Origin of the sequence: Haloarcula vallismortis ATCC 29715 (assembly GCF_000337775.1) — an archaeon.
Taxonomy (GTDB): domain Archaea; phylum Halobacteriota; class Halobacteria; order Halobacteriales; family Haloarculaceae; genus Haloarcula; species Haloarcula vallismortis.
The window spans coordinates 1-53,901 of sequence record NZ_AOLQ01000012.1 but is presented as its reverse complement, the minus strand read 5'-3'; the positions used below and the strand labels follow the sequence as shown (position 1 = coordinate 53,901).

Here is a 53,901-nt window from a genome sequence, read left to right as displayed (position 1 = left end):
CAGGCGGACGCGGGCGCTGTAGATGTTTCCGCCACCCATCTCAGTGGCGATGTCCTCCGGCTGGACAAACGAGAGGCTCTTGATTTCGACGGCGGCGTCGACGCCGGCCAGCGTCGCCAGCGAGTCGGCGACCTGCTCGGCCCCGTCCTGAATGAGTCGCGTAATGAGCGTGAGTTTCCGAATATCGATGAGAAGCGGCATTGCACGCTAACAGGACCTATGGTGTGTTACCGTTTTCGGTGGCTATAGCTGTCCGCGACTGGGCGGTGATTCACCGTAACGCTCATTACCACTGACTGACACGGACTCGGTGGGGAGCGTGCTATTCCGTGCCGTACCCGTCATCGACGGGTTTCCCACGGGAGGCCGCCAGCGGATTTCTCTGCGAACCTGACTGGCGGAGCCACGGCCACGCCCGATGTGAGCACGCTTAAGCCGCCCCGTCCGTTTTGCACAGCCATGGAACCACGGGACCTCTCCGCTCACACTGTCTATCGGGCAGGTCGCGGTATCGAGGAGGTCGCCCGGGAACTCGGTCTCGACCCGGACGACATGGTGAAGCTGGCGTCAAACGAGAACATGTTCGGGCCGAGCCCGGACGCCGTCGAAGCGATTCGCGGGTCGGCTGAACGGATGCACTCCTATCCGAAGGCCTCCCACGCGGACCTCGTCGACGAACTGGCGGATATGTGGGATATCACGCCCGAACAGGTGTGGCTGAGCAACGGCGGCGACGGCGCGCTCGATTGCCTCGCTCGGGCGATGCTCGACCCCGGACAGGACGTGCTCGTCCCGTCGCCGGGCTTCGCGTACTACGCGATGAGCGCCCGCTATCACCACGGCGAGGTCAACGAGTACACGTTCTCGAAGGCCGACGACTTCGCCCAGACCGCCGACACCGTCCTGAAAGACTACGACGGTGAGCGAATCGTCTACCTCACCAGTCCGCACAACCCGACGGGGGCGGAGTTCACGACCGAAGCCGTCCGAACCGTCGCCGAGGAGACTGACGAGCAGACGCTCGTCGTCGTCGACGAGGCCTACGGCGAGTTCACTAAAAAACCGAGCAAGCGGCCGTTGCTTGATGACCGTGACGACATTGCGCTCCTGCGAACGTTCTCGAAGGCCTACGGGCTCGCGGGAATTCGACTCGGCTATGCGGTCGTCCCCGAGGACTGGGCCGACGCCTACGCCCGCATCAACACGCCGTTTTCGGCCAGTGAACTCGCCTGCCGGGCCGGACTGGCGGCGCTTGACGACGATGAGCACGTCGAGCGCTCCGTCGAAACAGCCGCGTGGGCCCGTGAGTACATCTCCGACGAACTTGACGCGCCAACGTGGGAGAGCGCAGGGAACTTCATTCTCGCAGAAGTCGGCGACGCGGCGGCTGTCGCGGACGCTGCCCAGGAGCGGGGCGTCATCATCCGGGACTGCTCGTCGTTCGGACTGCCTGAGTGCATCCGTATCACCTGCGGGACACGCGAAGATACGGAACGCGCCGTCTCGGTACTGAACGAGGTCATCGAGGTGGTCGAGCCGTGAGAGTCGCCGTTACCGGGACGCCGGGGACGGGCAAGACCACGGCGACGGAGCGTCTCGACACTTCCCTCGACGTTTTTCATCTCAATGACATTATCACGGACGAGGGGTTCTCGATGGGTATCGACGAAGACCGCGGGAGCCTCGTCGCTGACCTCGACAAACTGTCCGAGTGGCTCGATGGCCGCGACGACGTGCTGTTCGAATCCCACCTCGCGCATCACTTCGAGGCCGACCGCGTGATCGTGCTGCGAGCCCACCCCGAGACCGTCGTTGAGCGGCTTCGGGAGCGTGGTGACGACGATTCGAAAGCCTACGAGAACGCGGAATCGGAAGCACTCGATGTCATCCTCGGGGAAGCTGTCGAGGAGCAGGGCATGGAGTCGGTGTACGAGATCGAGACGACGGACCGGGACCCCGACGAGGTGGCGAGTGAAATACAGGCTGTCGTCGACGGGGAGCGCGAGCCGAGTGCGGGGACTGTCTCCTATATCGACTGGCTATGACACTCGACAAGTTCCGTCCGCTGGCTGACCGCGCGCTCGGCCCGTTCGTCAGCGCCGCCAAGGTGGCCGGCCTCTCGCCCAACGGCGTCAGCGTGCTCGCCTTCATTTTGGCGCTCGGAGCGGGCGGGGTGTACGCCGTCGCGACACGGGACCCCCTGCTGTATCTCGGCGGGGCCGTTCTCGTTTTTCTGAACGGCTGGCTCGACCTCGTGGACGGCGCGCTCGCACGGGAACTGAACGTCGCGTCCTCTGGTGGCGACCTGCTAGATCACGTCCTCGACCGCTACGCTGATATCGGAATCATCGTTGGCCTCGCTGCTGGCGTCGGCAAGTGGGAACTGGGCATCGCCGCCGTCACCGGCGTCCTGATGACTTCCTACCTCGGGACACAGGCACAGGCGGTCGGCCTCGACCGCGTGTACGGTGGCCTGCTCGGTCGCGCCGACCGGCTGGCGCTGGTCGGCGTCGTCACTGGCGTTGCGGCGTTCGTCCAGACCTCACTGGTCGGCCTGACGCTGGTCGGCTGGCTACTGGTCGTGTTCGCCGTTGTCGGCCACGTCACCGCCGGACAACGGTTCTATCACGCAATGGCCGCACTGGAGTAGCCAGCGCACCATTTATACCGCGCCCCGTCCAAGCCGTCGGTATGGTTCAGTGCGAGATGTGCGGAACGGAGGTTTCGTCTCCGAACCGCGTCAAAATCGAGGGAGCCGAACTCGACGTCTGTGACGAGTGTACCGATTTCGGCACGGAGGTCAAAACGGAGGAGACGTCGTCCACGTCGACGAAATACTCGACGTCGTCCTCCTCGTCATCGTCGTCGAGTTCGTCCTCCTCGTCGAGTTCTTCGGGTGGTGGCGGGTCCGGTGGCCGCCGCCGAGATATGTTCGACGAGATGGACGAGATCGCACAGGATTACGACGACCGGATCCGTAAAGGCCGAGAGTCACAGGGCCTCAGCCAGGAGGAACTCGCAAAGCAACTCAACGAGAAGGCGAGCCTGATTCGGAAGCTCGAACAGGGGAACTCTCTACCTAGCGACGACGTCCAGAAGAAACTCGAAAGCGCGCTCGAAATTTCCCTGAGCGCCGGCGGCAGCGCCGACGAGACGGAGTGGTCCGGCGGCAGCAGCGACGGCGAGTATACGCTCGGCGACGTCGTGAAACGAAAGGACTAGGTCACAGCTGAAGGTCGTCTTTCTCGACGTCGAGTTCGTCTGCGAGTGACTCGACGTTCGACGAGATTCGCTCGATCTCGTCCTGCAGTGCCTGATACCGGTCGCTGTCCTGCAGTTCACGGTCGGTCTTCTCCACGCGGAGGACGTTTCGCTTGAGCTTTTTCGACGTGAGTGTCCGGAGTCGATCGTTGTACTCCCGGATTTTGTACAGTCGGTCGACGACCTCCTGCAGGTCGTCCCGGGTGACAGGCTTGACGAGGTAGTCGTCGACGCGCATCTCGATGATGTCGAAGTCGGGGTCGATGGCGGTGACCATCGCGACGCGGCATCGAAGGCCTTTCTCTTCGATCTGTGCAAGCACTTCGTTGCCGGAGACGACCGGCATCCGGCGGTCGAGCAGCACGACGTCGACATCGGGCGACAGCAGTTCCAGGCCTTCTTCGCCGCTGTAGGCCGTCTGCACGTGATACTGGTCGGACAGGTAATCGGTGTACAGGTCAGCCAGATGTTGTTCGTCCTCGACTATCAGAACGGTCGGTGTGTCGGCATCCCCTGCTGTCACGGCTTGTCTCGTTTCTTGTCTCGGCTGAATCGTAATAACTGTCATCCCTGAGCGGTGGTCCGGGAAGAAACGAAGGCACAGTGGGAGGGACGCCAAACGGCGGCTTCGCAATCTATTTCCCCACAGCAGCCGGTGCGTTTCGTATGTTCGTCCTTGTCAATCTGAAGGCGTACCCGTGTGACCCAGTCGAGGTAGCGACCGCCGCCGCTGACGTCAGCGACGATTCCGGCGTTCGCGTCGCCGTCGCGCCACAGGCCGCACAGATCGGTGCTGTAGCAGAGACTGGCGTCGAGACGTGGGCCCAGCACGTCAGCGCCGTCGAGCACGGCAGCCACACCGGCAGCACACTCGCCGAGGCTGCCGCCGACGCCGGTGCCGTCGGCACGCTTTTGAACCACTCCGAAAACCGCCTCAAGCTCGCTGACATCGACGGCGCGCTGGATGCCGCCGACCGCGCCGACCTCGAAACCATCGTCTGTGCGAACAACCCCGCACAGATCGGCGCGGCCGCCGCACTCGACCCCGACGGCGTCGCCGTCGAGCCGCCGGAACTCATCGGGACCGGGACACCAGTCAGCAAGGCCGACCCGGACATCGTGACCGGCGCAGTCGACGCCGCCGCTCGCGTCAACGGCGACGTGGACGTGCTCTGTGGCGCCGGCATCTCGACGGGCGAAGACCTCGTCTCGGCGAGCGATCTCGGCGCGACCGGCGTGCTGCTGGCAAGCGGCGTCGCGAAGGCCGACGACCCGCGTGCGGCGCTCGAAGACCTCGTCGAACCGCTGCTGTAAAATCGCCGGTATCGCAGTACTGGCTTTTCAGTCGCCGTTCCCGTCCAGAAACGCCGATTCGAGTCGGGTGACGACCGACTCGACCTCATCTTCGTCGAGCCGGCGGTCGCTCTTCTCTCGGACCAGCTCCGCCAGCCGCGTGTCGTACTTCCCACGGCCGACGTGTTCGACCAGTTCGCGGAGCCGGAGTTCCCTGTTTCGCGCGTAGGCCGCCGTCCGGTCGCCGGAGCCGCCCGCCGAGAAGTGGGCGTTCAGCGGCGTTCCGGGGCCCTGCTCGCGGTAGTACGCGAGCATCCGGCGGGTCTTTCGGTCCAGTTCCTCGATGTCGGCGTACAGGTCGCCGTAGACGGCGGGACCATCGGCATCGGACGGCGTCTCGTCTTCAGCGGACCCAGTCGCCTCGTCCGACTGCTCTGCTTCGACGGCCTCAGCGATAGCCGCTCTCAAGTCCTCGTCGTCGGCCTCAGTAGCGCTGTCACCACTGTCTGGTTCGGTGTGGTCGTTCGCTGGCACGGCCACCGCACCGCTATCTGCACTGTCTCCGTCTGTCGCCACAGCAGCGTTCTCAGCGTGGCCATTCGACACGGGTTCGGCGTCCGCGCTGTGACCAGTCGCGTCTGCGCCGCCACTGGCGCTGCCGCCGTTCATCGCGGCCCCGTCTTCGGCGAAGGCACTGAACGCGTCACCGAACCCGCCGCCGGACGTGGCATCAGCAGTCTCGTCCGGTTCCGAGGGGTGCTCGTCGCGGGGTCCGTCGGCGTCCGTCCCACTATCGGCGGCTGCGTCGCCGTCCGACGTAGACTGATCGGCGAACCGCTCGCGCTGGCGGCGCATCTCCTCCTGTGCCGTCCGGCCGGGGTTGTAGTCCTCGGCCTGATCCAGCATCGCTTCGGTGAACTGCTCGGCCATCCGCGAGAGGTCCCGGGCGTCCTGCAGTTCCGCCTCCAGCTCGGCGATGCGGGAGTTCTTTTGATCCAGCTCTTCGCGGAGTTCCTTGATTCGGTCCTCCGTCTCCTGCTGTTCGTCGCTGATGGTCTCCAGTTCGGAGACGAGGTCGTCGCTGACGGACTTGAGTTCCGGGCGCTCAAAGTCATCAAGGCCGGGTGTCGCGCCGGCGTCGAACGTCTGCTTGCGATGGAACTGGACCCGGCTGACCTGCTCGGCCCAGTCGTTCATCATGAACGCCTCGCCGTCGTCTAAGTCCTCGACGGCGTCGGCATACTTGTTGTCGAGGATGCGTCCGACAACCTTCGTATCGTTGTTCCAGGTCAGGCGGTGCCAGACCAGCCAGTCACACTGGGTGATGTAGTCCTTCTTTACGTCGGCGGGGCGCTGACTGATGCCGACGATGCCAAGCCCGTGTTTTCGGCCGCGCTTCCCGATTTTGATGAGCATCTTCCCGACCTCGCCCATCGATCCCTTCTCAGGCATCCACTCGTGGCACTCCTCGACGAGCATCAGGAAGGGCTGTTTCTGCTTTTTCGCCTTGGCGAACAGTTGCTTGGCGACTTCGGTCAGCAGCGTCTCGGCTTCCTCCTCGTCAAGGAACGACGAGATATCGAGGATGATGGGGACGTTCTGTTCCAGCGCCAGCGAGGCGATTTTGCCGGCGTGGTCTTCGGTGACCTGGATGTCACACTCCTCGTCGCCGCCGACATGGAGGATCTCGTACTCCTCTTTCAGACCGTAGTACTCGCCGTCGATATCGACGATAAGCAGGCCGAACCCGTTGTCCAGTAGTTTCTCGGCGATGACACTCGCCGTGTTTGATTTGCCGGATCCGCTCTTACCGGTGATGAACCCCCGGCCGGTCAGCAGTTCCACCACCGGGAGATTGACAGTCTCTCCCGGTTCCCCGGTCCCACCCGGCCCCGCGCTCGTTGTCGCGACCGTTATCTGTTCGGTCTCTGCCATGCGTTTCTGTCAGGATGGAGACGGGCAGGCCCCATAACTCTCCGTCAGACGACCGTCAACTGTGGAACAGGTCGGGCCACGACCGCGGGGCAACGGCTATTGTGGTAGCACACCTTGTCACAGTCGTTCGGCGGGGGCTGTCCATGGACAGATACGAGACGTTCGTCGAGGGCGGAACGGTGTACGTCGGGAGTGACGACGGCCCGCTGGAGGTGGCGCCGCTGGATGACATCGTCGCGGCCGCTGGCGGCCCAGCCTGGACTATCACTTACTCCGAGGCCGAAAAGGAACGCTACGCCGGCATGGACACCAGCGACGAGGGACTGGTGGTCGACGTGGTCGACATGTTACACGCGATGACCCACAGCCAGCGGTTCGTCGAGACGCTGGCCGCGCATCCGACGGAAGTCCCGGCAGATGACACCATCTCACCGCGAGCGGGCCTGTTCGTCGGGAAACTGCTGGAAAATCTGGAACACGGTGTGGCCTGATCAGAAGTCTGCGAGCGTGGTCTGGCTGGGCGGGAGCGAGATGTGTTTCTCACCGCTCTCTGTCTCCTCGTTCGCCGCATCTCTGGCGGCCTCGCTGCCCCCGTCGCTCTCGGCGAACGTTCCGAGTCCGACCTGACCCCCGTCGTTTTGCTCTGTGCTGTTGGTATTGTCGACACTATCAACCGCCTCCTCGGTTCCGGCGTCACTGCCGAACCCATCTAGATTGGCCTGTTCGCCGGCAGAGAAGTCCAGATTCGAGACGCGGACCCCGACTTTCCGAACCGGGTCGTCGTCGAACTCACCGAGCAGGTCCAGCGCGACTCGCCGGACCAGATCGGGTTCCTCGACTGGACCCGGGAGCGACCGGGCCCGCGTGTTCACGTCGAACGGCGGCGTCACGACCTTGATACCGATAGTCTGGTAGCGAGCGCCCTTTCGTTGTGCGCGGTCAGCGACAGCGTCGGCGAGCGTGCGGACCTGCCGACACTTTGCCTCCATCTCGGCCGTCGCTTCGGTGAACGCGGACTCCCGCGAGAGGCTCTTTGGGTCGCCTTTCGGTGTCACCGACCGCTCGTCCTCGCCGCGGGCGTAGCGGCGTATCTCGCGGCCACGCTCTCCGAAGCGTTCGGCTAGCAGTTCTGGGTCGGCAGCCGCAAGGTCCCCCGCAGTTTCGATATCGAGTGCAGCGAGTTCGCTGGCGGTGACCGGACCGACACCGTGGACATCCTCGACCGGGAGGTCAGCGAAGAACTCTCGGACAGTTCCCGGTTCGACGACGACCAGCCCATCCGGCTTGTCACGGTCGCTGGCCACCTTCGCGGCACTCATCGTCGGAGCAATGCCAACACTCGCGACCACGCCGACCTCTGATTCGATTGTGTCTTTCAGGTCCTGTGCCCACGACTCGACAGTCGCCCACGAGACCTGCTCGGTCACGTCCAGATACGCTTCGTCGATGCTCACCTCGCGGACGATATCCGCTTCCGTATGGAGGATTTCCCGGACATCCGCGGCGACAGACTCGTAGAAGTCCATATCGACCGGGCGGTAGAAGCCGGCGTCTGTGACATCAAGGTCCGGGTCCGCAACAGCCGCAACCTTCCGTGGAAGGCGTTCCAGTGCCTCGGAGATGGCCATCGCTGATTCGACACCGTACTGTCGGGCTTCGTAGCTCGCTGTCGCGACGGCCCCGTGAGTCGCGCCGTTCTCGTATCCCATCCCCACGACGAGCGGTTCCCCGCGAAGTGCCGGCTCACGCCGCTGTTCGCAGGCGGCGTAGAAACAGTCCATGTCGACGTGCGCGACTATCTGCTCGGGTCTGCTGGTCCCAAGTAGCCCCGCAGCGTCCATACTCGACGCTACGCGTACTGGCAGAAAACCCCACCGGCCCTCGCCGACCGTATCAGGTCAGGGCATGGTTCGATGCGTCGAAAGCACCTCGAAAAGCGGGAGCAGGGAAAGTGGTGGGGTGGGGTGTCAGGTGCTCCGTGCGCTGTTGGTTTCGAAGCGATGCGTAGCCGGTGGAGTGGCCAGTCTCCACCGGTGAGTGGTCGTCCGCCGATGCCAATCCCGGATGGTACGACGGTCGTTCCCGCCGGGAGCGTCGGAAGCTCCATGTTAACAACAGTCATGGAAATACTTCAATGTTGGCCGAAATGCTATCTGGCACATACGTTGCGTTCGGTTCGCTCGAAACGTTTTCAGTCCTCTCCACATGACTGCGAGGTAATGACGGAACTGACGGACTCGCTACCGGACAGGCCGCTCTCGACGAGCGAAATCTCTGCCCTCGAAGCACAGCACGACGACTACGGATTTGCCCCGGTCGGGTTCTTCCCCGACCTTGACGTGGTGGCCGCGTTCGTCGTCATCATCAACGGGGACCGTGGCTACAGCCTCGGCTACGACCGCAACGGCGACGGCTGGGTTGTCGTCGAGTCGTTCGAGGATGGTGAGGACTTCGCCGGCGTTACTGATCGCCTGCAAGAGTGGATGGGCGACGACTGGGAGGAGTTCGACCAGACCGCCGTCGAACCGGAGTAACGGCATCAGGTGGCCCCTCAGCCGAGCAGAGAACGGACGCGGCGACACTCAGACGCCGGCACAGCGCATCAGCTCGTTGGTTTTGTGGACTGTCGAATGCGGCGACCGGGATTTGAACTCGACTGCAAATCCTCGCTATCGCTCGGATTTCCGCAGTTCAAATCCCTCAATGAAGCATTTGCTGCTCGTGGATAGACTCGCAGCAAAATGCGGCGACCGGGATTTGAACCCGGGCCATGAGCTTGGAAGGCTCAGGTCCTACCACTAGACCACCGCCGCTTGTTGCTTCGCTTCCTCGCGACGAGGCTCGCGATTCTGTTGGAATCGCTCGCCACCGCCGCACGCTCACTTCGTTCGCGCGCGGCGTGCCTCGCAAATCCGTCGGATTTGCTCACCACCGCCGCTCGTTCCGCGGCATCAACCAACGGAGCGCGAACGTATCCCTTCATAGATGGAAGGCAATTAAGTGCGTTTCCCTTCTGGCTCGACAACCCCGTAACAGTTGCCGCTTGACAGCTCCACCGAGACGAGTCGGAGGTCGCTGTCGGCGACATCACGCTCGAATTCGGCCGGCGCGTAGATGTGATAGAACCGCGGAACGGTCTCGCCGCCGGGGAGCGTCCAGTCGACGGTTGTGTCGAATCCCGCGTCCGCGTCGGTGTCGGCATCGAAGCGGTCGTGAGCCGTGCTCCACGCGCTGACGAGCGCCCGAGCGTCCGGCGCGAGGACGCGCGCCAGTTCGTTCAGACTGGCGCGGCGGGCAGACCGAGACGGGAGGTGATGGAGCGTCGCGACGTACACGGCGAGGTCGACTGTCCCGGCAGCGAGCGGGAGCCGGGTGGCGTCGCCCTGCAGCAGCGCAACGCGGTCGCCGACGCGGTCGGTCGCAGCTTGCAGGAGCGCGCGGCTGGCGTCGAGGCCGACGACACGGCTGGCGACATCCGCGAGCAGTTCCGCGTGGCGGCCGTTGCCACAGCCGACATCGAGCGCCGTTTCGGCACTGCCAGACTCGTCGACGAACGACTCGACCTCCGGCCAGGCGTACTCGCGGGTCTTCGAGAAGTGATCGCCGATGTCCTCGTATGTCCGGCGGACGGCGGCCCGCGAGCGGGCCGGCTCGTCACTGTCGACGCTCGGATCTGAGGATGGCATCGGTCGACCGCGTCACTCCGCGCCGTACTTTTCGGGGTATGCTTCGGCGAGGAGTTCGTCCTCGTCGGCCAGTCGCTCCCGAACCGGGTCGATAACAGCTGAGATGGCGCTTGCGGCCGATGGCTTCAGATCGGCGGGGTGGAGTTCGCCGCTGACGAAGTCCGATTCGACCTCGTCGTAGCTCTCGTAGGTCAGGTCGCCGCCGTATTCTTCGGGGCGCTCGACGACGAACGATTCGCCGCGAACGTCCAGAACCGGGAAGACGAGGTGTTCGAGGTATTCCAGCACGCCGTTCTCCTCGACTTCGCCGGCCGGACAGTACGCCTGATTGATTTTCTCGTCGACCTCGTCGGGGCTGTCGGTGAGGTTCACCTTCGACGCTTCGTCGGAGGCGCTCATCTTGCCGCCCGAGAGGCCAGAGAGGAGCGGCGCGAACAAACAGATCGGCGACTCGCCACCGTGGTCGGGGAGAATTTCGCGGGAGAGCATGTAGATGCCGCGCTGGTCGACGCCGCCGTAGGCGATGTCGGCGTCTAGCGCCTTCACGTCGAGCGTCTGCATCAGCGGGTAGATGAGCCCGCCGAGGTTCGGGCTGTCGGACTCGCGGACGACCTCGCTGGCCGCGCGCTGCGTGCGTGAGATGGTCGTCTCGGCGGCCATCCGGTACATCTCCAGTGTGTAGTCCTCGTCGAGCTGGAAGTCTGTCCCGCGGACGAACTCAACGTCTTCGGGGTCGGCACCGGCCGCTTCAATCATGCCCTCGATGGCCGTCTCGTAGTAGGCCGAGCGGGCATCAAGCAGGTCGAAAGGCGATTTGTTGTCGTCGAGATGGGCGTGCAGGTCCGCGATGAGGACCGTCACGTCGACGCCGGCCCGCAGGAAGTCTGCGAGCTTCCGCATCGTCGTGAAGTGACCGATGTGCATCTCGCCGGTCGGCGCGTAGCCGATGTACGCCGACGGGTCGCTCTCTTCGAACAGCGTCCGCAGTTCGTCCTCGGTGACGACCTCTGTGGTGTGTCGCGTCACCAGATCGAGTCGCTCGGCGGTATCCATACCGCAGTGTGGCCGGTCCGGCGATTAAAACGTTCCTGTCCGGTGTGACGGGCTGTCGAAGTTGGCCGTACTGTTTTATGAGAGCAGGGCACAGTCGGGGGTAAATGTCCCTCCTGTTCGACCACGTCATCGGGTCGTTCGACCTCGACGACGCGTCGTTGTGTGCCGTCACCGACGACGCTCTCGACGACCGCGGCGATGTCGTCCCCGCGCGGCCCGTCGCCGAGTTCGCGGCTCACCACGACAAACTCGCCCATCCCGAAGAAGACTGGGTCTGTATCCCGCTACACGAACCCGACTCGGCCCGACCGACGGGGGAGTACGTCGCCTTCACCGACCACTCGCTACACGGACAGATATTCGTCTTCGAGCGCGACGGCGAGCGGGACTTCGTCGACGTGGACGCCTTCGGAGCCACGGGGCTGGCCGACCGCCTCCGCTTCTGGCATTCGGACTACGTCCCGGAGACGTACCCACCCTCGTACGACTCGCCGATAGACGACAGCGAACCGCCCCGGAATCCGATTCCGTCGGCAGACCTGATCGACGGCCTGCGTTCTCACGTCGAGCGCGAACGTGCGGCGACTCGCCAGCAAAACCGAGAGCGAGCCGAGCGGCGCTCACCTGACGAGGTGTACGGGGCCGGTGGCGATGCAGTCCCCGAACTCCACGCGCGCGGCCGAGATGACGGAGCGTATCGGTTTCGCGTCGACCCACCCGCTGACGTCGCCGCCGGACGGGACGATGACTGGGCGTTTGTCGTTGAATCCGTGTTCGGCATCCACGAGGGGAACGAGGTGCTGATTCACGCCGATGTGGCGAGCGGGCGCGGAGACGGCCCGTTCCCGGTCGCGGCGACGGTCGAGCGCATCCGCGGGCGGTCGGTGTGGCTCGCGGTGGACTGGGCCGAGGTCGACGGGGCGACGGCACTCGAAAGCGCACTCACCGACGGTGCTGCCACCTACGGGCTCACGGCGCTGCTCAATCCCGTTCCGTTCGACCGCGAACGGGCGGCGATTGAGTCACTGACCGACCACCGCTTTCGGGACGTACTCGCTGGCGACCGGTCAATAACCTTCTCGAACGGGGCGGCCGCCCGGAGCGACCAGTTCGACGAGGAACTGAATCAGGAGCAGCAGCTGGCTGTCGAGCATGCACTGCTGGCCGACGACCTGTTCTGTATTCACGGCCCGCCGGGGACCGGAAAGACGCGGACGCTGGTCGAAATCGTCCGACGGGCCGCACAGGCTGGTGAGGATGTGCTTGTGTGTGCGGACTCGAATCAGGCCGTCGACAACCTCGTGGCAGGGTCGTCAACGAGGGACGTGGCCGACCCGCAGTCACTGCACGCCTACGGCCAGCACGGCGACGGCGACTACACGCTCGACCGTGTGAATGCGAGCCAGTCAGCAAACGACGTTGTGCGGCGTGCCTACGGCGACGTGCCGGGCCGGGCCGACGTGGTGGCGGTAACGAACAACAGCGCCGCCACGCTCGCCCGGGAGTTCGACCTGGTGGTACTCGACGAAGCGACGCAGTCCACCTGCGCAGCGTCGTGTATTCCGCTGGTCCGGGCCGACCGCGCCGTCCTCGCGGGCGATCACCGACAGCTCCCGCCCTACAGCGCGAGCGACGAGCCGCCAGCGTCGAGCTACGGCCACTCGCTGTTCGAACATCTCTACGCCGACGGCGGCGTCTACGAGGATGTCGGCCTGCAGCTACAGACCCAGTACCGGATGCACCGGGACATCGCGTACTTTCCGAATCGGCGGTTCTACGACCGGACGCTGCGGAACGGGCGGGCCGTCGACCCGCTTCCCGACCGACCGGCGATAGAGGGGTACAACGTCGGCGGCCGGGTCGAAACGGTCGGGCATTCCAGAACCAATCCCACCGAAGCCCGCCTCGTCGCGCATCTCGTTCGGGACCTGCTGGCGGACGTGCCCGCCGAGGAGATTGGCGTTATCACACCGTACAGCGCGCAGGCGTCACACATCCGGGAACTGCTCGCAGACCGAATCGACGCCGGAGAACGGGTGACTGTTGACACCATCGACTCATTTCAGGGCGGTGAGCGGACGGCCATCATCCTCTCGCTCGTCCGGAGTAACGCCGACGGACACGTCGGATTCCTCGGGCGGCCGGTCGATGGTCCCCGTCGATTAAACGTCGCACTCACGCGGGCGAAGCGCTACTGCGCCGTCGTCGCCGACTGGCACACGCTCCGGTACGACGCCGACGGGAAGTGCACGGACCTCTACAGCGACTTCTACCAGTTCGTCGCGAACACCGACCGTCTGAACGACGTGGACCCCGAGTTCATTCCAGTGTAGCCGGCGAGCGACTGTCCGACTGCGATGGGTCCAAATACGTCCGACCCAACTGTCGCATATGTACACGGGGAAGACGGAGAAGGCATGCTGTCTGTGCGGGAATCCCGACACAGAGACCCGTCTCGACCTGCCGCCGCGGGCGGTCCCGCTGCTTAAACACGCAGACCCGATTGCCTGGCAGGACATCGTCGGCGAGGTGTCCATCTACTTCTGTGACTCCGATTGGGAGACGGTCCGTGACCTCGTGTTAGAGACCGGGATGAGCCCGCTGTCCCGGTGTAATGCCGCCCGCGCCTCCTTCGACCTCCGCGAGGACTTCGAGGCGCTGCTGAACGACATCCGAGACGAGCCGGACCATACGGAGATCGAAGCCGAAATGCTGTCCGAAGCGGAGGAAGCGCTTGCGAACCGCGACGACCCCTACGTCGAGGAGCGGGACCTCGTCGAGGCCCGCGTCATCGAGTGGGTGTTCGAGGACACCGAAGCGGAGTGAGCCGACGCGGACGGCGGAACCGCTTCGTATCCAAACTGTTTTGACCACCCATAGCCGTGTGTCAACCGATGACTGTACGCGTAGGTGTACTCGGTGCGACGGGCGCTGTCGGGCAACGGCTCATCCAACTGCTCGACCCCCACCCCGAGTTCGAAATCGCAGCACTGACAGCCAGCGACGCCAGCGCCGGCGAGACATACAAGGACGCCGCCAAGTGGCGCGTCAACTCCCCGATTCCCGAGGACGTGGCCGGACTGGAAGTGCGTGCCACCGATCCGGAGTCGGTGCCCGACGACGTCGATCTCATCTTCTCCTCGCTCCCGTCCAGCGTCGGCGCAGAAGTCGAACCGGAGTTCTGTGAGGCCGGCTACACAGTCTCTTCGAACTCCTCGAACGCCCGGATGGACGAGGACGTGCCGCTCATCATCCCCGAGGTCAACGCCGACCACGTCGACCTGCTTGAGGTCCAGCGCGACGAGCGCGGCTGGGACGGTGCGCTGTTGAAGAACCCGAACTGCTCGACGATTACGATGGTGCCGCCGCTTGCTGCGCTCGACCGCGAGTTCGACCTGACCGACGTGCGCGTCTCGACGCTGCAGGCCGTCTCCGGCGCGGGCTACTCCGGCGTCTCGTCGATGGAGATAATCGACAACGCCATCCCGCACATCGGCGGCGAAGAACAGAAGATGGAGAGTGAATCGCGCAAACTGCTCGGTTCCTTCGACGGCGCGGAGGTCCACCTCAACGAGATGGACGTGGCCGCCTCCTGTAACCGCATCCCGACGCTCGACGGCCACCTCGAAAACGTCTGGGCCGACACGGCCGAAGACATCTCCACGGCCGACGCCGAGGCCGCGATGGAGTCGGTTACGGGTATCGACCTGCCGTCTTCGCCCGAAAAGCTCATCACAGTGTTCGAGGAACCGGACCGCCCGCAGCCCCGCCTCGACCGCAACGTCGAAGACGGCATGGGCGTCGCAGTCGGTGGGTTCCGCGAGACGACCGACGGCGTCCAGTTCAATTGCCTCGCACACAACACCATGCGTGGTGCCGCCGGTGCGAGCGTGCTGAACGGCGAACTGCTGGACAAGCGCGGCTATCTGTAAGGGCTGTCGGCTCTCACTTCAGCGATAGCGCTCACAGCTCAATCTGGTTTCTGAGCCCGTCCCACTCGCCGGTCCGCTCAGCCTGCCGGACGTTTTCCGCCACGATATCGGCCAGTCGCTCGTAGTAGCTCGGCGTGTGGCCGGCGTTGTGGGGCGTTATGAGGACGTTCTCGAAGTCCCACAGCGGGTGGTCGCCGGGCAGCGGTTCGGGGTCGGTCACGTCGAGCGCCGCGCCGGAGATGTGGTTGCGCTGGAGCGCACTGACCAGCGCGTCGGTATCGACGACCGGGCCGCGGGCGACGTTGGTGAGCACCGCGCTGGGAGGCATCGTCTCGAACACCTCGGCATCGATGAGATGGCGTGTCGCGTCGGTGAGCGGGCAGGCGAGACCGATGTACTCCGTGTCGGTGACCGCCTCGTGGATTTCATCGAAGCCGTACACCTCGTCGGTCGGACCGCCCTTCTCCGGCGAGTAGCGGACTCCGACGGTCTCCACGTCGAACCCCTGAACGCGGTCGACGATGGCCTCGCCGATTTCTCCCAGCCCAACGACACAGACGCGGCTGCCGGCGAAGTCGTCGGTGTGGAACGACTGCCAGACGCCCTCGCGCTGGTGGCGGCGGGCGGTGAAAAAGCCCCGAGCGAAGGCGAGCCACGAGCCGACGACGTTCTCGGCGACGTTCGGGCCGTGGACGCCGGAGGCCGTCGTGAGCGCGATGTCGCGGTCGGCCAGTTCCGAGAGCGGGAGGTGGTCGTATCCAGCGTATGTCCCTGCAAACAACTGCAGCGAGTCGGCAGCATCGACCAGTTCCGGCGAGACATCGTTGCCGGTCAGGACTGTCGCGTCCGCGATCAAGTCCCGCTCGGCTTCGGGCGTCTCCGCGACGGCGATGTTCCACTCCGGCAGTCGCTCCCGGAGCGCTGCCGCGTACTGGTCGACCGGCATTCCATGAACGCCGTAACGCATCACGACGATATCGGCCATTGAACCCCTCCTGTAGCGTGGACAGCCATACCGGCTGTTCCACGCGGGGACCCCAAAACGGTGCCGGCAGTCCGTTAATCGCACGCCGGAGTAATTGTTAGTACTTCAGTACTTAGAGAACGCCGGAATTACCAGTCTAGATTAGTAAAATTTGTACTAATAGTATCCCGATATCTTAGCATATTTGTAGGATGACCAGCGTAGCATTTCGAAGGAATGGGGAGACCGACGAGCGTTGCGGTGATTGATGACGATAAGGACTATAGACAGCTCTACAAACTCTGGCTTCCGGAGGAATGCGAAATTATAGAGGCTGGGGACGGCCGTGCGGGATTACAGCGGATCGACGACTCAATCGATGCGGTGCTGCTGGACCGGCAGATGCCGAATCTGGGCGGCGAAGCGGTCGCTGAAAAACTCCGACAGCGGGCAGCTACCCCTGCGGTCGTCATGATTAGTAGCGTCAAGCCGGACGTGGATATTCTGGATATCCCCGTGGATTCGTATCTCAGAAAACCCGCTGACCAGGACACCCTGTTGTCGGTCCTTTCGACCGTTCGGACCCGGTGTAAGTACGAGGCGCGACGCCGAGATCTTCTGGCGCTCGCCGATCGCTGTGCGACGGTTTCTGACGCTGTGCGGGCCACAGCGCTCGCGGAGAGTGAGGCGTACCAGCGGGCCGTCGAACGGCTGGACCAACACGGCGTGACACTCGCCGACGCGGTGTCCAAACCGTAGCGCGCAGGGTTCCAAGTTCGGTCCGGTGAAAGCGTCTCACCGTAGTTTCGATGCAAGACAATAGGTTTTAGCGGGCGCGGGACACCGTAGCGGGTATGGAACACGTAGACGTCGCCATTGTGGGTGGTGGCCCGGCCGGCTCGTCGGCGGCCGAGGCTGCAGCCGACCACGGGGCCGACGCCGTCCTCCTCGAAAAGGGGGTCCCCAGAGCCGACCGCGAGGGGACGGGACCGGATTCGACGGACGCCGCCGGACTGCTCGATTACTGGTTCGACATCATGGGCATTCCCCGGTCGGAATTCCCCGAAGACGTGGTGCTGAGCGAACTTGACGGGGCGAAGTTCTACGGGCCCTCGACGGAGATGACGCTCACAGAAACCGGCATCAGTTCAAGCGCCGACGGCTTCGGTATCACGTTCCACCGCGCGCGGTTCGACGACTGGCTTCGTGAACGGGCGACAGAAGCTGGCGCGGACTACCGCGTCGGCGTCAGCGTCACCGGCGTCGAGACCGACCTAAAGAGCTCGCCGCGACACACCGTTCGGTTGGCCAACGGCGAAGATATCGCCGCCGAGTACGTAATCCTCGCCGATGGCCCCCAGCGAACCGTCACCGGCGGGACGCTCGACCAGTTCCTCCCGGGCGGGCAAACGATGGGCGATATCATGCCGTCGAACAAGGTCAACCACATCGCCTATCAAGAGCACCGCCGGATGCCGGAGGAGCTGTTCACACCGGAGTTCATCGAGTTCTGGTGGGGCATCATGCCCGGCCACACGGCGTATCCGTGGATTTTCCCGAACGACGCCCCGGTCGCTCGCATCGGGCTGACGATGCCCATCGGACTGGACATCGACGCCTACGACCGCGGCGAGTGGGACCTGCTCAGAGCGAACGACGATAGCATCCCACAAGGCCGGCAGTATATCGAGCGACTGCTCGAACGTGAGTTTCAGGCATACGACCTCGACGACTTCCCGCTTGTCGAAGACCGCGGGAAATCGAAGGGTACGGAGACGTATCCCATCTCTTCGACGCGCCCAATCGAGTCCCCAGTCGGTGCCGGCATCGCTGTGGTTGGCGGCGCGATGGGGACCACATCAGCATTCCACGAGGGCGGCGACCACGTCGCCGTTCGCACCGGGAAGATCGCCGGCCGCCTCGCCGCGACCGACCGCCTCGAACGCTACAACGACGCCTGGCACGATGCCATCGGCGACGAAATTCTCCGGAACGCCACCTTCGCGGACATGGTTCGGGATTGGCGACCCGACGACTGGGACCGGGCCTTCAAGACCGCTAACGACCTGATGGACGCCCGCGGTATCAAGGCCGACGCGGCGCTCCGGGGCGGCCTCAACGGGCTCAAGATGGTCTTCAGTTACAAGCGAGGGAAGTTCTCCTACCGCAACGGCAAGTACGTTCAACTGCGTGAGGACGACTACGCCGTCTGAACGTCACCCTTAGGTGTGCGACCGACGAACTACAGACGCGTGCCTTCAATCCCCGGCTGAGACCCGTCACCGGGACGATGACGACCCGGAGAACCCGGGCACGCGACATGACCGCGGTTCACACCGCATCTGGTCGTCATTCGACGACCCGCCCGGCACGAGGGTTTGCCGGCTAACATGGCACACCGCCGAGGATGATGCCGGACGTTAGTGTTCCGGGCGATATTTGCACTTCGGTGAGCGACAGCTAAGTACGTTGCATCACACGGCGACTGTATACAAGATGGAGCGTCATCGTTCGTCGTCGGTACTGGTTGGGGTGGCAGCAATCAGCTGCCGCTTGAACAGCCGTGTACACACCAAAATACAATGACCCGGCTCTCTAAGGAGTGGGTTCAGTACAATCAGGTCAGCCTGTACGCTGTCGCCGTCCTCCTTGCGGTCGGAGTCGGTCTCGAACGGCCGAGTGCGGGCACCACGCTGGAGGCGCTCATCAACCCTGTGTTGGCAGTGTTGCTGTACGTCACGTTCCTGGAGATTCCGTTCGTCCGTATCCGACAGGCGTTCCGGAACAGGCAGTTCATGCTGGCCGCGCTGGGGATGAACTTCCTGGCTGTTCCGGTGGTCGTGTTCGGGCTCACGCGGTTCCTGCCACGGGAGCCGGCGATTCTCGTCGGTGTTTTCATGGTGCTTCTGACGCCGTGTATCGACTACGTGATTACGTTCACCGAACTCGCCGACGGCGACGCCGAACAGATCACAGCCGCGACGCCGGCACTGATGCTCGTCCAGTTGCTCTTGCTCCCGTTGTATCTCTGGCTGTTCATGGGCCAGCAAGTCGCCGAGTTCATCGAGGCCGGGCCGTTCCTCGAAGCGTTCGTCGTCATCATCGCCTTGCCGCTGACGCTGGCGTGGGGGACCGAACTCTGGGCGGGCCGGTCCCGGCGGGGTGAGCAGTTTCAGCAGGCGATGGGCTGGCTCCCAGTGCCGATGATGGGCGCGACGCTGTTCGTCGTTATCGCCTCGCAACTCCCGCGTGTGCGGGACTCTATCGACCAGATCGCTGCAGTCGTACCGGTGTACGTGGCGTTCCTCCTCATTATGCCGGTGCTCGGGCGGGCTGTCGCCGGCTTCCTCGGGATGGAACGCGGCACGAGCCGGGCGCTCGTGTTCACATCCGTTACGCGGAACTCGCTCGTGATGCTCCCGCTGGCGCTCGCTCTGCCGTCCGGGTATGCGCTCGCGCCGGCCGTCGTCGTCACGCAGACGCTCGTCGAGCTGTCCGGGATGGTCGTTCTCACGCGGGTCGTTCCTGAGTGGCTAGTGCCGGACGAGTCGGCGGGGGCCTCGGGTCTGACCACAAGATAGGGATGGGCCGTCGGTGAAAGACTGCCAGACTGATGCGAGTGTTCTGTGCAGAATCTGGGTCGAGAACGGCGTCACCCCAGAGTGAGGGTGCCCGCGGCGGACGAAAGCTCACTGCTGAATTTCACGGTGACGTATAGGCCAGTAAACAGTGTGGCATTGTACGCGCCGTGGATGAGTGACGGGACGACAATGTTGTCCGTGTACTCGTAGGTTGCACCGAGGATGAGCGACGGAATGAGGAGGGCACTCACCGCGACGAGTTTCCCCGTGACCGACCCGCCACTGAGGGCGGGGTAGTGAATGCCAGCAAACATGACGCTCGCGATAGTGACGCCCGAGATTGGGCCGAAGTAGTCCCGAATACGGCCCTGAACGACACCGCGGAACAGCAGTTCCTCGCCCGGGCCGATGAGGAGAAAAGAAGCGGGAATTAACAGAAGGAGGACATCAGGGTTTTCCATCCCGATCTCAGCCGCCTGATTGGTTGCCGTTTCTATCCCGAACAGCGAAACGAGCGTCGTAATGATGGCAGCCACCACCACGAGCCCGCCCATTGCGCTGGCGTAGCCCAGCACGACGATGCCGGCCTCACGGAGGCTCGGCACCGAAATGCCGATAGCAAACTCGCCGCTGTCCGCAGAGTAAGAGAACACCTCGCGGAGCTTCGCCCTGATTACCGGCCTGAGCTTGATATATGTGTACGCGATGACCGGGCAGCCGATTCCCTGAACCGTTATCAACCCAAGAACCAGCGTCTGTACTTGTGTTATCTGTACCCCTGCGCCGAGTGACAGCGAAAACGCGATGGTGAGGAGCAGGATCGAACCGAACCCGAGTCCTATCACCCCCAGCGAGAGCGCCGAGAAAAGCGTAAACCCGTACTGGAAGGCCTGCAGAACCGGACGGTCGCGGGTCGCCGTTGCCATATACTGCTTTGGTCGTGGCTATGTGTAAACAATTCGTTTGGTACCGGTGGGGCGACCCGCGTTCAGTCGATCCGTTCCCCGGCCGTTACTGTGGCATCGAGCCAGTTCGACTCCGGCGGCAACGGACAGGAGAACGTGTCGCTGTAGGCACAGAACGGCGAGTAGGCGAGATTGAAATCCAGTGTAATCTCGTCGCCGTCGCTCAGGTCGCGGTCGGGCTCCAGTTCCATGTATCGGCCGCCGTCGTAGCTCTGCTGGCCGGTCGTCTTGTCCCGGAACGGGACAAAGAGCGTCCGTGACTCGTCGGCAGCCTGTCGGAACGCGTGCAGTTCGCGGGACTCGCCGTCGAGGTCGAACGAGAGCGACGCGACGTGGAGATAGCGCACCGTTCGGTCGTCGCTCGTCTCCAGATCGACCGACTCCGGCGTCTCGTGAACAGTGACCGTCGCCTCGACCCGGTACTCGGGGTCCGGTTCGAAATAGCTGAGTCCGTCGAAGTCGTCGCGGTCTTCCGGTGGAATCGGAGATTGGCGGTGTTCCGCGAAGAAGCGGTCTTTCTCGGCCCGGTTCTCCCGGAGTCGCGCCGCCCACTCCTCGCTGTCTATGTCCATACTCGAACCGTAGTGCCCGGGCAGTTTCAGTCCGGCGACTCGGCGACGGTGATGGACAATATCGAAGCGTGAGAGAGTGACTACTTTATTATATGTCCAGTTCGACCGGACGAACACACAGGGGTGTGTATGGAAGCGACGTTCTACGGTATTCTGGGGGTGGCCCCGGATGCCACTGAAGAGACGATAGTCCGCGCCTACCGGGAGCAGACGAAGACCCACCACCCGGACGTGAGTGACGACCCTGACGCCGAAGAGCGGTTCAAGCGACTCACACAGGCAAAGGACGTACTCACCGACGAGGTCGAGCGAGAGCGCTACGACCGGCTCGGCCACGACGCGTATGTCAGCGAGTACGTCGACGGCAGCGCGGACGGCGGCACAGCCACAGGCGGTGTCAGCGACATCGCACAGCAGTACGTCGACCAGCGGACCGACACGGAAACTGCGAGCGGGGCAACAGCAAAAGCGACACAGCGGCCCACACAGACTCGCGGCGGCAGCACGGGTTACGGGACTGCCACGGAGTACTACCGGCCCGGCGAGCGAGTTCGGCCGGCACAACCGTCGGGAGTCGAGACGCTGCTCGGGTCACTGCACCGTGTCGGCCCGTGGCTGTTCGTCCATCTGGCACTGCTTGCCTGTACGGTCGTTGCCGCTGTACTGCTCGCAGTCGGTGGCCTCACTGGAGACCTCTCACCGGTCGTGGCCGGTGTCATGGCAGCCTCGATAGTGACGATATCACTGGTCGTCTCAGCGACCCATGTCCTCACCCACATTTCGGGCTGACCGACAACGAGTGGGTCCGACGGTGGCAGTTTCAGGCAGCCGGCGGACGAGCAACCGATAGGACGGCCACAGTCACGCCAGCGGCCGGAACCAAACAGCGGTAACGAGGACGGCCAGCAGAAGATACGAGCCGCGAATCAGCAGCATCGTCGCAGTTTCAGGGTCGCCTCGCTGGGCGATAGCCGCGACCGTCCCGAAAACTACCGCGGCCGCCGCAGCGCTCGGCGGGACTCCGGGTAATGCCACGGACAGCCCGACGATTCCGAGAAGGCCCGCTCCGAACAGGCCGAGTGCGAGCCGCCGAGCGCGTTGATGACCAAGTACGACAGCGACGGTGCGTTTCTGTATCGACCGGTCGTAGTCGTAGTCCTGCTCGTCGTCGATGATTTTGATACCGGTCAGCAACAGGAGAAACACGGCCGCGAGACCGACAGCACGCGGCGTCAGCGTCGTCACCTGTGCGTAGTAGCCACCCAGAAGCGCCAGCGCGATACCCGTCGGGTAGCCCATCGTCGCGCCAACGGGGTTCATATCAAGTTGTGGCGCGTGCGTGTAGCCGATAACCCAGGTCGGCAGCGTCAGCAGCGCCGCGCTGGGACCGGCAAGCAACCAGATGGCTGCTGTACAGAGCGCGAAGCCGACGCCAGCGCCGACCAGCGCCATGCGACAGCCCGAGCCAGTGAGGGGATGGTCGTCGTCCTCGCCGCGGACGTGGAAGTCGACGTAGCCGTCCTTGACGTGGGCCGTGTAGACGGCGAAGAACATCGCACCCGCGTGGAGCGCTGCCAGCGGCGGCCAGAACCCACCGGAGAGCAACCCGCCAAACAGCGAGGTCGCAAGCGGCGGCAGCATGAACACCGGGTGCACCTGCGAGGCCAGGGCACTCACGGTTGCGAACGGACCGGTCCCGTGTCGGGCGACTGCCATACGGACCCAAGGTGTGGCTGTGGGAAAAATCCCCAGCCGTGTTGATTCGGTACTACCGCCAGTTCGACCGGTCCAGCACGAACCCTGAGATGTGTGAGGCCAGCTCTCTGGCGGCCTGTTCGGTGTCCGCGTGGAGTTCGCCGGACACCGGGCCGGCCTCGCCGCCGACGCCCTCGGTCTCCGAGATCGGATCTGTCGTCGTCGGATACGGTCGGCGGGACCGGACGCGGTCCCGAAGCTCCTGAACGGTAGCGTCCGAGAGTTCGTAGGACAGGTGCTGGAGGTCGTACCGGACGATGAACCCCCGTGTCGCGTCCCGGACGGCGAGGACCGGGTGGCCCCGGTCCCGACAGCGCTCCCAGATCTCGCGCTGGTGTTCCCGTGTAGCGTACACCGGCACGTTCGACGGTGCAAGGTGTTCCATTGGCCATTTGTAGGGACTGGAGGTGTATTACCTTTCGGCAGTGTTCGCGGGTCGAAACGCCATGCAGGAAACGTTTAGAGGGAGGGCTGTGTCCACAATATTGCTATGTCAGATATCGAAGTCGAGAGCACGTGCGAGGAAGGGTACACAGTAGAGAGCATTATCAACGGCGAGTGGGAGCTTATCGTCGACGCGCTGAGCGAGAACGGCCCGTCACCGAACGAGGTTCTGGCCGCCGACTACGCTTCCTGTTACATCCCGGCGCTACGCGTTGCTGCCGACAAGTACGGTCACGAAGATATCGGGACTATCGATGTCGATGTCGCCGCAGATCTTGACGAGGACGACGACCTGGAGGCTATCGACTTCCACGTCGAGGTCGAGGAATCGCTTGCCGACGAAGAGCAGGACATCGTCGAACTCGCAGAAGACATTTGCCACGTCCACTCGGCACTGCAGGACGAGCTACACGCGGAGATCACCATCGAGTCCGGGGTCTGAGCGGCAGAGCGGAGAACGCGTTATTTTTCGCCGGTAGCGGACTTGTAGTCGTTACTCCGGGAACAGCAGGATGACTGAAGACGTGTTATGATAGCCCGTGTAATCCTCGTCGGCCGAACAGACTTCACCGTAGGTTTCGAAGCCGGCGAAGGGCGCGTCGATAGCGCTGTGAATTGTGTCGACGGCATCGTCGAAGTCATCGCCGAGAATCATCGCACGACAGGCACAGTCGTACACGAACCCGCCTGCGACGTTGCCGCCGCGGAGTTCATTTGCGGCGTTGGTCGCGGCGTTCCGGACTGCATACACCTGGTCGGATTTGTTGCTATGTGTCACCCGTACCTCCGTCCCCTCGGACACAGCGACGGCGAAGTCCAGCGGCCCATCGGTGTCGGTCGTATGGCCCGGCCATCGGATGTTGTACCCCGTCGTCGAGATGAGTTTGCTCTCGATGAACGTCTTAATCCGAGAGGCCAGTCCGTCTGCATCGGCATCCGGTTCCGATTCGATACCGAGTTCGTAACGGCCGAGCAACATGACGAGGTCCTCGGACCCCGCTTCCAGCTCGTCGACATCGATATCGTATGTCTCCATCGCATCTTCTCGAATCGCGTCCCGCCAGGCCTCGAAGGCAGGTCTGCCGTCGAGTTCGTACACGGTGCTGCCCTCCGCTCGGGTCACCGTCATCGCCTCGGAGATCGGTTCGTGGCCGTGGTTGACTGTCACCGGAAGCGGATCCTCTGAGGCGATGAGCGCAAGGACAACAGCGTCCGTCTCGACGCGGTCGTTCCGGAAGACGTGGGTCTGCTGTAACTGGAGGTCATCACCCGCAGATCCGCCGACGACCGGTGTCTCCTCGTCATCGAGGTACTGCTCGGTGAGTCGGGTGACCTTGTTCCCGATACCGGCCATGCCGTCGTGGAGGTTGATGACCGTCCGGTGCGGATACCCATCGACAGCAGGGTCCTCGCTTGCGGGGAGGTCATGCACGGCTTCGAACAGACAGCGCTCAGGATCGGCGCTGAGCTCCGTCGAGAGGCTGGAAAAGAACCGTATCGAGTCCGACGAAACGACGCCGACTGTGACAGTTCCGTTCCCAGAACCGGATTCGGTGAACTCACCGGAGGACGAACAGCCTACGATCTCGGTGTCCGACCCGACAACGCTTCGAGCACCCCATAACACCGCCTCGTAATCGTATGTCGGGGAACAGAAAATCTGACAAAAGTCCGGTTCGCTGGCCGAGATGGCAGTCATGGCGTCCCGTATGGCATCCATCGCTGCGGCGTCGCCAGACTCCCCGGTCGCCTGCCCTGTCCCAAACTCAGTAGTCATTGAGATGCAAGTATATCGTGAGCCAACTTAACATATTGGAAGCGTTTTGAAGACAATATGACGGGGCGGGGGTCAGTCAGAGACGTGACAGCCGGCCCAGAAACGGGGCTGTTTACCGTAGGACACCGCACGGAGCGGGAAACGCTCATACCGACGGCCCGCAAACACCAGTTCATGAGCGATTCAAACTGGACCGACCGCATCGCCGGCGAACGGATGGCGGTCGACCAGCGGTTCAACGAACAGGTCAAAGCGTCGTCGTTCTCCAGCCAGCAGTGGGGGCTGGTGATGACCGCCGTCGAGTTCGAAATCGAGAACCCGGGCGACCCCGACGCGGCACGCATCGTCGCCGATACCTCAAAGCTCTCCAGCGTCATGCCGGAGATGGAACGAGTCGCCAATCAGGGGCCGATGGGCGGTCCGGGGGGCGACCAGTCCGGGAGCTCGGGCGGTGGCCTCCTCTCTGGCGTTAAGGACGCGCTTGGACTCGGTGGGTCGAGCGGCGGTAACAAGCAACAGGAGGAAGAGGCAGCACGGCTCGCACAGGCGTACGCTGAGCAACTTCAGGAGAAACTAGAGTCGAACGGGCGCTGGCAGTCCGTCTGCGAGCAGGCACAGGGTTAATCGCCGCTGTGGAACAGTGTTAGCTCTTCGGCCTCGTAGATGTTGATGAGTTCCGTTACGATTTCGTCGTACGACTCGTCCTCGACGCGGAGGTCGTCAAGGCGCTCCACCGTCTCGGCGTCCAAGTCCACGGATGGCATGCCCGAACCTTTCACTGGAACACACTTAATTCCCGCCCTCGATCAAAAACGAACGCGAACAGTAGTAACAAATCAGAACCGAAAACTGTTAATGGTCGTTCTCGGTAGAAACACGACACATGCGACCACTGGGTGACTCACCGCTTGTACGGAACGACAAGACGCTCGTGCTGGCACACGACCACGGGCTGGAACACGGTCCCAAGCAGTTCAGCGGCGTCGAGGAGCGCCTCGACCCGCGAGAGGTGTTCGAGATGGCAACCCACGACGCCGTGACGGCCCTGGCCGTCGGCAAGGGTCTCGCCGAGACGTACTACCCGAGCTACGAGGACGACGTGAACCTGCTGGCGAAGCTCAACGGCGGCTCGGACCTCTGGATGGGTGACCCGTACTCGCCCCAGAACTGGTCGGTCGACTACGCCGCCGAACTCGGTGCTGACGCCATCGGCTACACCATCTATCCGGGCGTCAACCGCGAGACCGACATGTTCGAGGACTTCCGCCCGGTGCAGGAGAACGCCCGCGACCACGACCTGCCGATCGCGATGTGGTCGTACCCGCGCGGCCAGGCTATCAAGGAGCACCGGAGTCCCTCGACCATCGCCTACGCGGCCCGCATCGGTCTCGAACTGGGCGCTGACTTCACGAAGGTCAAGTACCCCCGCGACAAGGAGGCGATGGCCCATGCTGTCCGCTCGGCCGCTGACAACCGCGTCCTGCTTTCGGGCGGTTCGAAGACTTCCGACCGCGACTTCCTCGAACTCGTCGAGGACTGCATGGACGTGGGCGTTTCCGGCCTCGCCGTCGGCCGCAACGTCTGGCAGCGCGATGACCCTTACGACATCCTCGACAAGCTTGAAGGCGTCATCTTCGAGGACGCGACAGCCGACGACGTGCTGTAGGCATGGACGAGGAGACGCGCCGAGCCGTCGCCGCGGCGGACGAGGCGTTGCCACCCAGCGACGCGCTTCCCGACGCTATCGACACCGGCCGGGTCGTGTTCGGCTTCGACGGCTACCTCGACCGCGTCCGGGAGGTCGTCGCGGACCGCATCGACCCGGAGAGCCACGAACGCCTCGCCACGCTGGAAGGCTTTGGCGACCGCATCGACCGCTCCGTCGCCGCTGAAAGCTCCCTCTCCTTCGAGTGGCTCCAGCAGGGCAACCGGACCGGCGGCCACACCAGCCACCTCGCGCGGGCCTTCGGTGCCTGGTCGTTCGACCCCGTGATGATCGGGATGTACGGCGAGCCGGTCCACGACCCCTTCGAGACGGAGTTCGGCGACTACGACCTCAATTCGCTGGGCGAACCCGGCGTCACCGACGCCGTCGAGTTCGATGACGGGAAGCTGATGCTGACTGAAATCGGCGACACGATGGGGCTCGACTGGGCCGAACTCGACGTGGCCTTCGGCCACGAGCAATTGGCCGAAAAACTCGACAGCGCGAGCCTGCTGGGAACCGGCTACTGGTCCGAGACGCCAGACTTGCCAACCATCTTCGACGGGCTCCGAGACCTGTGGGGCGACATCGACGACCCGCCCGAAACCGTCCTCGTCGACCCCGGCGACGTGCGCAAGCTCGACGCCGACCGTCTGCGTGCCGGCCGAGAAGCAATCGGCCGATTAAACGAGGTGACTGATGTGGTGGTCTCCTCGAACCGGGCCGAAACGGGTGTGCTCGCGGACGCCTACGCTGGCGAGGGTGAGCGGTCGTTCACCGAGGACGCCGAGGCGGTGTTCGAGGCACTGGAGCCAACCTGGTTCGTCGGCCACGGTGTCGAACGCTCTGTCGTCGTCAACGCGGACGACACCAAAAGCGTCGCCGTTCCAGCCGTTTCGGACCCCGAACTGACCACCAGTTCCGGCGACCATTTCAACGCCGGCCTGGGGCTCGCGCTCATCGCCGGCCTCCCGCCGGCGGCCGCCGTCGTCGTCGGCAACGCCGTCGCCGGCTACTTCGTCCGAACCGCGGACCAGCCGTCGCTGGCTGACGTTCGCGCGTTCGTCGACGACTACCTCGAAAAGTTCTGAGCGGCCCGAGCTACCTCGGGGCTTCTGTTTCTGGAGTTTCCGGTTGTTACAGCCGCCTCACCGTCACGCCGTCCCGGAGCGAGTCGATGTCGTTCAGGTCGGGAACCGCGGTCCCGGCCCGCTGGACCACCTGCGAGGAGACGGCCACACCCGTTCGGAGCGCCGTCTCGTCGTCCGCGCCGGTTTCCCAGGCGCTCAGCACGCCAGAGAGGAGCGCGTCGCCGGCTCCGACGGTGTCTACCACGTCGATGTCGAGCGCTTCGGCGTACAGTCGGCCGGCGTCGCCGACGAGGATCGCACCGTCTGCGCCAAGAGAGGCTAACACGCGGTCGAAGCCGCGCTCCCGGAACGCCTCTGCCGCGTCCGCACACCCCTCGACGGTGGAGACGTCGGCCCCAGTCGCGTCGCCAAGTTCGGTGCGGTTCGGCTTGCAGAGGCCGTACTGGGCGTCGAGTTCCCGGAGCACATCGCCACCGGTGTCGACGATGGTCTCCCAGTCGCCGCCGGCCGCGATGCGGTCGATGGCCTCGGCCGATAGTCCCGGCGGCAGGCTCCCACCGACGAGCACGCGGTCGGGAGACTGCGCTCGCACCCGTTCGAGCAGCGAGTCGACGACCGACTCGTCGACGGGTGACCCGGCCTGGTTCAGTTTGTACTCCTCCGCGGCCGCGATAGCGGTCGTGTTGAGCCGGGTCGTCCCGTTCACGTCGACAAAGGCCGTCTCGACGCCGTCGTCCTGTAGCGTGTCCCGGATAAACGAGCCGGTGAACCCGCCCAGCAGTCCCGTCGCGACGCAGGGTCGGTCCATCGCGGTGAGCAGTTGCGCGGCGTTGATGCCCTTCCCACCCGCGTCGAACTGCGCGCTGTCGGCCCGCATGACCCGGTCGGGGGCAATCTGCTGCTCGAACTGGACTGTCTGGTCGACTGCGGGGTTGTAAGTGACGGTGACAATCACGTGCTGACCTCCTCGACGGTCACGTCGGCGTCCGCGAGTGCGGTAGCGAGCGCCCCCGACGGGCTGGCGTCGGTGACGAGCAAGTCGACCTGGTCCAGATCGGCGAAACTGACGAAGCTCCGGTCGCCGAACTTCGACGCATCGGCGACCAGCACGACTCGGCGGGCGCGCTCGACCATCAGTTCCTTGACGGCTGCTTCGTCCTCGTTGGGCGTCGACAGCCCGGCGGCGCTGTCGAGGGCGTTCGTCCCCAGAAACAGCAGGTCGAAGTTCATGTGTCCGATAGCTCGCTCGGCCATCGGGCCGACAAGCGCCCGGGTCCGCGGTCGGAGGCTCCCACCGGTTAGTTTGGCGTCGACGTCCCGTTCGGCCACTTCAGTGGCGAGCTGTGGCATATTCGTCGCCGCGACGTAGTCGGTGTCCGGAATCGCGCGAGCGACCTCCATCGTCGTCGAGCCCGCATCGAAACAGACCACGTGCCCCTCGTGGACCTCTTGTGCGGCTCGCTCGCCGATAGCCTGTTTCTCCGCGTAGTGGTCGACCTCACGCTGGCCGTACGGTCGCTCGGTCCCGGCGGAGGATGCCGGGACTGCGCCGCCGTGGGACCGCTCGATTCGGCCCTGTGACTCGAGGTCCCGAAGATCACGGCGTATCGTCGCCTTCGAAAACTCCAGTTCCGCGGCCAGCTCCGACACTGAACAGCCGTCTCGCTCTGTCACCAACTGGACGATAGTGCGCTTTCGCTCGGCCGGGAGCATTCTTTCGGCTGTGATTGTTTCGCTTCGGTTTTACCTCTTTCTATTGGGCCGTGCTTGTTTCTGCCCAGATAGAACGCGAGAAAACTGCTTACAGTTCGTCGATAACCGCGGCGGTCACGGCATCAGTGGACGCGTCACCGCCCAGATCCGGCGTTCGGGGGCCGGAATCCAGTACCGTCTCGACAGCCGTTCGGACGGCGTCGCCCTGTTCGTCGTAGCCGAGGTGGTCCAGTAGCATCGCGGCGGAGAGAATCATCGCCGAGGGGTTGGCGATTCCCTCGCCGGCGATGTCCGGCGCGGAGCCATGGACCGGCTCGAACAGCGCGTTGTCCTCGCCGATGTTGGCCGAGGGGAGTAGTCCGAGGCCGCCAACGAGGCCCGCGGCGAGGTCCGAGAGCATGTCGCCGGCGAGGTTTGGACAGATGACGACACCGTAGTCCTGTGGGTTCATCACGAGATGCATCGCCAGCGCGTCCATGAGCGCGGTGTCATAGGACGCCCCTCGGTCGTCGCCGACCGCCGATGCCGCACCGAGGAACAGGCCGTCGGTAGTGCGCATGACGTTGGCCTTGTGGGCGATAGTCACGTCGTCGTAGCCGTTCTGCTTCGCATAGCTGAACCCGTATTCGGCGATCTTCTCGGAGGCGTCTTCCGTGATGACTCGCGTACAGGTCGTGACGCCCTCGGAGATTTCGCTCTCGATACCCTTGTAGACGCCCTCGGTATTCTCTCGGATGAACACGATATCGGTGTCGGGCTGGACAGCGTCAAGTCCCGGATACGAGCGAGCCGGGCGGACGTTGGCGAACGAGCCAACGACCTGCCGAAGCGGGAGGATAACCTCGGCCGCCGTCTCGCCGGCCGCACCGAACAGCGTCGCGTCGGCGTCAGCCGCCAGTTCGCGCGTCTCCTCCGGGAGCGCTTCGCCCGTTTCCGCCTTCACCGCGTCGCCGGCCTCGCCCTCGATGAAGTCGAAGTCGACAGCGTCGATGGCCTCCAGTACTTCGACCGCAGCGGGTGTGACCTCCTGTCCGATTCCGTCGCCGGGAATAACGGCTATCTCGTGAGTCATAGCGGGAGGCACGTAGCCGGCTGGTGAAAGTGGTTCGGTTCCAGCGTCTCAGGCTCACAGCGATTTGTCACATCAGCGGCGCTCCAGATGTGAGTGGCAGGCCGCTCCCTCGGGTCGAAATCACGGAGACCTGCGTTCGGAGGCGAAATAGACACGCTCAGGGGAGTGGCACGGGCGACCAGCGGACGACGTGAGTGTGGAGGGCCGAAGCGAACCGGGGATGGTTGCTGGCGACCCGTGCGCGACTATTCGTAGTGGGGGTGAGTATGTAGGCTCTATCTTGATACTATCTATACTATCAATACTATCTATACTGTCGGCCAACACTGACCGGCAGAAGCAGTCGATAGATGCTGTGTGAGAAATCAGCCGCAAGCTATCGGTACACCATCGCCTGCGCGACCTTCTCGCCGCGGTAGTAGCCGGGTGCGGTAGCAATCGTCGCTTCCTTTATTTCGTCTGTGACGGTTATCACGCGGTACTCTTTTTCAGGAACGGAGGCATCGTTACGGATCAGCTGTTGGAACCGCTCTCTGGCCGCGTCCCGCTCGTCGGGGTGGAGAAAGTCACTTGCCTTCATGCCCGCGATTTCGGCGAATGAATCTGCATCGAGAAACGCCACGGCTGCCTCATTGGCGTACAGAGCCTCCCAGTTACGGTCGAAGAGGAGGATCGGAATCGGCGCAGTGTCGACGAGGTTGTGGTACCGGTCCTCCGTGCGCTGGACCGCGGTTTCGGCCCGAGTGCTCCGGACCGCGTTCCGGATTCGGTTTGCCAGCACCGTGTACTGCTCCGTCCCGCCCCCCTTCTGGAGGTAGTCGGTGACGCCAGCAGATATCGCCTGACTCGCAATCTCCTCTGATCCCTTCCCGGTGAACAGAATAAACGGCAGGTCCGGGTAGTCGTCCCGTACCAGCTCCAGTAGCTCCAGCCCGTCTCTGTCGGGCATCTCGTAGTCGCTGACGACACACTCGATTGACTCGTTCCGAAGTACTGTCAGCGCGTCGTCGACGCTCGTTGCTGTCCTCACCGAGAACGCGGCGTCCTCCCGTTCCAGAAACTCCGCGACGATCTCGCCGAAACCGGGTTCGTCGTCGGCGTGGAGTACAGTGACACTGTCTATCGAGAAGTGATCCATGTGAGGCGTTGCCCAAGTGCATTCGAGTAACGTTTGAAACCACCAAAACGTTTGGTTCTGTTTTATCGGTGTCATGAGCTACTGAATCGCAAAAACTGCGATCCAGTTCAGAGCCTGTGTCGGAACGCGTGGAGGGCATTTTCGCCGGTTTCTGTCAGCTCTATCTGTTTTGTTCGGCCGATGTTGCTGACCGTAATGTACTCGTCTTCGGCCAGCGGGTCGACGATGTTTGCGTTCAACAGCGCGAACTTCGCCTTCTCGTTTGCGGGGTCAGCATCGGCAATAAACGAAAGCTTGGCGTCCTCCGCGAACTCGATAAGATCCGACTTCTTGGCGGTGTATGTGTCCGTATTCGTTCGCTTGAGGTAGTCAAGGACGGCGACCTGATCGCGGGAGATAGCTTCGATAGGGTACGACGGCAAGACTTCCGCGCGCTCCATCCCGCGAGTGAGCGGTTCCGCCGAAACCGATGGAACGTGTTCCTCGGGATGGACGTAATACGCCGTCGCCGCCGTCGCCATACACGCGATTGCGCTTCCGATAGCCGCTACCTTCGGCCCGCTGGAGACGTTGACACGCACGATGTCCTCGGGATGGTCGGCGGTCAGCGTCGTGACGACCGCCAGCACATCATAGAGGTCGTGTAGCTCCGCACAGTGGAGTTCGACGTTGACGCCGTTAGCGTCCAGTTCTTCAACAAGTGCCTGCTGATACGGCGTCAACCGCGACGGCTCCGTCGTCGCTGTGAGGAGGTACACGTCGTCAGCGTTGTGCTGGTGAATCGGCTCGGCAATCCGGTCGCGTTCGTGCCCCAGCGGCGCGATGTGTATCTCCCGAATCTGATCCATGCCAAAATGACGCGCCCCGCACAGCTATTGCTCTTGCCATCTCCGAGACAGAAGTCCGTTCAGACTAGCCGAGGTCGCTTCGCGACCGCATGTTAATCGTCCGCTTCTACGAACTGGACGCCTATGCTTCGGACACGCAAAGCGGTTCTCTGGCGCTCACGGCGTCGCCGTTCGCGCAAACCGAGGTCGCTCCGCGACCTCGCGTTAATCGTCCGCTTCGAGTTCCGACCGCGTTTGGTCCAGATACGGCAACTGCGAGGCTGTCTCCTCGATAGCGTTCCGATTTGCCTTCATCAGGGCCGTCGTGTCCCAGTTGCCCTCGACGAGGGCCTCGCGCTGGGCGCGGTCGACGCTGACGTTGATCTCGTTGTCCCCGTAGGTGACCGTCTCCGCCCGCACATCGACTTCGATGTCGCCGTCGGGGTTGTCCTCGACCCACTGTTGGAGCGCGTTGATCGTCTCGTGGTCGGCCGTGACCGTCGGAATACCGAGCGCGAGACAGTTTCCGGCGAAGATCTCGGCGAAGCCTTCGCCGATGATGGCGTCGATACCCCAGCGCATCAGGGCCTGGGGCGCGTGCTCGCGGGAGGAGCCACAGCCGAAGTTGTTGTTGACCACCATGACGTTGGCGTCCTGGAACCGCTCCTCGTTGAACGGGTGGTCCTTCTCGTTGTCCTCGTCGTCGAACCGCAGGTCGAAGAAGGCGAACTCGCCCAGCCCGTCGAAGGTGACGACCTTCATGAACCGTGCGGGGATGATCTGGTCAGTGTCGATGTCGTTCCCGCGAATCGGGATGCCGGACCCCTCGACGTAGTCGACTGACGGGATGTCCTCGGTAGGGTCGCTCATGCGACTGCCACCTCCTCCAGGTCGCGTACGTCAGAGACTTCGCCGGTGATCGCCGCGGCGGCCACCATCCGTGGGTTCATCAGGACGGTGCGGCCGTCCTTGCTGCCCTGCCGGCCGACGAAGTTCCGATTGGAGGAGCTGGCACAGGCTTCATCGCCCTCCAGCTGGTCCTCGTTCATGCCCAGACACATCGAGCAGCCGGCGTTGCGCCACTCGAAGCCGGCTTCCTCGAAGATGTCCTTCAGGCCTTCTTTTCTGGCGGCCTCCTGAACCCGCTGGCTGCCGGGGACGACGAACGCTCGCACGTCGTCAGCGACCTCGCGGCCCTTGACGATACGGGCCGCACGGCGCAGGTCAGGCAGTCGAGCGTTGGTACAGGAGCCGAGGAAGGCGACATCGATGTCGTACCCCTCCATCGTCTCGCCGGGTTCGACGCGCATATGCTCCTGGGCGCGCCGTGCGGTGTCGACCTTGTCGTCGGCCAGCGACTCGGGCTCCGGGATCGGGTCGTCGATGCCGATACCCTGGCCGGGCGTGGTCCCCCACGTGACGACGGGGTCCAGTTCGCTCGCGTCGATCTCGACGACGTCGTCGTACTCCGCGTCGTCGTCCGAGCGGATGGACTCCCAGTAGGGCTTGAGTTCCTCGAACTTCTCAGGGTGCTCCTGGAAGTAGTCCGTCTCTTCGAGCCACTCGTAGGTGGTCTCGTCGGGGTTGACGTAGCCCGCGCGAGCGCCGCCCTCGATGGACATGTTACATATTGACATCCGGCCTTCCATGTCGAGGTTCTCGATGGTCTCGCCGGCGTACTCGTACACGTAGCCGACGCCGCCCTCGGTCCCGAGCCGGCGGATGATCTCGAGGATTATGTCCTTGGCCTCGACGCCCTCGTCGAGTTCGCCGGTGACCTCGATCTTGCGGACCTTCTGTTTCTCCATCGCGATGGTCTGGGTCGCCAGCACGTCTCGAATCTGGCTGGTCCCGATACCGAACGCGAGCGCGCCAAAGGCGCCGTGGGTGGAGGTGTGGCTGTCGCCACAGACGATGGTCTTGCCGGGCTGAGTAATGCCCTGCTCCGGGCCGATGACGTGGACGATACCTTGATCGCCTGTCGTCGGGTCCGAGAACTGAATACCGGCGTCGCGGACGTTCTCTTCGAGTTCGGCCATCATCGTCTCGGCCGCGTCGTCGCTGTAGGGCCGGTCCTGATTGGCGGTCGGCACGATGTGGTCGACTGTCGCGTGGGTCAGGTCAGGTCGGGCGACGTCGAGGCCGCGCTCTTTGAGCATCCCGAAGGCCTGCGGGCTGGTGACCTCGTGGATGAGGTGCAGCCCGACGAACAGCTGGTCCTGGCCGTTGGGCAGGGTCGTGACTTTGTGCTGGTCCCATACCTTGTCGTACAGCGTTCCCTGGCTCATACTGTCTCGTCCCGTCCTTCAGTTCCGCGCTCGTACGCGCGGGTGACACCCTCGTCGGGTGCTTCGTGGTCGATATCTTCCATCGTCTCGTCGGTCTCCTCCTCGGCGTCGCGTTCGCCGCCATCGGCGGCCACGACCGGGCCGCGGCGGAACACAGCGCCGAAGGTTCCGTTCGTCTGAGGGTGCGTGTGCTCGATGTTCCCCATGGTCGTGCGCGATTCGTTCTGCTCGCCGTCGGTCTGATCTGTGCGTTCGTTAGTCATCTGCTGGAGCTTCTGTCTTCTCTGCGTCGGCGTCTTCACCCCACGCGAACAGTTCGCGCAGGTTCTCCCCGACGGCTTCGATCTGGTGGTTCTGTTCGGCGTCGCGGTACTGCTTGTAGGCGGGTCGGTTGGCCTGATTCTCGTTGATCCACTCGCGAGCGAACTCGCCGTTCTGGACCTCTTCGAGGATCTTCTCCATCCCTTCGCGGTCGATGACGTCCTCGCCGCGGGTCAGGCCGCCGTACTCGGCGGTGTCGGAGACGGAGTTCCACATCTCCATGTGGCCGCCCTCGTACATGAGGTCGACAATGAGCTTCAGCTCGTTCAGACACTCGAAGTAGGCCATCTCCGGCGCGTAGCCGGCGTCGACCAGCGTCTCGAAGCCGGCCTTGACCATCTCGGTGACGCCGCCACAGAGGACGGCCTGCTCGCCGAAGAGGTCCGTCTCGACCTCTTCTTGGAAGGTGGTCTCGATGACCCCGGCGCGGGTGCAGCCGATGCCTTTCGCGTAGGCCAGCGACTCCTGCTTGGCGTTACCGGTCGCATCCTGATACACCGCGATGAGACCCGGCGTCCCCTCGCCGCGCTCGTAGGTCCGGCGCACGAGGTGGCCCGGCGACTTGGGCGCGACCATCGTCACGTCCACGTCTTCCGGCGGCTCGATCTGGCCGTAGTGGATGTTGAACCCGTGGGCGAACTGGAGCGTGTCGCCGGCGTCGAGTTCGCCCTCGATGGCCTCGTAGACGGCCGGCTGAATCGTGTCGGGGACGAGCATCACGACGCGGTCCGCTTCGCCAGCGGCCACGTCGGGCGTCTCGACGCGGAGGCCGGCGTCTTCGGCCTCGGCCACTGAGGACGAGTCCTCGCGGAGGCCGACGATTACGTCGACGCCGGACTCGTGAAGATTCAGCGCGTGGGCGTGGCCCTGCGAGCCGTAGCCCAGTACGGCTACGGTCTCGTCGTCGATGGTCGATACGTCAGCGTCCTCGTCGTAGTAGACTGTTGTGGTAAGTTCGTCAGACATCTTTCTCTAGTGTTTTCGGGCCGCGTTCCAGTGCGGCGGCCCCGGTTCGCACGATCTCCTGCACATCGAACTGCTTGAACGCCTCGATGGCGGCGTCTATCTTCTGTTTGCTGCCCGTAATCTCGACGGTGACCGAGTCGGTCGACGCGTCGACGGCCTGCCCGTTGTACATATCGGCGACGGCGTTGACGTCGTCGGGCTTCTCGCCGCTGACTTTCACCAGCGCGAGCTCCCGACGGACGGCCTCGCCTTCGAGTTCCCTGACCGAGATGACAGGCACGAGCTTTCGCAGTTGCTTTTTCGCCTGGTCGATTCCCGGTTCCGGCTCCTCGATGAGGATCGTCATCCGGGCTGTGTCGTCGTCGACTGTTGGCCCGACAGTCAGACTCTCGATGTTGAACTGCCGTCGGCTGAACAGCGCCGACACCTCCGACAGCACGCCCGGCCGGTGCTTGACCAGCGCGGACAGCACCGCCTGCCGCGGTTCGTGAGTCACTTCGGCCTCGGGGTCGACGCGGATTCCCTGCGTGTTGCGTCGGCCCTTCGGGCGCATCCGTTCGTCCGGCGCGGGGCCTGGCATTCCTCCAGTCATTGTTAGATCATGTCCAGATGGTCTTCATTGAGCGCGAACTGGCCGTTGTCACCGCCGCTTGGAACCATCGGGAAGACGTTCTCCCCGGGGTCGATGTGGGCGTCGATGACGCTCGGGCCGTCGTAGTCGCGTGCTTCCTGTATCGTCTCTTCGACGTTCTCGTAGGATTCCAGCGTGAACCCGCGTGCGCCGAAGGCCTCGGCGAGTTTGTCGAACTGCGGGATCCACGGGTACTCCGAGGCCATCCGGCGACCCTCGTAGAAGCCGTCCTGCCACTGGCGGACCATCCCGACCGCCTCGTTGTTCAGGACGACGTAGGTGATGTCCAGTTGCTCACGGACCGCAACGGAGAGCCCCTGAACGGTCATCAGGAACGAGCCGTCGCCGTCGAAGCAGACAACTTCTTGATCCGGGGCGGCCAGTTTCGCACCGATGGCGGCGGGCACGCCGTAGCCCATCGTGCCCAGACCATGGGAGGACACCCACGTCCGGGGCTCAGTGTACTCCCAGAACTGGGAGGCCCACATCTGGTGCTGGCCGACGCCGGTACAGACGATGGTGTCGTCCGGCGTCACATCCGAGAATTTCTCGACGACGTATTGTGGCTTCAGCGGCTCGTCGTCGGGCGTGTCGTAGTCCATCGGGTACTCGTCTTTCCAGACCTGACACTGGTCACGCCACTCGTCGGCGTCCGGCACGCGCGGCATTGCGTCGAACAGCTGTCGGAGCACTTCCCGAGCGTCGCCGATGAGCGGGTAGTCGGCGTAGACGTTCTTGCTGATTTCCGCGGGGTCGATGTCGACGTGGATGACCTCCGCGTCGGGCGCGAAGGAGTCGACGCCGCCGGTCAGGCGGTCGTCGAAGCGCGTCCCGATAGCCAGCATGCAATCGGTGTTGGTGATCGCCATGTTGGCGTACCCGGTGCCGTGCATCCCGGCCCACTCAAGCGAGAGTTCGTGGTCTTCGGGGAAGGAGCCGATGCCGGGCATCGTCGTGATGACCGGGATCTCGTACTCCTTGGCGAACTCCCGGAGCGCGCTCGATGCGTTCGCCTTGATGACGCCGCCGCCCGAGAGGATGACCGGGCGGTCGGCCTCGGCCAGCGCCTCGGCGGCTTCCTGAACGTTCTCGTCGTCTGCTTCCTCAGGCACCTCGTAGGTCTCTGGCGTCTCTGGCGCGCCGGGTTCGACCTCGGTTTCGCCCTGGGTCACATCTTTCGGCAGGTCCACCAGCGTTGGTCCCTGTCGGCCGGCGTCAGCAAGCGCGAACGCCTCGCTGACGTCGTCGCCGACGGTGTCGGAGTCGGCGGCGAAGTAGCTCTCTTTCGTGATCGGCTGGGTGATACCGACCGTGTCCGTCTCCTGAAACGCGTCGTTGCCGACGAACTCCGTCGGAACCTGGCCGGTCAGCGCGATGACCGGGTCCGAGTCCATGTTCGCGTCGGCGATGCCAGTCACGAGGTTCGTCGCGCCGGGGCCGGACGTGGCGAAACAGACGCCCGGGTCGCCGGTGACGATACCGTAGGCGTCCGCCGCGTGTGAGGCCCCCTGTTCGTGGGCCATCGTGACGTGGTTGATGTCGGAGTCGTACAGCGCGTCGTAGACGGGCATGATGGCCCCGCCCTGAACGCCGAAGACGTAGTCTGTCCCGGCGTTTTCAAGCGCACGGATGACAGATTGCGCGCCCGTTGTGACCGGCTCCTGTTCAGTTTCTGGCTCCGTTTCGTCCTCTTCCTTGGGGACGGATGCGCGTTCGCTCATCGTTTCATCTCTCCGTCTGTTCGTGTTCGGGGTCGATACCGCGGTGATGTGTGTGCTGCGTGCATGACTGATGACTCTGTGGTGGTATGACGAATCGATTCGGCCGGGGGTGAAAAGGTAAAGAGAGGGGCTATAGTGCCCCTACAATACGCACGCCGAGAATAGCGGTCGCGGTGCTGGCGGGGGTTCGAACCCGATGTCCAGCAGCCGCGGTCATCACACCCGAATGCAGTTCGTCCCGAATAATAAACGTTCTGTGATAGTTGTTGGCGGACAGCGACTCGAAGCCGGATACTCACCGGTGGCTGCTCACTCGTAGTGACGGCCGGAAGCGAGGTCATCGGCCTACGCCCGGACCTCCTCGCTTTCCTCGGTCACGCCGATCTCCTCGGCGAACCGTTCAAGCACCGACATGGTGACCTGCTCCTCCGCGCCGTACTCCTTGACGCGGCGGGTCACTTCTCGGACCTCCGCCTCGGTCGGGTCGTAGCCCGCGTCGACGAGTCGCTCCCGAACCGAGTGGGCCCCGGTGTGCTTGCCGAGTACGAGCTCGCGCGTGGCCCCGACCATCTCTGGAGTCATGACGCCCGGCTCGAATGTATCGGAGTTCTCGATGACACCGGCGGCGTGGATGCCGCTCTCGTGGGAGAAGGCGTTGCGCCCGACGACGGGCTTGTTCGCCGGCACCCCGATGTCGGATTTCTCCTCGACGATCCGCGACAGCTCCGTGATGCGGGTGGTGTCGATTCCGGTGTCGACATCATACAGCGACTCAAGCGCCATCACGACCTCTTCGTAGGCCGCGTTGCCGGCGCGTTCGCCGATGCCGTTGACCGACACCTGCGCCTGGCTGGCTCCGGCCTCGAAGCCAGAGATGGCGTTGGCCGACGCCAGCCCGAAGTCGTCGTGCGTGTGCACGTCGATGTAGGCGTCGGTGCAGTCGTCGACGATCTCGATGAGGTCGTAGAACCGCCGCGGCGTGGCGACCCCACACGTGTCCGGAATGTTGATCCAGTCCGCACCCGCCGCGGACGTAGCCTCGATGACTTCGACGAGGAAGTCCTCGTCGGTCCGGGTCGCGTCCATCGGCGAGAACATGCATTCGGCGCCCGCGTCTGTGATCATCTCGACACAGTCGACGGCGGTGTCGAGTGCCTCCTGACGGGTCGCGTGCATGGAATCCTGCAACTGTACGTCCGACGTCGAGACGAAGGTGTGGACCATGTCCACACCAGAATCCAAGGCCGCCTCGATGTCTTTCTCGACCACACGCGCCAGTCCGCAGGTCGTCACTCGCGTGGACTCGGCGATGTCGCGCACTGCCTCGAACTCCGCGTCGGAGTTGACAGGGAACCCGGCCTCGATGACGTGGGTTCCCATCTCGTCGAGCAGCGCGGCTATCTCGCGTTTGTCCTCGTAGTTGAACGACGTACGTGGTGACTGCTCACCATCGCGCAGCGTGGTGTCGAAAATCCGTGCGTCTGTTATCTCAGACGTGGAATCCAGTGTGCCCTGGAAGAACTCGATCCGCCGGAGATTCCGACGTGCCCTCGTTGTTGGACATAAGCACCCGTAACTGGATGCTTCCACTATTTATACTTGTTCATAAGACGGTGCCGCGTGCACATGGCACACGGCCACGACCACCACCGGTGCGACTGCCGCACGTCAGACAGGTGGGGAGGATTTTTGCTCCGTCCGCGCATGGATGAGTTTATGAGTGATTTCGAGGGCCTGGACCTGCAGGCCGTGGAGGACCAGATGGACGAGGGCCGTGACGGGGCCGGCAGCAACCGCGTCGTGCTTGGGGTCCTCGACGGGTCGGAACCGCCCGAACAGTGGATAAACACCATCGAGAGCGGGGCAGTGCTGGTTCTCAACGTCGATGGGGACCTGAACGAACTCGCTGCCGGGTTCGCCCGACCGGTCCGAGAGGCCGGCGGCGAACTGATGCACTTCCGGGGCTTCTTGATTGTGACGCCGCCGGGTGTCAGCATCGACTCCCAGCGGCTAGATTGAGCGGCAGAACGGCCTGTATCCACCAAGCGGCCCTGTTGCAGACGATACGCTTCTGTGAGACCGTCGCCCCAATCGCAGCGTCGCGATTCTGACCGACGCCGTCAGAGTTGGCACGCCCGCTCAGGGAGAGAGAAATCGCTGTAACAGTCCGTGCCACACACGAATGCCGTGGTTCCACGCTTGCCAGTAGGTGTCGAAGAACCGGGGCGAATCACTGTCAGTGTGGCTCGGCCGGGTCGCAATCTGGGCGTGGCACTCCGGGCAGCGGTAGTGCCTGCTGCGGTAGCGCGCAACGACGATCCAGTCGCCGTCGTACCTGCTCTGGTGCCCGCAGTCCGGACAGAACAGCGTCGCCTTCGCGGGGACATCGCGCCCGGTCCGGGAGTCAGTCGGGGACATCCTCAGTTAGACGGTGGCTATCGACACGAAAAGAACCTGCCTATGAGGGGCCTATACGGCTACTAGTACAAGGGAGGTCATTATATCCTCGTCCGGTGGTACCCACCTACGACTGGTCGCCGCCGGTGTTGCTGCCGGGGCCGCTACTCGGACACCAGCGTCAGGTAGTGGCCGTCCCGGTCCCTGATTTGGACACCCTCTGTGACCGAGGTGACCGCGAGCGCGTCATCAGCGACCGCTCTGGCTGTCGATTTCGGGTCTTCGGCGACGACGCCGAAGTCGACGTGGACGCCGCCGCGGGCGTCGGCGATGCCGAGCCGTGGTGACCACAGCTCCAGGTCGAGGTCGCCGGTCGAGAGCCGAACGCGACCGTCGTCGCGGCTGTCGTCGACCATCTCGAAGCCCAACGTGGCGTAGAAGTCCACCGCTGCGGACAGGTCCTCGACTTCGAGGACGAGTTCGAACAGGCCGGTGACGCCAGTACCGTCGACCGCCCGCTCGCCGAGTTCCACACAGTTCCCCTGCGGGTCATAGAAGTACAGCGACCGCGCGTCCCCGAAGGTGTGTTCGACCAGGTCGAAGCGCTCGTCCAGTCGGTCGTACCAGCCGTCGTACTCCCGCTCGGGAATGGTTAGCGCGTAGTGCGTGTGGAGCCCACCGCGCGGCACTGTTCCCGGTGCACGGAGTCTGAGCTCGGTGTCGCCGGCCGCAAGCACGGCTTCATCCGGAGCCTCCGAGACGATGTCGAGTTCCAGAAAGGCCTCGTAGAACGCTGTCGCACGGTCTGGATACTTCACCTCGAGCGTGAGCCAGGCTGGCGATGAGAGCATACCGGCGCTTCGACCGCCACCGACAAAGCCGCTGTGGACGCTATTCGGGGGCGGAACAACCCCAACACGCGTGTTTCCCGTTCTCGACCATTTATTCACGTCAGGCTCGTACGGAGGCGTATGCCAATGAAAGGTCAGGACGAGGCGACAGAATGGCTGGAGACGAACCGCTGGGAGCGCGGCGTGAGCTACATTCCGTATCCCGACGAAATGATGGTCCGGGCGAGTCACGTCCTCAAGACGGAGGCCGGTGTGTTCGTCGTCGACCCGATAGACGTCGACAGTATCGACGACCTGTTTGCCGAGTTCGGCGAGGTAGCCGGCGTCGTCATCCTGTTGGATCGGCACAAACGCGACAGCGCCGCCGTTGCAAACCGACACGACGTGTCAGTGTACATCCCCGACTGGATGTCAGGTGTCGAGGAAGATATCGACGCGCCGGTCGAACGCATTCACCGACAACTGCCGGGCACAGACTACGGCGTCCACAAGATCATCGACAATACGTTCTGGCAAGAGGCCGCGCTGTACGGCGACGAAGACGACACGTTAGTTGTCCCCGAGGCGGTCGGGGCGGCGGACTACTTCCTTGCCGGCGACGAACGCCTCGGCGTCCACCCGATGTTGCGCCTGTTCCCGCCCAAGAAGCTCACGCGGCTTGCTCCCGACCGAGTACTGGTTGGCCACGGAGAAGGCGTGATGGAAGACGCCGCCGAGGCCATCGCCTACGCACTTCGCGGGTCCCGCGGCCGGACGCCGGGGCTGTACGCGAAGAACCTCAAGTCACTCGTGCTCGGCTGAATCGGGTCAAGCGACGCCGTTTTACCCGGGCCGTGCGAAGCTGTGGCGTGGTCTACGTCACACGCGGACTCGTCGAGACGCTGCTACGGCTCGCCAGCGAGGCCGAACCTGACGACGTGACGATTTCGCTGGCCGTCACGCCTGCAGGGGACCTTCCCGATGCGGACCTGCCGGACGAGACACCGGTATTTACTGACTTTTACCTCCCTTCGGCCGGGGCTTCAGTGAAGGCAGTGTTCGGTGTCGATCTCGGGACGCCGGCCGGCCAGACACAGGGCCGGTTCGTCTCCCACCCCGACGGATACATGGGTGTCAGCAAGACTGACGACCTCCACGAGGTGATCTTCGTCGGTATCCCGCCGTGGGACATCGACGCCTTCGGAGCCTTCGACAGAGCCGGGCAGGCACAGGAGATTACAGTTCTCGATGTCGAACCGCCCGAGAAGTATCCGCAGTAGCGACCCGATTACTCCAGATAGCCCAGGTCCCGCAGCTGGTCGGTGATGTCCTGGAACTGCGCTTCGGTCAGTTCGCCTTCCCGCTGGTGCTCGACGACGATACTCCGAAGCAGGAACCGAACGAGGTCGGACGTACTGGAGAAACTCGTCCCTTCAATGGTCTCTTCGACGCGCTCCGCGAGGTCTTTCGGGATAGATACTGTGGTGTAGTCGGACATGTCGTCACGGAGGCGTGCCGGCGGCATATGCGTTGTGACCCAGCTTACCGTAGGTCCGTAGCCTCGGTGTCGAACTGGCCCATCGTGGCGTGATTGGTTGGCGAGAACATCTTCGGCGCACGGCGGGACCGTGACTGGTCGTCCGCGTCGTCGAACGGCAGCGTAGTTGTCGGGTACGAGTCATCGTTTCGGGGGGTCGTGATTCGTGTTGTCATCCTGGGGGTCGTGTCGGCCGGCGTCTGTGGTTTGTGGGCAGTGCAGTGGGGGCGGTGTGTGCGGGGCGTACAATGGATACAAGCATTGAGTATCACCACTTTTCGACCCATTCATAATAAATGTTCATGATGGAGCTGCGGAAAATGGTGTCAAACGGTAACATACGTCTCGAATCCATGCACTGTGGACCCGGACCGAAGACGCCAAAGCGGCCTGTTCGTCCTGTGGCGGCCAGAGCGGCTCTGAACCTGCTCAGACGACCAGCTGGACCTCGTACTCGGTCAGGTTTTCATAGCCGTCAGGGGTGACGACGGCGATGTCCTCGATTCTGACGCCGCCGACATCGGGGTCGTAGAGGCCGGGCTCGATAGTGACGATGTGCCCCGGCTCGAGTTCGCCGCCGTTGGGCGATAGTCTGGGGAGTTCGTGGACGTCCAGCCCGACGCCGTGGCCCGTACTGTGGATGAAACCCGTCTCTGTCCGTTCGTCGTCACGCAGTGTCGGTTCGCCGGCATCCTCGTACACGTCACAGACAGCGTCGTGTACGTCTTTGCCGGTCGCGCCGGGTTCCAGCGCGTCGAATGCGGCTTCCATCGCGCGCTCTGTCAGATCGTACCACTCGCACACTGTCTCGCTTGGTTCGCCTTTGAGGAACGTCCGCGTCATGTCGGCGTGGTACTTCGTCGCTTTGTCCTGCGGGAAGATGTCGATGATGATGGGCTCGTGGGCGAAGAGTGGCCCGCTCCCGCGGTCGTGTGGGTCCGCGGCGTCAGCACCACAGGCGACGATTGTCTCGTCCAGCGAGCAGCCGTGTCTGAGCAGCGTCACCTCGATCTCTTCTTTGACGCGCTCGCTCGTCAGTGTCTCGCCGTCAACTTCGAGCGTGTCGTCGGCAGCAATCTCCGACGCTTCAAGTAGCGATTCGGCCGCCTCCATCGCCGCCTCGTTGGCCCGCTGTGCCGTCCGGATGTGGTCGACTTCGGTCTCGGTTTTCGTCGCCCTGATCTCCGTGATAATCCCGTCGGTGTCGGCTGTCACATCGACGCCGCGTGCCCGCAGGCCATCCGCAGTCCGGAGCGGGAACCGCGGCGGCACGGCCACGCTCTCAACGTCGTAGGCCGCAAGGAAATCCGCGAGGACGTGCGAGACCGCTTCGTCCGGGCCGTGGTCCTCGACTTTCTGCTGGTGGTCGAAGTCGACATAGCGTTCGACAGTCTCGGCCCGCGATTCGCGTTTTGCGCGGCCGAACTCCAGACTCCGCGGGAAGAGGAGATGCGTGTCGCCGTCGTACAGCGTGATGAACGGGTCCGGCGCGTCGAATCCAGAGAGATAGTACTGGTCTGACACCTCGGAATCCGCATCGAGGAGGTAGCCATCGACAGCGGCGTCGTCGAGATATGCGTCCAATGCTGAGAGAGCAGGTTCCATACGTGTCGGTCTGGTCCGCATCCCCATATACGTCTCCCACTGAGCCGCGCGGCGGCCCGATATATGGCCACGAATACCATACCGATGCAGTTTGGCCGCTCATTTATTGACGTTCCAGCCCCTCAGTTCTAGTAATGAGTGACTTGTCCGGTGAAGACGTGACCGTTGTCGGTGGCGGCATCGGTGGGCTCTCCGCCGCGTGCTACCTGGCGGATGCAGGCGCGGATGTCTCGCTCCTGGAGAAAAACGAGCAACTCGGGGGCCGCGCCTCGCGGCTGGAGGTGGATGGGTTCCGGTTCGACATGGGGCCGTCGTGGTACCTGATGCCCGACGTGTTCGAGCGGTTCTTCGCGTACTTCGGCAAGGAACCGCGCGATTACTACGACCTCCAGCGGCTGGACCCGCACTACCGCATCTTCTTCAAGGACGGCGACCAGATCGACGTGACCGGCGACAACGACGAGATGGCCCGGAAGTTCGAGGAGTACGAACCCGGTGCGGGCGAGGCGTTCGAGGAGTATCTGTCGACCAGCGAACGCCACTACGAGACGGCGATGAACAAGTTCGTCTACGAGGACCGCTCGAAGCTTCGCGACTGGGTCGACCTCGATGTGATGACCGCCGCGCCGGTCGGGCTCCAGCTCATCGGCTCGATGCAGAGCCACGTCGAGGACTACTTCGAGCACCCGAAGCTCCAGCAAATCATGCAGTACACGCTGGTTTTCCTCGGCGGCTCGCCCCGGACGACGCCAGCGCTGTACAATATGATGAGCCACGTCGATTTCAACCTCGGTGTCTACTACCCTGACGGCGGCGTCGGCGCGGTCGTCGATAGCCTCGTCGAACTCGGCGAGGAACTCGGCGTCACCTACGAGACAGACGCCGAGGTCGCGGAGATTTCCCGGCGGAAAGAGGGATTCCTCGTCGAGACGGTCCATGGCGACACGACCCACCCCGACGAAGTGGTCGTCAACGCCGATTACGGCCACGCCGAGCGCGAACTCCTTCCGGACCACGAACGACAGTACGACGACGACTACTGGGACGACAAGACCTACGCGCCGTCTGCCTTCCTCATGTACATGGGTGTGGAGGGGGACGTTGAGCCCCTGAAACACCACACACTCGTCCTTCCGACAGATTGGGACCCCCACTTCGACGATATCTTCGACGAGCCCGCGTGGCCCGACGACCCGGCATACTACCTCTGTGTGCCCTCGAAGACCGACGACACCGTTGCCCCTGAGGGCCACTCGAACCTGTTCGTGCTGGTCCCCATCGCGCCGGGTCTGCACGACGGCGACGAGATCCGTGAAGAGTACCGCGAGAAGGTGCTCGCCGATATCGCTGACAACACCGGTGTCGATCTTCGCGACCGTATCGTCTACGAGAAGCAGTTCGCCGTCTCCGACTTCGGCGAGCGGTACAACGCCACGGAGGGCACGGCTCTCGGTCTGGCGCACACACTCCGCCAGACGGCCCTATTGCGGCCCAACAACCGCTCGTCAGCCGTCGACGGCCTCTACTTCACGGGGTCGTTCACGACGCCCGGCATCGGCGTGCCGATGTGCCTCATCAGCGGCGAACACACTGCGGAGGCGCTCATCGAGGATATCGCCTGAGTAATGCCCGAACTCCCGACCGACCGCATCACCGCCGTTATCCCGCCGGAGGAGACGCTTGTGGGCTACCTGTTGCGCCTCTCCCGGCCGCGGTTCTGGCTGTACCTCGGTGGCCCGGTCATCGTCGGCGTCAGCTACGCGGCCGACGGCCCGGGAGAGCTGTTCTCCCCGCTAGCTATCGCGCTGTTTCTGTACTTCACCATCCCCGGGAACGTGTTCCTTTACGGCGTCAACGACATCTTCGACGCCGACATTGACGAGCACAACCCGAAGAAAGACGAGGGCCGCGAGGTCAGCTACCGCGGGGACAACGCCATCACGGCCATCGTCGTCGTCAGCGGCGCGCTCGCGTTGCTGTTCGTCCTCGCGTTGCCGACGCTCGGGATTGTGGCCCTGCTCGCCTGGGTGGCGCTCTCTGTCGAGTACTCGGCCCCGCCGCTCCGGTTCAAGACGACGCCGTTCCTTGATTCCATCTCGAACGGCCTGTATATCCTGCCCGGTATCATCGGCTACGCCGCTATCGAGGGGGTGGCCCCACCAGCGACCGCCGTCGCCGGTGCGTGGCTCTGGGCAATGGGGATGCACACTTTCTCGGCGATTCCCGACATCGAACCCGACCGCGAGGCCGGCATCCAGACGACGGCAACGTTTCTGGGTGAGTCAAACACCTACTACTACTGCGTGATGTGCTGGCTCATGGCATCGTTCATCTTCAACTTCACGCACTGGGTGTTCGGCCTGCTACTGCTCGTCTACCCCGGCCTCGTCTTTGGGATTCTCGGCGTCGGCGTCGATATCGACGACGCGTACTGGTGGTATCCCGCAATCAACACCATCGTCGGCATGGTTTTCACACTCATCGCGCTGTGGGTGATGCTGTATGGCTAACGGCAAGGACTTGGAGTTAGCGGGGTGGACGCTGCCGGAGACACGGGCTGACGCGACCACGCAATTTGACCGGTTTGTCACCGAGAATCGCTTTACCATCGCCGTCGTCTTCCCAGTCGTCGGCGCGCTCACGCTGCTTGCCAGCGCCGAGGGCCTGCTCCCAGACCCGCTCGCGTTCAATCCCTACTTCGTCCTCTTTGGCACGTTCGTGATGCGATTACCCCTTGTGGCCGGCGTCTTTCCGCTCGTGGACCGCCGGGCCGGGCTGGCGCTGGTCGCCTTGACGCTGTATTCCTACGGCATCGAACTCGTCGGCGTCAGGACCGGCTGGCCCTACGGGGAGTTCAGCTACGGCGTCGACCTCGGTCCGATGCTACTGGGCGAAGTACCGTTCGGGCTCCCGGTGTTCTTCTTCCCGCTGGTGCTAAACGCCTATCTGCTCGTCCTGCTGTTGTTTGGTAACCGTGCGGAATCGACCGCCGTTCGGCTGCTGGCGACGCTTTCGACGGTCATGCTCGTCGATCTCGTGCTCGACCCCGGTGCCGTGGCTATCGGCTTCTGGACCTACGACGTGTCCCAGTTCTACGGCGTTCCCTGGCAGAACTACGCGGGCTGGCTCCTCTCGGGCTCGGTCGCCGTCCTGCTGTTCGATCTGGGGTTCGACCGTGCGGGACTTCGACAGCGGCTTGAGGAGTGTCCGTTCATGCTCGATGACCTCGTGAGCTTCGTCCTGCTGTGGGGCGGTATCAACCTCTTTTACGCGAACTGGGTGCCGGTCGGCCTGGCCGCGCTGCTGGGGGCCGGCCTCCTCTGGACGGACCGCTTCGACTTCGACCTCTCAGAAACCCGGCTCGGCCGTACCGTCTGGCGGTAACAGGGGGTCGCTATCACCGCGTCACCGACGACAGCGAGACAGGCCAAGCGTTTAAGCGACCGCGTAGGTAGGTGGACGTATGAAGCGAATCCCGTTCGGGATCCGCCAGCTCGACTCCATCATCAACGGTGGGGCTCCCGCCGGGAGCGTCGTCCTGCTCTCCGGCGAGGCAGGGGCTGGCTCCCGGGAGTTCATGCATACGAGCGCGCTCATCAACGGGCTCAAACAGTCCGGCGGGGAGCTACACGACCTCTACTACGGCGACCTCTCGGCCGACGCCGTCGCCCCGGAAGAAGTGCATTACATCTCTTTTACCGCAAGCGAGGCACAGCTGGTCAGCGAGATGCGGTTGGCGATGGACGACGACGTCGTCGAGAAGGGGAGCCAGTCGGTCGAGTTCCACGACCTCTCGGAGCGGTATTTCCACATCAGCCCGGTGCCCCGGGACTGGTACGCCAGCGAAACCGCGTCGATTACCGACCTCCGGGCGCGCCACGAGCGGGAGGACCTGCTCGGGACGCTCGGGATGGTCCTGAACGAGGTGGCGGCGAACAACCTCGTCATCATCGACTCGCTATCGGACCTCGTCAGCGCCATGGGTGAGGAAATCGACTGGGCGGACATCAGCTCGCTCGTCCAGGGGCTTCAGAAAGCAGCCTACCAGTGGGGCTGTCTACTTCTCTTGCACGTCAATCCCGAGACACTGTCGGCGGTTCGATACGGGCAGCTCGTCGACGCATCCCACGGGACGATGGAGTTCGCGTGGGAGTCCGGCGGCTCCACCCGCGCCCGAACCCTCGTCGTTCAGCAGTTCCGTGGCGTCCTCTCACAGATCGAGGACGAGGATATCGTGCAGTTCGAGACAGAACTGGGCGATGCCGGCTTCGATATCAGCGATGTGCGCAAGATTCGATAGCGATAACCGGCGGGACAGCGGGCTGTAGCTGTCGACAGAGAACAACGAGAACGGTGCTTCGGAACTGCTTCCACTCTCGGCATCTGAAATTGGCGGTAAACCCTTATCAGTCTTGTTCGTTAAGGGTGTCGTAATGTCCTCCGAGTCGACTGATGACGGGGGAGTGTACGTCGAGCTATCTGCAGATCTAGACGAGTGGCTGACCGAGCAGGCCGAGACGCTCGGCGTGTCTCGGGATGCCGTCATGGAGCAACTGCTGGCCGCATACATGACGACGGTCGATTCGGACGGCGAGACGGGCGACCACATCCAGCCGTCGTCGGACGAACTGGATGCCGTCGTCGCCGCGACGGTTGACCAGAAGCTGAACGGTTCAGTCGAAGCAGCCACCGAGAGCGCGGTGAACGCTCGCATCCCGGACATCGCCGATACGGTAGAACGCCAGCTTGCTGATCGGTTCGAGGCGCTCGAAGCAGAGTTTCAGACGAAAATCGAAGACGTCCGCGAGCGCGTCGTGCAGGTCAAACGGGAAGCCGACGCGAAAGCGCCAGCCGACCACGGCCACGAAGAGTTCGACCGCATCGATGCGCTCACACGGGAAATTGAAGAGATAGAGACGGAACTCGCCACGCTTCGAGGTGACGTGACCGACTCGTTCGAAACGCAGGACGAGCGCATCGCCGACATCGACGGCCGTCTCGACGATGTCGAAGACAAGCTCACCCGCGTCGCCTGGGTCGTCAGTGACCTCCGCGACGACCAGGGTGGCCGGGACCAGAATCAAAAGGCGGTCGACCGGCTGAAACGCGCCGCAGCACAGGAGAACATCTCGACGGCGCGGTGTTCGAGCTGTGACGAGCAGGTCGAGATCGGGCTCCTGACAGAACCTCAGTGTCCACACTGCAACACGACGGTGTCGGACGTGCGGCCCGAGGGCGGCATCATCCGCTCGAAGGCACGGCTGGTGGCCGCAGCACAGCTTGAACCAGGCGAGACCAATGAGTGACGACAAACCAGACCCCTTCGAAGCGCTCGACGACGGTGACGACCGCGAGGGTGACCCGTTCGAGCGACTCGGGTCGGGACCTGACGACGCGGACGGCTCGACAGACGAACCCCAGCCACCCGACGATGGCTGGACAGAGACCGAATCGAGCGACACACCGGCCGATGACGTGGCCGAAACAGGTCCCAGCGCGACCGATAGCAACGACATACTCTCGGCTGTTGATACGGCTGAGTTCCGCTCGGATTCAGCAGTTGAATCGGACAGCCCCATTCCAGAGTCGTCACCTGGCCCGGACGACCCTTTCTCAGGGATGGACGACCGTAGCGAAGACCCATTCGGGAGCGGTGAGAGCGCATTCGAGCGGGTCGATGTCGACCACATCGACGCCGACAAAGTGTGGGCGGAAATCGCTGCAGACGATGATAGCGAGACCACACCGGAGACCCGTTACGCAGAGGTGTCGAAACATCGCTACTGCGAGCAGTGTGAACACTTCTCCGCACCGCCGAACGCACACTGCACCAACGAGGGGACCGAAATCATGGAGTTCCTCGACATGGAGACGGTCCGGCTGCTTGACTGTCCAGTCGTCGCCGAGCAACACGAGATCGAGGGCGAGCAGTAACGGCTTTTTGCCTCGGTGTCGGACGGGCGTGTATGCAGTTCTGCGACGACTGTGGTTCGATGATGCACGCCGATGCTGACGAGATGGTCTGCCAGTCCTGTGGCGCGCGGGTCGCGAAAGACGAGGACCGCGCGGCGGAGTTCGTCAGCACAGACGAGCAGAGCGGCGACGAACTGATAGAGACCGAGGAGGGGTCAAACTTCGAGGGAAAGCCCACGGCAGACGACGTGACCTGTGAGGAATGCGGACACGGAAAAGCGTGGTACACGATCAAACAGACCGGCTCAGCCGACGAACCGCCGACGCGGTTTTTCAAGTGCCAGGAGTGTGGCCACCGATGGCGAGAGTACAACTAGAGAAGTGACTCCAGAATCCGGAGCTCTTCTTCCTCGGAGATGTTCTCGGAGTTCAGACACGCGTGAACGACTTTGTGGACGAGTTCGGGATCGTGAAACGGATTGGATTGCGGCGAGCCGCCGCCATCCGCGATAGTTTCGACCTGTCCTTCGAGCTCGGCCAGCTGTGCGGAGAGGTCCTCGACAGTCGACTGGAACGTAGTCAGCGTGGTGTTCACCTCGCCGGCTGCTGTCTCGACCACCGCTGCCGAGCGGCCGCCGTCCTCGGGCGCAGTATCGGATTCTGCCACTCGTCCGTCGGCTTCGGCCGAAGCGTCTGTCGACTCCGATGGTTTGCTGTCGGATGCCAGTGTGTCGGTTTCGTTCGAGGGTGTCGCTGACTCGTTCCCCTGCTCGCTGAACACAGCGTTTGCGAACGCCTCGCGGTTCGCCCAGTCGAAGCCGTCGATGCCGTTGACGCGATTGCTCACAGTCGAGGCAGTCACGTCGAGTTTCTCCGCGAGATCTCGCTGGGATGCGGTGGGGTGTTGCTGAATCGACCGGAGCGTCTCTCGCTCTGTCGAGGATAGGTCTTCGGGGGCGGGGTACGATTGTGACTCCGTTGCCGAGTCACTCGGCGACTCATCAGATTCGTCAGATTTGTCAGACGCGTCTGTCTCGTCGGTCTCAGCTGGGTCACCGTGTTCTTCGAGGACCCGCTCGACCAGTTCCGCTGTCGCGCTCGGTACTTCGGCCGCAAGCTCTGCGATGGACGCCTCAGGGTTCTCGGCAGCGACGTCGAGTATTTGCTTGTGACGCATCGATTTGGGGGCCGTTCGGCCGTTCGTTGATTTACTCATTGGTATCACCACGTAGGGAAGGGACCGCCACCCAATCCCCCAATCTGATATACGTTTGACTGAAACCAACGGAATTGTCAAAAGCTTTTGGTTAGAAACAAACATTAATTAACATGTCATTCAGTCCGACAGTGCCTGGGTGCGAATACCACAGCGTGTGTAGCGCAGGGAGACTGCTCTATTCCGGGGCGAACGAGGGACCGTCGGTCAAAACAGAATCTGAGTCTTCTGAAGGCATTTATTCCATGCGAGGCAACGCGGAGCCATGTACCGTCGTCGCGTTCTGGCACTCTGTGGACTGGCTATCACCGGCGCGGGATGCCAGGGTGAGACTGCTGACACCGAAACGGTGGCGCCGGTCCAGTCGCCGGCCGTCAGCGAAACCGACACCGGGCCGCCGCCCGCGGTGACGATCACGGACTCGGTAGTGACGCCCGGTGTCGTGGTTCCCGGCACCGACTCTATCGATGTCCAGCCGGCCGACGGCCAGTTTCTCGTGCTGACAGCAGTTGTCGAAGGTTCGGGAACAGACCGCGCCGCGTTCTCGCTCAGATTTGACGGGTCGACCTACAGCCCAGAGACGTTCAGAAACGGGCTGTATCGCGATGGCGAATGGGGCCGACAGTTCACAGAGGCCGGTGGGCCACTTGTCTTTGACCTCCCTGAAACCGGCGCAGCCAGCGACGCCAGACTATCCTGGCCCGGCGGGGAGTGGACGCCGCCGGAGACAGTTCGAGCCAGACTCGAAGCCCCGTTGCCATCATTCGACGTTGCCCTCGACGCACCAGAGCGCGTCACTGAACCAGCCACGCCGACGCTTGAGATAACAGTCACGAACACGGGCGATACCGCGGGTCGGTACGTCCTCGCACTCAACCGAACCGGCCCGCGCGTCGCCTACGCCCCCGCCGGCCGGTTTGACGGAGAACTGCAGCCGGGGGAAACAGAGAGTATTACACTTGATGGCAAGAGCCCCTACGTCGACGATACGGAACCGCGCGAAGTCACGTATCACCTTCGGGCCCCGGACAGTCACAACGACGCGACACACCGAATCAAGCCGGTCGATGAGGAACCCGCGACCGAATCGTAGGGACCCGTCGCGTTCGAGACCAGTCTGTGCGTATCGAGAAGTAACCAGACGGCCTCGCGCTGGCGCAGGAGCGCCGCCTCAGACCCCTTCGAGGTCGGACCGGTACTCGTTGATCTGGTCGTCGGCGTCTTCGATGGCCCCCGTTACGTCTTCCGCGTCACCACTGCTGAGGTCGTTGAGCGCCGACTGGATGCGGGCGAGTCGACCGTGGTCCGGGCCGTGTTCGTCGGTCGCGAGGGTGTCAAGCTGCGCGGCGAGTTCTGCGAGGCGCTCGCTCGCTTCGTCGCTGTCAGTGTCTTCGGCCGCCGATTCAAGCAGTTCACTCGCAGATGCGAGTTCGTCGCGTGTCATACGTGGCAATTTACAGATGGGGACTAAAACGATTCGGCTTCCCGGAGCGGGTTTATTCGAATAAACAGTGGGAGTCCGGCAGGCTGGCATAACAGTCTCGTGTACGACTAGCACGATAGCCATGACCGGCGGCCGGCACCACGGGCAAGTTTTAGGCCACATCCGCTCGCAGACGTGCCATGGCAAAGTTCCTCTTCTGTTCGCTGGACGCAGCACTCATCGGCGACATCGCCTGGCAGGTTGCCAAGGAGGGCCACAGCGTTCGGTA

At 63.5% G+C, this 53,901-nt stretch carries 61 protein-coding genes and 1 tRNA gene (1 of these 62 only partly in view); 29 read left to right on the top strand and 33 right to left on the bottom strand.

What is annotated here, in order from left to right; translation table 11 throughout:
• A protein-coding gene (locus tag C437_RS04230) for a chemotaxis protein CheC (RefSeq protein WP_004515646.1) crosses the window boundary here: on the bottom strand, positions 1 to 201 show its start. Its footprint begins 498 nt before the window's first position; the window shows 201 of its 699 coding nt (coding positions 1-201); the start codon lies at positions 199 to 201; its stop codon lies beyond the left edge, outside the window.
• A gap of 258 nt (positions 202 to 459) precedes the next feature.
• Here C437_RS04230 and hisC point away from each other — a divergent pair, with 258 nt between their 5' ends.
• From hisC to C437_RS04210, 4 genes are read left to right on the top strand one after another with little or no spacing between them, the layout of a single operon-like run.
• The gene (gene hisC / locus C437_RS04225; protein WP_004515645.1) at positions 460 to 1,542 is read left to right on the top strand and encodes a histidinol-phosphate transaminase; all 1,083 of its coding nucleotides are present in this window, start codon (positions 460 to 462) and stop codon (positions 1,540 to 1,542) included.
• Complete coding sequence (locus C437_RS04220; RefSeq protein WP_004515644.1) at positions 1,539 to 2,045, top strand: adenylate kinase family protein; 507 nt, start codon at positions 1,539 to 1,541, stop codon at positions 2,043 to 2,045. Before hisC ends, C437_RS04220 begins: the two co-directional genes overlap by 4 nt.
• Entirely contained in the window at positions 2,042 to 2,650 is a 609-nt protein-coding gene (locus tag C437_RS04215) for a CDP-alcohol phosphatidyltransferase family protein (protein WP_004515643.1), read from the top strand. The genes C437_RS04220 and C437_RS04215 overlap by 4 nt, the downstream gene beginning before the upstream one ends.
• A 41-nt stretch (positions 2,651 to 2,691) precedes the next feature.
• On the top strand, positions 2,692 to 3,222 hold the full coding sequence (locus tag C437_RS04210) for a multiprotein bridging factor aMBF1 (RefSeq protein ID WP_004515642.1): 531 nt from the start codon (positions 2,692 to 2,694) through the stop codon (positions 3,220 to 3,222).
• 1 nt (position 3,223) lies between these two features.
• Here the strand turns inward: C437_RS04210 and C437_RS04205 are convergent, their stop codons facing one another.
• On the bottom strand, positions 3,224 to 3,829 hold the full coding sequence (locus tag C437_RS04205; protein WP_004515641.1) for a response regulator: 606 nt from the start codon (positions 3,827 to 3,829) through the stop codon (positions 3,224 to 3,226).
• A gap of 98 nt (positions 3,830 to 3,927) precedes the next feature.
• Here C437_RS04205 and tpiA point away from each other — a divergent pair, with 98 nt between their 5' ends.
• Entirely contained in the window at positions 3,928 to 4,575 is a 648-nt protein-coding gene (gene tpiA, locus C437_RS04200) for a triose-phosphate isomerase (protein ID WP_004515640.1), read from the top strand.
• A gap of 27 nt (positions 4,576 to 4,602) precedes the next feature.
• Here tpiA and C437_RS04195 read toward each other — a convergent pair whose 3' ends face one another.
• Positions 4,603 to 6,489, bottom strand: coding sequence for a helicase HerA domain-containing protein (locus C437_RS04195; protein WP_004515639.1), 1,887 nt, complete (start codon positions 6,487 to 6,489; stop codon positions 4,603 to 4,605).
• A 143-nt stretch (positions 6,490 to 6,632) separates the two neighbouring features.
• On the opposite strand from C437_RS04195, the gene C437_RS04190 reads away from it, so the two are divergent.
• The gene (locus C437_RS04190) at positions 6,633 to 6,980 is read left to right on the top strand and encodes a hypothetical protein (protein ID WP_004515638.1); all 348 of its coding nucleotides are present in this window, start codon (positions 6,633 to 6,635) and stop codon (positions 6,978 to 6,980) included.
• On the opposite strand, the gene dinB is transcribed toward C437_RS04190, so the two are convergent.
• Positions 6,981 to 8,330 carry a DNA polymerase IV gene (gene dinB, locus C437_RS04185; RefSeq protein ID WP_004515637.1) on the bottom strand — a complete coding sequence of 450 codons (1,350 nt, stop codon included), beginning with the start codon at positions 8,328 to 8,330 and terminating at the stop codon, positions 6,981 to 6,983.
• A gap of 378 nt (positions 8,331 to 8,708) precedes the next feature.
• On the opposite strand from dinB, the gene C437_RS04180 reads away from it, so the two are divergent.
• A complete protein-coding gene (locus C437_RS04180; protein ID WP_004515636.1) occupies positions 8,709 to 9,023 on the top strand; it encodes a hypothetical protein in 315 nt (104 codons plus the stop codon).
• A 208-nt stretch (positions 9,024 to 9,231) separates the two neighbouring features.
• On the opposite strand, the gene C437_RS04175 is transcribed toward C437_RS04180, so the two are convergent.
• The 3 genes from C437_RS04175 to C437_RS04165 form a co-directional block, all read right to left on the bottom strand.
• Positions 9,232 to 9,302: transfer RNA gene (locus C437_RS04175), tRNA-Gly, on the bottom strand.
• A 183-nt stretch (positions 9,303 to 9,485) separates the two neighbouring features.
• Entirely contained in the window at positions 9,486 to 10,175 is a 690-nt protein-coding gene (locus C437_RS04170; protein WP_004515635.1) for a class I SAM-dependent methyltransferase, read from the bottom strand.
• Positions 10,176 to 10,187: 12 nt separating this feature from the next.
• Positions 10,188 to 11,228, bottom strand: a complete 1,041-nt coding sequence (locus C437_RS04165; protein WP_004515634.1) for a tyrosine--tRNA ligase — start codon at positions 11,226 to 11,228, stop codon at positions 10,188 to 10,190.
• Between the two features lie 104 nt (positions 11,229 to 11,332).
• Between C437_RS04165 and C437_RS04160 the strand changes: the two genes are divergently transcribed.
• The 3 genes from C437_RS04160 (at position 11,333) to asd (ending at position 15,160) form a co-directional block, all read left to right on the top strand.
• Positions 11,333 to 13,561 (top strand): AAA domain-containing protein, encoded by a 2,229-nt coding sequence (locus tag C437_RS04160; protein WP_004515633.1) that lies wholly within the window; start codon positions 11,333 to 11,335, stop codon positions 13,559 to 13,561.
• A 58-nt stretch (positions 13,562 to 13,619) separates the two neighbouring features.
• Entirely contained in the window at positions 13,620 to 14,054 is a 435-nt protein-coding gene (locus tag C437_RS04155) for a hypothetical protein (protein WP_004515632.1), read from the top strand.
• A gap of 68 nt (positions 14,055 to 14,122) precedes the next feature.
• Complete coding sequence (gene asd, locus C437_RS04150) at positions 14,123 to 15,160, top strand: aspartate-semialdehyde dehydrogenase (protein WP_004515631.1); 1,038 nt, start codon at positions 14,123 to 14,125, stop codon at positions 15,158 to 15,160.
• Between the two features lie 31 nt (positions 15,161 to 15,191).
• Here the strand turns inward: asd and C437_RS04145 are convergent, their stop codons facing one another.
• The gene (locus tag C437_RS04145; RefSeq protein ID WP_004515630.1) at positions 15,192 to 16,145 is read right to left on the bottom strand and encodes a D-2-hydroxyacid dehydrogenase; all 954 of its coding nucleotides are present in this window, start codon (positions 16,143 to 16,145) and stop codon (positions 15,192 to 15,194) included.
• A gap of 216 nt (positions 16,146 to 16,361) precedes the next feature.
• Here C437_RS04145 and C437_RS04140 point away from each other — a divergent pair, with 216 nt between their 5' ends.
• From C437_RS04140 to C437_RS04130, 3 genes are all read left to right on the top strand, one after another.
• Positions 16,362 to 16,883, top strand: coding sequence for a response regulator transcription factor (locus C437_RS04140; protein ID WP_049919598.1), 522 nt, complete (start codon positions 16,362 to 16,364; stop codon positions 16,881 to 16,883).
• A 95-nt stretch (positions 16,884 to 16,978) separates the two neighbouring features.
• A complete protein-coding gene (locus C437_RS04135; protein ID WP_004515628.1) occupies positions 16,979 to 18,337 on the top strand; it encodes an NAD(P)/FAD-dependent oxidoreductase in 1,359 nt (452 codons plus the stop codon).
• A gap of 369 nt (positions 18,338 to 18,706) precedes the next feature.
• A complete protein-coding gene (locus C437_RS04130; protein WP_004515627.1) occupies positions 18,707 to 19,705 on the top strand; it encodes an arsenic resistance protein in 999 nt (332 codons plus the stop codon).
• A gap of 71 nt (positions 19,706 to 19,776) precedes the next feature.
• Here C437_RS04130 and C437_RS04125 read toward each other — a convergent pair whose 3' ends face one another.
• Together C437_RS04125 and C437_RS04120 are read right to left on the bottom strand one after the other, a co-directional pair.
• Positions 19,777 to 20,631, bottom strand: coding sequence for a CPBP family intramembrane glutamic endopeptidase (locus tag C437_RS04125; RefSeq protein WP_004515626.1), 855 nt, complete (start codon positions 20,629 to 20,631; stop codon positions 19,777 to 19,779).
• Positions 20,632 to 20,693: 62 nt separating this feature from the next.
• The gene (locus tag C437_RS04120) at positions 20,694 to 21,242 is read right to left on the bottom strand and encodes a DUF1684 domain-containing protein (protein ID WP_004515625.1); all 549 of its coding nucleotides are present in this window, start codon (positions 21,240 to 21,242) and stop codon (positions 20,694 to 20,696) included.
• 129 nt (positions 21,243 to 21,371) lie between these two features.
• Here C437_RS04120 and C437_RS04115 point away from each other — a divergent pair, with 129 nt between their 5' ends.
• Positions 21,372 to 22,031, top strand: a complete 660-nt coding sequence (locus C437_RS04115) for a DnaJ domain-containing protein (RefSeq protein WP_004515624.1) — start codon at positions 21,372 to 21,374, stop codon at positions 22,029 to 22,031.
• 72 nt (positions 22,032 to 22,103) lie between these two features.
• Here the strand turns inward: C437_RS04115 and C437_RS04110 are convergent, their stop codons facing one another.
• Together C437_RS04110 and C437_RS04105 are read right to left on the bottom strand one after the other, a co-directional pair.
• Positions 22,104 to 22,958, bottom strand: coding sequence for a UbiA family prenyltransferase (locus tag C437_RS04110; RefSeq protein ID WP_004515623.1), 855 nt, complete (start codon positions 22,956 to 22,958; stop codon positions 22,104 to 22,106).
• Between the two features lie 52 nt (positions 22,959 to 23,010).
• Positions 23,011 to 23,382, bottom strand: coding sequence for a hypothetical protein (locus C437_RS04105; protein WP_004515622.1), 372 nt, complete (start codon positions 23,380 to 23,382; stop codon positions 23,011 to 23,013).
• Positions 23,383 to 23,487: 105 nt separating this feature from the next.
• Between C437_RS04105 and C437_RS04100 the strand changes: the two genes are divergently transcribed.
• Entirely contained in the window at positions 23,488 to 23,883 is a 396-nt protein-coding gene (locus tag C437_RS04100; RefSeq protein WP_004515621.1) for an OsmC family protein, read from the top strand.
• 51 nt (positions 23,884 to 23,934) lie between these two features.
• Here the strand turns inward: C437_RS04100 and C437_RS04095 are convergent, their stop codons facing one another.
• Positions 23,935 to 25,218 (bottom strand): FIST signal transduction protein, encoded by a 1,284-nt coding sequence (locus tag C437_RS04095; RefSeq protein WP_004515620.1) that lies wholly within the window; start codon positions 25,216 to 25,218, stop codon positions 23,935 to 23,937.
• Positions 25,219 to 25,392: 174 nt separating this feature from the next.
• Between C437_RS04095 and C437_RS04090 the strand changes: the two genes are divergently transcribed.
• Complete coding sequence (locus C437_RS04090) at positions 25,393 to 25,842, top strand: DUF5799 family protein (RefSeq protein WP_049919603.1); 450 nt, start codon at positions 25,393 to 25,395, stop codon at positions 25,840 to 25,842.
• Here C437_RS04090 and C437_RS20460 read toward each other — a convergent pair.
• A complete protein-coding gene (locus tag C437_RS20460) occupies positions 25,839 to 25,982 on the bottom strand; it encodes a DUF7557 family protein (RefSeq protein ID WP_004515618.1) in 144 nt (47 codons plus the stop codon). The two genes, C437_RS04090 and C437_RS20460, sit on opposite strands and share 4 nt — an antisense overlap.
• Positions 25,983 to 26,101: 119 nt before the next feature.
• Between C437_RS20460 and C437_RS04085 the strand changes: the two genes are divergently transcribed.
• Together C437_RS04085 and C437_RS04080 are read left to right on the top strand one after the other, a co-directional pair.
• Positions 26,102 to 26,884: a class I fructose-bisphosphate aldolase gene (locus C437_RS04085; RefSeq protein ID WP_004515617.1), complete on the top strand. Its 783-nt coding sequence runs from the start codon at positions 26,102 to 26,104 to the stop codon at positions 26,882 to 26,884.
• Between the two features lie 2 nt (positions 26,885 to 26,886).
• Positions 26,887 to 28,014 (top strand): hypothetical protein, encoded by a 1,128-nt coding sequence (locus tag C437_RS04080; protein ID WP_004515616.1) that lies wholly within the window; start codon positions 26,887 to 26,889, stop codon positions 28,012 to 28,014.
• Positions 28,015 to 28,060: 46 nt separating this feature from the next.
• On the opposite strand, the gene pfkB is transcribed toward C437_RS04080, so the two are convergent.
• From pfkB to C437_RS04020, 12 genes are all read right to left on the bottom strand, one after another.
• Positions 28,061 to 28,969 carry a 1-phosphofructokinase gene (gene pfkB, locus C437_RS04075; protein WP_004515615.1) on the bottom strand — a complete coding sequence of 303 codons (909 nt, stop codon included), beginning with the start codon at positions 28,967 to 28,969 and terminating at the stop codon, positions 28,061 to 28,063.
• Entirely contained in the window at positions 28,966 to 29,727 is a 762-nt protein-coding gene (gene glpR / locus C437_RS04070) for an HTH-type transcriptional regulator GlpR (RefSeq protein WP_004515614.1), read from the bottom strand. The genes pfkB and glpR overlap by 4 nt, the downstream gene beginning before the upstream one ends.
• Before the next feature lie 88 nt (positions 29,728 to 29,815).
• Positions 29,816 to 30,799, bottom strand: a complete 984-nt coding sequence (locus C437_RS04065; RefSeq protein ID WP_004515613.1) for an isocitrate/isopropylmalate dehydrogenase family protein — start codon at positions 30,797 to 30,799, stop codon at positions 29,816 to 29,818.
• Between the two features lie 376 nt (positions 30,800 to 31,175).
• A complete protein-coding gene (locus C437_RS04060; RefSeq protein WP_004515612.1) occupies positions 31,176 to 31,937 on the bottom strand; it encodes a response regulator in 762 nt (253 codons plus the stop codon).
• A 107-nt stretch (positions 31,938 to 32,044) separates the two neighbouring features.
• Positions 32,045 to 32,785 (bottom strand): HFX_2341 family transcriptional regulator domain-containing protein, encoded by a 741-nt coding sequence (locus C437_RS04055; RefSeq protein WP_004515611.1) that lies wholly within the window; start codon positions 32,783 to 32,785, stop codon positions 32,045 to 32,047.
• Positions 32,786 to 32,989: 204 nt separating this feature from the next.
• Positions 32,990 to 33,634, bottom strand: coding sequence for a 3-isopropylmalate dehydratase small subunit (leuD, locus tag C437_RS04050; RefSeq protein ID WP_004515610.1), 645 nt, complete (start codon positions 33,632 to 33,634; stop codon positions 32,990 to 32,992).
• Entirely contained in the window at positions 33,631 to 35,052 is a 1,422-nt protein-coding gene (gene leuC / locus C437_RS04045) for a 3-isopropylmalate dehydratase large subunit (protein ID WP_004515609.1), read from the bottom strand. The genes leuD and leuC overlap by 4 nt, the downstream gene beginning before the upstream one ends.
• Positions 35,049 to 35,315 (bottom strand): hypothetical protein, encoded by a 267-nt coding sequence (locus tag C437_RS04040; protein WP_004515608.1) that lies wholly within the window; start codon positions 35,313 to 35,315, stop codon positions 35,049 to 35,051. Before C437_RS04040 ends, leuC begins: the two co-directional genes overlap by 4 nt.
• Positions 35,308 to 36,339 (bottom strand): ketol-acid reductoisomerase, encoded by a 1,032-nt coding sequence (ilvC, locus tag C437_RS04035; RefSeq protein ID WP_004515607.1) that lies wholly within the window; start codon positions 36,337 to 36,339, stop codon positions 35,308 to 35,310. The genes C437_RS04040 and ilvC overlap by 8 nt, the downstream gene beginning before the upstream one ends.
• Entirely contained in the window at positions 36,332 to 36,919 is a 588-nt protein-coding gene (gene ilvN / locus C437_RS04030) for an acetolactate synthase small subunit (RefSeq protein WP_004515606.1), read from the bottom strand. The genes ilvC and ilvN overlap by 8 nt, the downstream gene beginning before the upstream one ends.
• A 14-nt stretch (positions 36,920 to 36,933) precedes the next feature.
• Entirely contained in the window at positions 36,934 to 38,691 is a 1,758-nt protein-coding gene (gene ilvB / locus C437_RS04025; protein WP_004515605.1) for a biosynthetic-type acetolactate synthase large subunit, read from the bottom strand.
• 345 nt (positions 38,692 to 39,036) lie between these two features.
• The gene (locus tag C437_RS04020) at positions 39,037 to 40,281 is read right to left on the bottom strand and encodes a LeuA family protein (protein WP_004515604.1); all 1,245 of its coding nucleotides are present in this window, start codon (positions 40,279 to 40,281) and stop codon (positions 39,037 to 39,039) included.
• Positions 40,282 to 40,407: 126 nt separating this feature from the next.
• Here C437_RS04020 and C437_RS04015 point away from each other — a divergent pair, with 126 nt between their 5' ends.
• On the top strand, positions 40,408 to 40,710 hold the full coding sequence (locus tag C437_RS04015) for a DUF5779 family protein (protein WP_004515603.1): 303 nt from the start codon (positions 40,408 to 40,410) through the stop codon (positions 40,708 to 40,710).
• A 120-nt stretch (positions 40,711 to 40,830) separates the two neighbouring features.
• Here C437_RS04015 and C437_RS04010 read toward each other — a convergent pair whose 3' ends face one another.
• Together C437_RS04010 and C437_RS04005 are read right to left on the bottom strand one after the other, a co-directional pair.
• Positions 40,831 to 41,109 carry a hypothetical protein gene (locus C437_RS04010; RefSeq protein ID WP_004515602.1) on the bottom strand — a complete coding sequence of 93 codons (279 nt, stop codon included), beginning with the start codon at positions 41,107 to 41,109 and terminating at the stop codon, positions 40,831 to 40,833.
• A 143-nt stretch (positions 41,110 to 41,252) separates the two neighbouring features.
• Positions 41,253 to 41,939: a VOC family protein gene (locus C437_RS04005; RefSeq protein ID WP_004515601.1), complete on the bottom strand. Its 687-nt coding sequence runs from the start codon at positions 41,937 to 41,939 to the stop codon at positions 41,253 to 41,255.
• 120 nt (positions 41,940 to 42,059) lie between these two features.
• Between C437_RS04005 and C437_RS04000 the strand changes: the two genes are divergently transcribed.
• Together C437_RS04000 and C437_RS03995 are read left to right on the top strand one after the other, a co-directional pair.
• The gene (locus C437_RS04000) at positions 42,060 to 42,740 is read left to right on the top strand and encodes a hypothetical protein (RefSeq protein WP_049919597.1); all 681 of its coding nucleotides are present in this window, start codon (positions 42,060 to 42,062) and stop codon (positions 42,738 to 42,740) included.
• Positions 42,741 to 42,787: 47 nt separating this feature from the next.
• A complete protein-coding gene (locus C437_RS03995) occupies positions 42,788 to 43,198 on the top strand; it encodes a hypothetical protein (protein WP_004515599.1) in 411 nt (136 codons plus the stop codon).
• A gap of 8 nt (positions 43,199 to 43,206) precedes the next feature.
• Here the strand turns inward: C437_RS03995 and C437_RS03990 are convergent, their stop codons facing one another.
• The 3 genes from C437_RS03990 to C437_RS03985 all read right to left on the bottom strand — a co-directional run bounded on the left by C437_RS03990 (position 43,207) and on the right by C437_RS03985 (position 45,060).
• Positions 43,207 to 43,416, bottom strand: a complete 210-nt coding sequence (locus C437_RS03990; RefSeq protein WP_004515598.1) for a ribbon-helix-helix domain-containing protein — start codon at positions 43,414 to 43,416, stop codon at positions 43,207 to 43,209.
• Between the two features lie 44 nt (positions 43,417 to 43,460).
• Complete coding sequence (locus tag C437_RS20455) at positions 43,461 to 43,631, bottom strand: hypothetical protein (protein WP_004515597.1); 171 nt, start codon at positions 43,629 to 43,631, stop codon at positions 43,461 to 43,463.
• A 253-nt stretch (positions 43,632 to 43,884) separates the two neighbouring features.
• On the bottom strand, positions 43,885 to 45,060 hold the full coding sequence (locus C437_RS03985) for a M24 family metallopeptidase (RefSeq protein WP_004515596.1): 1,176 nt from the start codon (positions 45,058 to 45,060) through the stop codon (positions 43,885 to 43,887).
• 134 nt (positions 45,061 to 45,194) lie between these two features.
• Between C437_RS03985 and crtD the strand changes: the two genes are divergently transcribed.
• The 7 genes from crtD to C437_RS03950 all read left to right on the top strand — a co-directional run bounded on the left by crtD (position 45,195) and on the right by C437_RS03950 (position 51,350).
• On the top strand, positions 45,195 to 46,682 hold the full coding sequence (gene crtD, locus C437_RS03980) for a carotenoid 3,4-desaturase (protein ID WP_004515595.1): 1,488 nt from the start codon (positions 45,195 to 45,197) through the stop codon (positions 46,680 to 46,682).
• 3 nt (positions 46,683 to 46,685) lie between these two features.
• Positions 46,686 to 47,570 carry a prenyltransferase gene (locus C437_RS03975; protein WP_004515594.1) on the top strand — a complete coding sequence of 295 codons (885 nt, stop codon included), beginning with the start codon at positions 46,686 to 46,688 and terminating at the stop codon, positions 47,568 to 47,570.
• Positions 47,563 to 48,444, top strand: a complete 882-nt coding sequence (gene cruF / locus C437_RS03970; protein ID WP_004515593.1) for a bisanhydrobacterioruberin hydratase — start codon at positions 47,563 to 47,565, stop codon at positions 48,442 to 48,444. Before C437_RS03975 ends, cruF begins: the two co-directional genes overlap by 8 nt.
• A 79-nt stretch (positions 48,445 to 48,523) precedes the next feature.
• Entirely contained in the window at positions 48,524 to 49,360 is an 837-nt protein-coding gene (locus C437_RS03965; protein WP_004515592.1) for an RAD55 family ATPase, read from the top strand.
• A gap of 133 nt (positions 49,361 to 49,493) precedes the next feature.
• Positions 49,494 to 50,366, top strand: coding sequence for a hypothetical protein (locus C437_RS03960; RefSeq protein ID WP_004515591.1), 873 nt, complete (start codon positions 49,494 to 49,496; stop codon positions 50,364 to 50,366).
• Positions 50,359 to 50,994, top strand: a complete 636-nt coding sequence (locus tag C437_RS03955; protein WP_004515590.1) for a hypothetical protein — start codon at positions 50,359 to 50,361, stop codon at positions 50,992 to 50,994. Before C437_RS03960 ends, C437_RS03955 begins: the two co-directional genes overlap by 8 nt.
• Positions 50,995 to 51,026: 32 nt before the next feature.
• Positions 51,027 to 51,350: a transcription factor S gene (locus C437_RS03950; RefSeq protein WP_004515589.1), complete on the top strand. Its 324-nt coding sequence runs from the start codon at positions 51,027 to 51,029 to the stop codon at positions 51,348 to 51,350.
• On the opposite strand, the gene C437_RS03945 is transcribed toward C437_RS03950, so the two are convergent.
• Complete coding sequence (locus tag C437_RS03945; RefSeq protein WP_004515588.1) at positions 51,347 to 52,150, bottom strand: winged helix-turn-helix domain-containing protein; 804 nt, start codon at positions 52,148 to 52,150, stop codon at positions 51,347 to 51,349. The genes C437_RS03950 and C437_RS03945 overlap by 4 nt on opposite strands.
• A 304-nt stretch (positions 52,151 to 52,454) precedes the next feature.
• On the opposite strand from C437_RS03945, the gene C437_RS03940 reads away from it, so the two are divergent.
• Positions 52,455 to 53,282, top strand: coding sequence for a hypothetical protein (locus C437_RS03940; RefSeq protein ID WP_004515587.1), 828 nt, complete (start codon positions 52,455 to 52,457; stop codon positions 53,280 to 53,282).
• 78 nt (positions 53,283 to 53,360) lie between these two features.
• Here C437_RS03940 and C437_RS03935 read toward each other — a convergent pair whose 3' ends face one another.
• The gene (locus C437_RS03935) at positions 53,361 to 53,633 is read right to left on the bottom strand and encodes a DUF7553 family protein (RefSeq protein WP_004515586.1); all 273 of its coding nucleotides are present in this window, start codon (positions 53,631 to 53,633) and stop codon (positions 53,361 to 53,363) included.
• Positions 53,634 to 53,901 lie beyond the last annotated feature (268 nt).

What these genes read in the sequence shown, in the direction of transcription:
- hisC (WP_004515645.1), top strand. Translation starts at nt 460, where the DNA reads ATGGAACCACGGGACCTCTCCGCTCACACTGTCTATCGGGCAGGTCGC.
- C437_RS04215 (WP_004515643.1), top strand. Translation starts at nt 2,042, where the DNA reads ATGACACTCGACAAGTTCCGTCCGCTGGCTGACCGCGCGCTCGGCCCG.
- C437_RS04210 (WP_004515642.1), top strand. Translation starts at nt 2,692, where the DNA reads ATGGTTCAGTGCGAGATGTGCGGAACGGAGGTTTCGTCTCCGAACCGC.
- C437_RS04205 (WP_004515641.1), bottom strand. Translation starts at nt 3,829, where the DNA reads ATGACAGTTATTACGATTCAGCCGAGACAAGAAACGAGACAAGCCGTG.
- tpiA (WP_004515640.1), top strand. Translation starts at nt 3,928, where the DNA reads ATGTTCGTCCTTGTCAATCTGAAGGCGTACCCGTGTGACCCAGTCGAG.
- C437_RS04195 (WP_004515639.1), bottom strand. Translation starts at nt 6,489, where the DNA reads ATGGCAGAGACCGAACAGATAACGGTCGCGACAACGAGCGCGGGGCCG.
- C437_RS04190 (WP_004515638.1), top strand. Translation starts at nt 6,633, where the DNA reads ATGGACAGATACGAGACGTTCGTCGAGGGCGGAACGGTGTACGTCGGG.
- dinB (WP_004515637.1), bottom strand. Translation starts at nt 8,330, where the DNA reads ATGGACGCTGCGGGGCTACTTGGGACCAGCAGACCCGAGCAGATAGTC.
- C437_RS04180 (WP_004515636.1), top strand. Translation starts at nt 8,709, where the DNA reads ATGACGGAACTGACGGACTCGCTACCGGACAGGCCGCTCTCGACGAGC.
- C437_RS04170 (WP_004515635.1), bottom strand. Translation starts at nt 10,175, where the DNA reads ATGCCATCCTCAGATCCGAGCGTCGACAGTGACGAGCCGGCCCGCTCG.
- C437_RS04165 (WP_004515634.1), bottom strand. Translation starts at nt 11,228, where the DNA reads ATGGATACCGCCGAGCGACTCGATCTGGTGACGCGACACACCACAGAG.
- C437_RS04160 (WP_004515633.1), top strand. Translation starts at nt 11,333, where the DNA reads ATGTCCCTCCTGTTCGACCACGTCATCGGGTCGTTCGACCTCGACGAC.
- C437_RS04155 (WP_004515632.1), top strand. Translation starts at nt 13,620, where the DNA reads ATGTACACGGGGAAGACGGAGAAGGCATGCTGTCTGTGCGGGAATCCC.
- asd (WP_004515631.1), top strand. Translation starts at nt 14,123, where the DNA reads ATGACTGTACGCGTAGGTGTACTCGGTGCGACGGGCGCTGTCGGGCAA.
- C437_RS04145 (WP_004515630.1), bottom strand. Translation starts at nt 16,145, where the DNA reads ATGGCCGATATCGTCGTGATGCGTTACGGCGTTCATGGAATGCCGGTC.
- C437_RS04140 (WP_049919598.1), top strand. Translation starts at nt 16,362, where the DNA reads ATGGGGAGACCGACGAGCGTTGCGGTGATTGATGACGATAAGGACTAT.
- C437_RS04135 (WP_004515628.1), top strand. Translation starts at nt 16,979, where the DNA reads ATGGAACACGTAGACGTCGCCATTGTGGGTGGTGGCCCGGCCGGCTCG.
- C437_RS04130 (WP_004515627.1), top strand. Translation starts at nt 18,707, where the DNA reads ATGACCCGGCTCTCTAAGGAGTGGGTTCAGTACAATCAGGTCAGCCTG.
- C437_RS04125 (WP_004515626.1), bottom strand. Translation starts at nt 20,631, where the DNA reads ATGGCAACGGCGACCCGCGACCGTCCGGTTCTGCAGGCCTTCCAGTAC.
- C437_RS04120 (WP_004515625.1), bottom strand. Translation starts at nt 21,242, where the DNA reads ATGGACATAGACAGCGAGGAGTGGGCGGCGCGACTCCGGGAGAACCGG.
- C437_RS04115 (WP_004515624.1), top strand. Translation starts at nt 21,372, where the DNA reads ATGGAAGCGACGTTCTACGGTATTCTGGGGGTGGCCCCGGATGCCACT.
- C437_RS04110 (WP_004515623.1), bottom strand. Translation starts at nt 22,958, where the DNA reads ATGGCAGTCGCCCGACACGGGACCGGTCCGTTCGCAACCGTGAGTGCC.
- C437_RS04105 (WP_004515622.1), bottom strand. Translation starts at nt 23,382, where the DNA reads ATGGAACACCTTGCACCGTCGAACGTGCCGGTGTACGCTACACGGGAA.
- C437_RS04100 (WP_004515621.1), top strand. Translation starts at nt 23,488, where the DNA reads ATGTCAGATATCGAAGTCGAGAGCACGTGCGAGGAAGGGTACACAGTA.
- C437_RS04095 (WP_004515620.1), bottom strand. Translation starts at nt 25,218, where the DNA reads ATGACTACTGAGTTTGGGACAGGGCAGGCGACCGGGGAGTCTGGCGAC.
- C437_RS04090 (WP_049919603.1), top strand. Translation starts at nt 25,393, where the DNA reads ATGAGCGATTCAAACTGGACCGACCGCATCGCCGGCGAACGGATGGCG.
- C437_RS20460 (WP_004515618.1), bottom strand. Translation starts at nt 25,982, where the DNA reads ATGCCATCCGTGGACTTGGACGCCGAGACGGTGGAGCGCCTTGACGAC.
- C437_RS04085 (WP_004515617.1), top strand. Translation starts at nt 26,102, where the DNA reads ATGCGACCACTGGGTGACTCACCGCTTGTACGGAACGACAAGACGCTC.
- C437_RS04080 (WP_004515616.1), top strand. Translation starts at nt 26,887, where the DNA reads ATGGACGAGGAGACGCGCCGAGCCGTCGCCGCGGCGGACGAGGCGTTG.
- glpR (WP_004515614.1), bottom strand. Translation starts at nt 29,727, where the DNA reads ATGCTCCCGGCCGAGCGAAAGCGCACTATCGTCCAGTTGGTGACAGAG.
- C437_RS04065 (WP_004515613.1), bottom strand. Translation starts at nt 30,799, where the DNA reads ATGACTCACGAGATAGCCGTTATTCCCGGCGACGGAATCGGACAGGAG.
- C437_RS04060 (WP_004515612.1), bottom strand. Translation starts at nt 31,937, where the DNA reads ATGGATCACTTCTCGATAGACAGTGTCACTGTACTCCACGCCGACGAC.
- C437_RS04055 (WP_004515611.1), bottom strand. Translation starts at nt 32,785, where the DNA reads ATGGATCAGATTCGGGAGATACACATCGCGCCGCTGGGGCACGAACGC.
- leuD (WP_004515610.1), bottom strand. Translation starts at nt 33,634, where the DNA reads ATGAGCGACCCTACCGAGGACATCCCGTCAGTCGACTACGTCGAGGGG.
- leuC (WP_004515609.1), bottom strand. Translation starts at nt 35,052, where the DNA reads ATGAGCCAGGGAACGCTGTACGACAAGGTATGGGACCAGCACAAAGTC.
- C437_RS04040 (WP_004515608.1), bottom strand. Translation starts at nt 35,315, where the DNA reads ATGACTAACGAACGCACAGATCAGACCGACGGCGAGCAGAACGAATCG.
- ilvC (WP_004515607.1), bottom strand. Translation starts at nt 36,339, where the DNA reads ATGTCTGACGAACTTACCACAACAGTCTACTACGACGAGGACGCTGAC.
- ilvN (WP_004515606.1), bottom strand. Translation starts at nt 36,919, where the DNA reads ATGCCAGGCCCCGCGCCGGACGAACGGATGCGCCCGAAGGGCCGACGC.
- ilvB (WP_004515605.1), bottom strand. Translation starts at nt 38,691, where the DNA reads ATGAGCGAACGCGCATCCGTCCCCAAGGAAGAGGACGAAACGGAGCCA.
- C437_RS04015 (WP_004515603.1), top strand. Translation starts at nt 40,408, where the DNA reads ATGAGTGATTTCGAGGGCCTGGACCTGCAGGCCGTGGAGGACCAGATG.
- C437_RS04010 (WP_004515602.1), bottom strand. Translation starts at nt 41,109, where the DNA reads ATGTCCCCGACTGACTCCCGGACCGGGCGCGATGTCCCCGCGAAGGCG.
- C437_RS04005 (WP_004515601.1), bottom strand. Translation starts at nt 41,939, where the DNA reads ATGCTCTCATCGCCAGCCTGGCTCACGCTCGAGGTGAAGTATCCAGAC.
- C437_RS04000 (WP_049919597.1), top strand. Translation starts at nt 42,060, where the DNA reads ATGCCAATGAAAGGTCAGGACGAGGCGACAGAATGGCTGGAGACGAAC.
- C437_RS03990 (WP_004515598.1), bottom strand. Translation starts at nt 43,416, where the DNA reads ATGTCCGACTACACCACAGTATCTATCCCGAAAGACCTCGCGGAGCGC.
- C437_RS20455 (WP_004515597.1), bottom strand. Translation starts at nt 43,631, where the DNA reads ATGACAACACGAATCACGACCCCCCGAAACGATGACTCGTACCCGACA.
- C437_RS03985 (WP_004515596.1), bottom strand. Translation starts at nt 45,060, where the DNA reads ATGGAACCTGCTCTCTCAGCATTGGACGCATATCTCGACGACGCCGCT.
- crtD (WP_004515595.1), top strand. Translation starts at nt 45,195, where the DNA reads ATGAGTGACTTGTCCGGTGAAGACGTGACCGTTGTCGGTGGCGGCATC.
- C437_RS03975 (WP_004515594.1), top strand. Translation starts at nt 46,686, where the DNA reads ATGCCCGAACTCCCGACCGACCGCATCACCGCCGTTATCCCGCCGGAG.
- cruF (WP_004515593.1), top strand. Translation starts at nt 47,563, where the DNA reads ATGGCTAACGGCAAGGACTTGGAGTTAGCGGGGTGGACGCTGCCGGAG.
- C437_RS03965 (WP_004515592.1), top strand. Translation starts at nt 48,524, where the DNA reads ATGAAGCGAATCCCGTTCGGGATCCGCCAGCTCGACTCCATCATCAAC.
- C437_RS03960 (WP_004515591.1), top strand. Translation starts at nt 49,494, where the DNA reads ATGTCCTCCGAGTCGACTGATGACGGGGGAGTGTACGTCGAGCTATCT.
- C437_RS03955 (WP_004515590.1), top strand. Translation starts at nt 50,359, where the DNA reads ATGAGTGACGACAAACCAGACCCCTTCGAAGCGCTCGACGACGGTGAC.
- C437_RS03950 (WP_004515589.1), top strand. Translation starts at nt 51,027, where the DNA reads ATGCAGTTCTGCGACGACTGTGGTTCGATGATGCACGCCGATGCTGAC.
- C437_RS03945 (WP_004515588.1), bottom strand. Translation starts at nt 52,150, where the DNA reads ATGCGTCACAAGCAAATACTCGACGTCGCTGCCGAGAACCCTGAGGCG.
- C437_RS03940 (WP_004515587.1), top strand. Translation starts at nt 52,455, where the DNA reads ATGTACCGTCGTCGCGTTCTGGCACTCTGTGGACTGGCTATCACCGGC.
- C437_RS03935 (WP_004515586.1), bottom strand. Translation starts at nt 53,633, where the DNA reads ATGACACGCGACGAACTCGCATCTGCGAGTGAACTGCTTGAATCGGCG.